Raw genomic sequence first — 45,358 nt, 5'->3', positions numbered from 1 at the left:
CCACAGAAGCGTTCCTGCTGACCCCCCGGGCCCCGCCGAACCGTCCGGCGTGCCCCCGGTGCCCCGCGCCCCGCGCTTCAGCCCGCGCTCTGCTCCTCCGCCAGGATGCGGTCCAGGGCCTCGTCGAGATGGGCGTCGAAGTCGGCGAGGGCCCCTTCCTGTCCCAACGGCACCAGCTTGTCGGTGCGGTCGAGGAAGGCCACGAGCGGGGCCGTCGACGAACGGAACAACGCCTGGTCGACTCCGACCTGAAGCCGGATCAGGACCTCGCCCAGCGAGTCCGGGTCGACGGGCGCGACCCGTACGTCACCCTCACCGCAGGCCCGGCCCACTCCGTCGATCAGCAATTCCCGCCCGAAGGCCCAGGTCACCGGTGCGTCGCCGGGAAGGTGGAAGGTCAACCGCACGGCGTACGGATCACTGGACTCGTAGCGCAGCTCCACCGGAATGCGGAACGAGAGCTCCTCGGACACGAGAAAGCTCATCATGACCTCTGCCTGTACCGACTCGCGCATCGCCTACCCCGTCATATGCCGTCGAATGGCCTGGAATGAACCCCTGCATTTGATGGCATCTTGCTGAACGTGCACGGCAGATCACAAGGAGTGATTTTTCAGATGCTGATAGAGAGTCCCATTGACCCGGTAAGTCGCCCGATCTCGGCCTGCAACTGCTGTACGGCGGGGAGCAGTCGGTCGGACTGATGAGCGGGCAGCGAGATGGCCATCGCCGCGGCGGTGGCACCCAGCGTGATCGGAATGGCCGCGCACACCACCCCCAGCGCGTACTCCTGACGCTCGGTCACCGGCCCCAGCCGCCGCAGCCGTTCCAGTCGTCGCAGCAGGGTGCGGTCGTCGTGCACCGTGTACGGGGTGAGGGACTGCACGGGGTAGCGGTCCAGGTGGTCACGGCGGGCCTCGTCGTCCAGCTGCGCCAGCAGGCACTGGCCGATGGCGTGCGCGTGCCCGGTCTCACGGAAGTCCGCCCACTCCTCGGCCGCCGGATTGCCGGGGGTGTCGGAGACGCACAGCATCTCGATCTCACCGCCGCGGTACACGGCGTAGTAGACGGGGGCACCGATGGCATCGCGCCACTGCGCGAGCAGACCGGCAACCGTGCTGCGACGTTTCTGCGTCGCTCCGCTGTCGCCCAGCCGCTCGGCGGCTTCACCCAGGAAGAACAGTCCTTTGTCGCGGCGCAGATAGCCCTCGTGCACGAGGGTGCGCAGCAGATGGTAGGCCGTGGGAAGAGCGAGGCCGGTCTCGCGGGCCAGTTGTTTGGCGGGGGCTCCGTGCTCGTGCGCGGCGACGCACTCCAGCAGACGCATCGCGCGCTGCACCGACCCGATCAGGGTGGTCGTCGCGGAATGCGGCTGCTCGGGGACCGAGGCGGAGGGCGGTCGCGGCACCAGAGGGATGGTGGAACACGACCGGGTGAGGGGTGGACAGGTGTCTGTCGCTGCGGTGTCGACCGTGGCCAAGGGGGCACTCCCGTTGCGCGAGGGGGCGGCCCGTGCGGGGAACACGGGCGGGGATGTACGCCGCTCGCGGGGGTCTTCCCCGCGTCGAGTTCCGGACTTTATCCGCCTGCCACCGCTCGCCGACGGGCTGCCCGGAAAACTTCCCTCGCCCGAGGGAACCGGTGATTCCTGTTACCGATCACCGGTTGCCCCTCACCTCACCAGTCGCTGCGCGACGAGGAGCCCGAAATGAACTTCCGGACGATGTAGATCAGGCCGCCGACCAGAGCGACGAAGATCAGGAGCTTGAACAGCAGACCGATCACGATGGTGACGACCGTGGCTATGAGGCTGCCGAACACGAACAGGGCGATGATCGGCACCGCGACCCACTTCACCCACCACGGCAGTCCCGCGAAGATCTCCTGCATCTCCCTCGTCCTTTGCTTCTCCGCCCGGCTGTCCCGGGACCCGTTTGTTGTCCTGCCCAGAATGCTAGGGCCGCGACGGGGTCCGGCGGGGGCCTCGCGCCCCTTGTCCTCCCCTGACCGTTCCCCTAGGGAACCCCGAGACCGCGGCTCAGGCTTCGGGCGGAGAGAAGACCACCAGAACCCTGAGGTCCTCGCTGATGTGATGGAACTTGTGCGCGACCCCGGCCGGCACGTACACCACGCTGCCGCGCGCCACCTGGGTCGTCTCCATGCCGACCGTGATGGAGGCGCGGCCGCTCACCACGAAGTACACCTCGTCCTGGTTGTGCGGGCTCTGCCTGTCCTGAGCACCTGCGTCGAGCGCGTACAGGCCGACCGACATGTTCCGTTCGCGCAGAAACTGCAGGTAGGCACCGTCGTTGGCGGCGCGCTCCGCTTCCAGTTCGTCCAGCCGGAATGCCTTCATCGCTCTTGTCCGCCCCACACCTCTGCTCGAATCCGATCTCTTCTGCCACGATCAGACACATGAAGAATTTTGTAGTCAAGACGATCGCCAACGCCGGAGCCCTGGCGATCGCCGTGCTGCTGCTCGACAAGATCACCCTGACCGGTGACAGCACGGGCAAGAAGGTCGGCACCCTGATCCTGGTCGCCCTGGTCTTCGGCCTGGTGAACTTCCTGGTGAAGCCGATCCTGAAGGTCCTCACCTTCCCGCTGTTCATCCTGACGCTCGGCCTGATCACCCTGGTCGTGAACGCGCTGATGCTGCTGCTGACCTCGTGGGTGTGCGGGAAGCTCGACCTCAGCTTCCACGTCGACGGCTTCTGGACCGCCGTCCTCGGCGGCCTGATCATCTCGATCGTCTCCTGGGCCCTCAACGTCGTTCTGCCCGACGGCAAGGACTGAGCACTCGATGACCTACCGCGTCTGCTTCGTGTGCACGGGGAACATCTGCCGCTCGCCGATGGCCGAGTCCGTCTTCCGCGCCCATGTGGCGCGGGCCGGGCTCGACGACCGGGTCGAGGTCGACAGCGCCGGCACCGGAGGCTGGCACGAGGGCGCGGGCGCGGACCCGCGCACGGTCGCCGTCCTCGAGGACGGCGGCTACGACAGCAATCACACGGCCCGCCAATTCCGGGCCTCCTGGTTCTCCCGCCTCGACCTCGTGATCGCTCTCGATCACGGCCATCTCCGGGAACTGCGCCGGCTCGCGCCCACCGAGGAGGACGCGCGGAAGGTGCGGCTGCTGCGCTCCTACGACCCCGCCGCCGGGGACGACCTCGACGTTCCCGACCCTTACTACGGGGGCATCGACGGCTTCGAGGGCTGCCTTGAGATGGTGGAGGCGGCGAGCACCGGGCTGCTCGCCGCGGTACGTGAACATGTGGAAGGACGGGCGGCATGAGCGACTCTGCCGGCAACGAAGGAAGCGGTACGGCGGTTCCCCCCGCCGCGGGCGACGGAACGCGCGCGGTGCGGGCGGGACTTCCGGAGCCGGTCAAACACGAACCGACGCTGCCGGGACCGGTGTTCGCCGCTCACTTCCATCTGCCGGGCGAACCCACCGGCCCGTACGCCTACGGACGGGACGAGAACCCGACCTGGACCCATCTGGAGCGGGCCATCGGCGAGCTGGAGGCGCCCGGCGGCGAGGGGGTCGAGACGCTCGTCTTCGCCTCCGGCATGGCCGCCATCTCGTCGGTGCTCTTCTCCCAGCTGCGCGCGGGCGACGCGGTCGTCCTGCCCAGCGACGGATATCAGGCGCTGCCCCTGGTGCGGGCCCAGCTGGAGGCCTACGGCATCGAGGTGCGCACCGCCCCCACCGGCGGCGACGCCCAGCTCGACGTCCTCGACGGCGCCAGGCTGCTGTGGATCGAGTCCCCGTCGAACCCGGGGCTCGACGTCTGCGACATCCGGCGGCTCGTCGAGGCGGCACACGCGCGTGGTGCCCTGGTGGCGGTCGACAACACCCTCGCGACGCCGCTCGGGCAGCGGCCCCTCGAACTCGGCGCCGACTTCTCCGTGGCCAGCGGTACCAAGCAGCTCACCGGGCACGGCGATGTCCTCCTGGGCTATGTCGCCGGCCGTGACGCGGAGGCCATGGCCTCCGTACGCCGCTGGCGCAAGATCGTCGGGGCGATCTCCGGGCCCATGGAGGCCTGGCTCGCACACCGCTCGATCGCCACGCTCCAGCTGCGGGTCGACCAGCAGAACGCGTCCGCCCTCACCGTCGCCCAGGCGCTGCGCCGGCGCCCCGAGGTGAGCGGGCTGCGCTATCCAGGGCTGCCCGACGACCCGGCCCACAAGATCGCCTCCGAGCAGATGCAGCGCTTCGGATGCGTGGTGTCCTTCACCCTGCCCACGCGCGCACGGGCCGACCGCTTCCTCGACGCGCTGCGGCTCGTGGACGACGCGACGAGCTTCGGCGGAGTGCGTTCCACCGCCGAGCGGCGCGGACGCTGGGGCGGCGACGCGGTGCCGGAGGGCTTCATCCGTCTTTCGGTCGGCGCGGAGGACCCCGCGGACCTGGTGGCGGATCTGCTGCGCGCCCTGGACGAGTCGGCGGACTGACCGGCGCGGACGCCCCGCCGGTGTCCCGCTGCGCACGACGGACGGTCCGAGCCTCCCCCCTCGTGGCTCGGACCGTCCCCGGTTCCGCGCGCTGAGAACCGCGCGACCAAGGCTAGTTGACTGAGTGTCAGTGTCCAATCACAGTAGCGACAGAGACCTATCGACATATTTATAGTTGGGCGCGGCAGGGGGCCGGCCGGAAGGATCTGGAGCGGGGCGGCGAGAGGGGAGGGCACTGCGTGGATCTCGCCTTGCTGCGTACCTTCGTGACGGTGCACCGAGCCGGTTCCTTCACTCGCGCCGCGGCTCTCCTCGGTCTCTCCCAACCGGCCGTCACCTCCCAGATCCGCACACTGGAGCGGCAGGTCGGCCGCCCCCTGTTCCTACGGCAGGCCCGCGGGGTGACCCCGACGACCATCGGCGACGAACTCGCTCACAAGGCCGCGCCCCATCTGGACGCCCTGGTGGAGATCGCCGAGACCGGCCTGGACGACGACTCCTCGCTGCGCACCCTGCATCTGGCGGGGCCACCCGAGTTCACCGCCGAACGGGCCCTGCCCGCGCTCACCGAGCTGGCCGGCCACGGCGGCCAGGGGCTCGCCCTGCGCGCCTCCTTCGGCACGGCCGAGGAGGCCCTCGAAGGGCTGGCGGCGGGACATCACGACCTGGCCATCAGCACGGCGCGCCCGCGCGGCGCCCTGCTCACCGCGACACCCCTGTGCGACGAGGAGCACGTCCTGGTGGCCGCCCCGAGCTGGGCCGAGCGGATCGAGCCCTGGAGACGCCGCAAGGGCGCGCCGGTCCTGGAGAACCTCCCCGTCGTCGAGGTGCACGAGTCGCTGCCGTTCATGTCCCGCTACTGGGCTTCCGTCTTCGACTCCCGGCCCGCCGCTTCGGGTGCCGTCATCGTCCCCGATCTGCGCGCCGTTCTCGCCTGCGCGTGCGCGGGCGCCGGCCTCGCGGTGCTGCCGCGCTATCTGTGCGCCTCCGCCCTGGCCCGCGGTGACGTGGTCGCGCTGCACGAGCCGGCGGTACCGCCGCTGCGGACCTACTTCCTCGTGGTGCGCACCGGCACGCTGGTGATGCCGCACATAGCGCGGGCCCACGAGTGGCTCCAGCGGGCCGCCGCCGACTGGTGCTGAGCCGGTTTCCCCGCAATGTCATGGGAAATTCGCCTGCAATGATGTTTCGTAATGTTTCACGTGGAACCAGCCGGGCCACATTTCTCCCATGACCGTCCGACCCGTGGTCAAGCGCACCGCCCGAGCCGTTCTCCTGGACGGCGATCATCTGATCCTGATCAAGCGCACCAAGCCCGGCGTGGATCCGTACTGGGTGACGCCCGGGGGCGGGGTTGAGCCCGAGGATCCGACTGTCGTCGATGCCCTGCACCGCGAGGTGTACGAGGAGCTCGGCGCCAAGATCACCGATGTCGTGCCCTGTTTCGTCGACACCGTCGAGCACATCGGCGCGGACGGCGGCGCGACCGGGGTGAAGGTGCAGCACTTCTTTGTGTGCCGCCTAGAATCCATGGACCCGTCCCTACGGCACGGCCCCGAGGTCGACGAGCCCGCCGGCGAATACGAGATCGTCAGGGTGCCGTTCACCCGCGTCGGCATCGCCTCCGTGCACCTGGTGCCCCTGTCGCTGCGGCACTACCTCGACGGGAACATCGAGGGCGTACGCGCCATGCATGCCCCCGATCTGGGCTGAAGGACACAACCGCCGACGATGAAGTCTCGCCGTGCCTGTAAGACCGACGATGGGCTCGCCCGGCTCGGGGCGGGAGCATAGGACGCCTGCCGTTTGCCGGTGTTTCACGTGAAACACCCTCGTTCTCTCCGCACCCCGCGGGCCCGGTCCCAACATGGCCAAAAGCGTGTATGTCTCGTTCGAAACGGGTGGACGCAGAGGCCACCGGTCGGACAGCCTGACCTGCGTGCGCACTCCTTCCCTCGCCTCTCTCCCCGTCCGCTGTCTGACGCTTCGCGATCTCTCCGCCTGCGCCGACCTGTCGGAGGACCGGGGGTGGCCCCGGGAGGAACACAAATGGAGCTTCCTGCTCACGGCCGGAACGGGATACGGCATCGACGATCCCGATGGCGGCCTCGTCGCCGCTTGCGTGGTCACCGAGTACGGACCGCGGGAGCGTCCCGGACTGGGCGCCATCGGCATGGTGTTGGTCGCCGAGCGGCACGCCCGTCAGGGTGTCGGACGTCGGCTGATGCGCCGCATCGTCTCCACGATGGGGCCCACGCCTCTCACGTTGCACGCGACGCCGAACGGTCTTCCGCTGTACGAGGAACTGGGCTTCAAGGTCACCGGGCGAGCCGAGATGGTGCGCGGGCACTTCACCCCTGGCGGAGCGCGGCCCGGCATCACCACCCGCGCGGCCACGGCCGCGGACCTGACGGAGATCCTTCTGCTCGACGAAGAGGTCTTCGGTCTTGACCGCACCCACATCGTCACGCGCCTGCCCGCTTTCGCCGACCGGCTGTGCGTCGCCGTGGAGAACGACCGGATCATCGGCTACGCAGCCATCTGGCCCAACATGGACACCCATGTGGTGGGCCCGCTGATCGCCCGTGACACGGAGACAGCCAAAGCCCTTGTTTCCTCCCTCGCCGCCCACACCGACCGTCCGCTGCGGACCGATGTCGATGTACGGCACGAAGAACTGCTGACATGGCTGAAGGAGCGCGGCCTGGTGTCCGTCGCCTTCAACGCGGTCATGACGTACGGCGTCCCGCAGCTCCCGGGCGACTGGAGCCGACGGTTCGCCCCCGTGACGGTGGCGGCGGGCTGACCGCAGCGACGAGGTTCACGCCACGAAGGCGACGGCGTGCAGCTGCGGATGCATAGGGTGCGGCCATGGGAGATTTCGATATTCGGCCGGCCACGACAGACGACATACCGGCGATCGTCGCGATGCTCGCCGACGACCCGCTGGGCGCGCGGCGCGAGTCACCGGAGGACCTGACCCCCTATCGGGCGGCCCTGGAGCGTCTGTCCGCCGATCCGAACCAGCATCTGATGGTGGCGGTACGCGAGGGCCGAGTGATCGGCACCCTCCAATTGACGATCGTTCCCGGGCTCTCCCACAAGGGCGCCACCCGCTCGATCATCGAAGGCGTACGCATCCACGCCGACGAGCGCGGCAGCGGCCTGGGAACCCGATTCATCCAGTGGGCGGTCGACGAGTCGCGGCGTCTGGACTGCCGGCTGGTGCAGCTGACCTCCGACGCATCCCGCACAGACGCACATCGTTTCTACGAGCGGCTCGGCTTCACCGCGTCGCATGTCGGCTTCAAGCTCCGCCTCTGATGCACAGAGCGGTCTGTTTCACGTGAAACAGACCGCTCTTCCGTCCTCGACGGATCCTCGACGCTCTACGGGCGCTGCTTGAGGCCTCGCCATCCGTCCGGGTCCACGCCACCGGGCACCGAAGCCGTCCTGTCGTAGGGCTGACGCGTGAACACGAACGACCCGAGATCCAGGTGGTCCACGGACCCGTCCAGGCGTCGTACGGCCCGCAGAAGCTCTCCGGCGTAGTAGCCCTCCAGCCCCGTCCAGGTGCCGTCTCCGTTCGCCCGGAACCGTGACCGCCGACCGAGGCCGGACAGCGGCTCCAGCGAGGCCGCCCCGTCGGCTGTCAGGCGCAGCGCAAAGGCCTGGGTCCCCCAGTACCACTGCCCCGTCAACTCCAGCTCCGCCGGATCGACTTCGAGCAGCGGCTGCCAGGGCGCGGGAATCCGCGGCTCGGCCTCCGCCACGATACGCACGAGATCGGCGCCCACGGCACCCAGCAGCGGCCCGGAGGTGCAGTTGGCCAGCACCACCGCGGCGACATCGTCCTCCACGCTGATGGTCAGGTTCGCGAGAAAGCCGGGCAGCGAACCGGAGTGACCGACAAGAAGCCGTCCGTCGCGCCGCTGAATCTGCATGCCGAGGCCGTAGCTGACGCCGTCCGCCACGTCCGCGGGCTCGGCCGGGGCAGCTGGTGTCCGCATCTCCCGCACGGTGTCGGCGCTCAGCACACGGTCGTCTCCCCGGGCCAGGAAGACGGCGAAGCGAGCCAGGTCACCGGAGGTGGACCAGAGCTGTCCGGCCGGCGCCATGATCCCCAGGTCCTGCACGGGCTCGGGCAGCAGTGCATCGGCCCACGGATGAACCGCCCACCCACCCGCGTGCGGCTGCTGAGGCTGGGCACTCGTCCGCTCCAGCCCCAGGGGTTCCAGTACTTCACGCCGAAGGACGTCCTCCCAGGGGGCGCCGTGCAGCCTCTCCACCAGCGCTCCCAGCAACGTGTATCCGGGGTTCGAGTAGTGGAACCGACGGCCGACGGGGTGCAGCAGCGGCTGTTCACCGAGCACATCGGCGAGTTCCGGCCGCAGCGATCCCGGGGTGCGCTCCCACCAGGGAGCGGGCGACTCGGCCGCGAGCCCTCCGGTGTGGGCGAGCAGATCGGCGATGGTGACCTCACCCGCGCCGGTCCCCGGCAGATGCTTCTCCAACGGATCGCTCAGGTCCAGCAGGCCCGCGTCACGCAGTCGCAGGACGAGCACGGCGGTGAAGGTCTTGGTGATCGAGCCGATCCGGTACTGCACATGCTCGTCCGGCCCGTGCCCGTCCACCGAGGTCCGGGAGCCGTGCCACACGGCCTGCCCGTCCCGTACGACGGTCGCGACCAGTGACGGCGCCCGCCCCTCCGCCTGGGCCACGGCGATGCGGTGGAGCAGCGCCCGGCATGTGCCGGGCAGCAGTTGTTGCTGAGAAGACGTCATGGCCCCAGTCCACCCGGCCCGGCATCCCACGTCGAGTGCATTTCGCCGGAGCCGTCCCGGATCAGGTCTGTGCCATGTCCACGAATCGCGAGTAGTGGCCCTGGAAGGCCACGGTGATCGTCGCCGTCGGGCCGTTACGGTGCTTGCCGACGATGATGTCCGCCTCGCCCGCGCGCGGCGACTCCTTCTCGTAGGCGTCCTCACGGTGCAGCAGGATCACCATGTCGGCATCCTGCTCGATGGAGCCGGACTCACGCAGGTCGGACACCATCGGCTTCTTGTCCGTGCGCTGCTCGGGACCACGGTTGAGCTGGGAGAGCGCGATCACCGGCACCTCCAGCTCCTTGGCGAGGAGCTTGAGGTTACGGGACATGTCCGAGACCTCCTGCTGACGGCTCTCGGAACGCTTGGAACCGCCGGCCTGCATCAGCTGGAGATAGTCGATGATCACCAGCTTGATGTCGTTGCGCTGCTTGAGCCGACGGCACTTCGCGCGGATCTCCATCATCGACAGGTTCGGGGAGTCGTCGATGAAGAGCGGCGCGGACGACACCTCGGGCATCCGGCGTGCCAGCCGCGTCCAGTCCTCGTCCGTCATGGTGCCGGAGCGCATGTGGTGCAGCGCGACACGGGCTTCGGCGGACAGCAGACGCATCGCGATCTCGTTGCGGCCCATTTCGAGGGAGAAGATGACGCTCGGCAGGTTGTGCTTGATCGACGCGGCTCGGGCGAAGTCCAGGGCGAGGGTCGACTTACCCATGGCGGGTCGGGCGGCGATGACGATCATCTGGCCGGGGTGCAGGCCGTTGGTGAGCGAGTCGAGGTCGGTGAATCCGGTGGGTACACCGGTCATCTCACCGCTGCGCGAACCGATCGCCTCGATCTCGTCGAGCGCGCCCTCCATGATGTCGCCCAGCGGCAGATAGTCCTCGCTGGTGCGCTGTTCGGTGACTGCGTAGATCTCGGCCTGGGCCCGGTTGACGATCTCGTCCACATCGTCGTCTGCCGCATAGCCCATCTGGGTGATGCGGGTGCCGGCTTCGACGAGACGGCGGAGCACCGCCCGCTCGTGCACGATCTCCGCGTAGTACTCGGCGTTGGCCGCCGTCGGGACGGTCTGGACGAGCGTGTGCAGATACGACGCGCCGCCGACCTTGTTGATCTCACCACGCTTGGTGAGCTCCGCCGCGATGGTGATCGGGTCGGCCGGCTCGCCCTTGGCGTAGACGTCGAGGATCGCCTGGAAGATCGTTTCATGGGCGGGCTTGTAGAAGTCGTGCCCCTTGAGGACCTCGACGACGTCGGCGATGGCGTCCTTGGACAGCAGCATGCCACCGAGGACGGACTGCTCGGCGTCGAGGTCCTGCGGGGGTACCCGCTCGAAGGCCGTGCCCCCGCCCTCCCACGCACCGTCGTCCCGGCCTCGGTCGTGCTGCTCGCCGCGGCCGCGACCGCCGTCGGCGCGGCGGCGGGACGTGGGCAGACGATCACTGGGACCGCTGTCGGCCCACGGATCGTCCAAGGGCTCGGAAATGCTCACCGAGCCACCTCCTCCCGTCCGCGGAGCGGACCTCGCCGCGCCACTCATTTCTACGGCACGGCACTGACAGATGAGAGGCCCTGACTCCGGTTCCGGCGGGTCTGTTTTGTGATGGTTTTCTGACCGACGAGCAGAGCGGGCGCCGGACCACGGTAGGCCTGTCGGCACCGTCAGCCAATCTGGTTATCCACAGGCCATGTGGACGACGGCCCCGATGCTGTGGAGAACTTCGCAAAACCTGTGTACGACCCGGTGGACAGGCCTGTGAACAAGCTCCCATCCCCCGCAGAACAGGCGCCCTGACCAGGCGCTTTCCCGTCCACGGGCTGTGCAGAAGAAAAACTTTCCCGGTCGGGCCAAGATCCCCTCGAACGCTGCGCGAAAGTCCACACAACCTGAGGGGCAGTAAGGGTCACTATTGCTTTGTATCTCTTACCTGTGGACGGTTAGATTAGTGCTCATGACACAGGCTCCCGCGCCCGCCAGGGCCACCCGGCGACAGCACGACCGCGAGATCGTCGCGCTGGCCGTTCCGGCCTTCGGCGCACTCGTCGCCGAGCCTCTCTTCGTCATGGCCGACAGTGCCATCGTCGGCCATCTCGGCACCTCACAACTGGCCGGGCTCGGCATCGCATCGGCCCTTCTCACCACAGCCGTGAGCGTCTTCGTCTTCCTCGCCTACGCCACCACGGCAGCCGTGGCACGCCGCGTCGGCGCAGGCGATCTCCAGGCGGCCATCCGCCAGGGCATGGACGGCATCTGGCTGGCGCTGCTGCTCGGTGCCGCCGTCATCGTCACCGTACTCCCCGCGGCTCCAGCCCTCGTGAACCTCTTCGGCGCATCGAACACGGCGGCCCCGTACGCGACCACCTATCTGCGCATCTCCTCGCTCGGCATCCCAGCCATGCTGGTCGTACTCGCCGCCACCGGAGTACTGCGCGGTCTACAGAACACCAGAACACCGCTCTACGTCGCCATCGGTGGCTTCGTAGCCAACGCGGTCCTGAACGCGGGCCTCGTCTATGGCGTCGGACTCGGCATCGCCGGTTCCGCCTGGGGCACCGTCATCGCGCAGTACGGCATGGCCGCCGTCTATCTCGTGGTGGTCGTCCGCGGGGCCCGCGAGCACGGAGCCTCATTGCGTCCCGATGCCAAGGGGATCAGGGCCTGTGCACAGGCCGGCGTACCTCTGCTGGTCCGGACTCTCTCCCTGCGGGCGATTCTGATGATCGCCACGGCCGTCGCGGCCCGTCTCGGCGACGCCGACATCGCGGCACATCAGATCATCCTGTCCCTGTGGAGCCTGCTGGCTTTCGCTCTCGACGCCATCGCGATCGCGGGGCAGGCCATCATCGGACGGTACCTCGGCGCCGACGACGCCCCGGGCGCCCGTGAAGCCTGTCGTCGCATGGTGCAGTGGGGCATCACCGCAGGCTTCGCACTCGGCCTGCTGGTGGTACTCGCCCGCCCTCTGTTTCTGCCCCTGTTCACCAGCGACGTACTGGTGAAGGACACCGCCCTGCCGGCACTGCTCATGGTGGCGCTCTCGCAGCCCGTCTGCGGCATCGTCTTCGTCCTGGACGGCGTCCTGATGGGAGCGGGCGACGGTCCGTATCTGGCGTGGGCCATGGTGGTGACCCTGGTGGTCTTCGCCCCGGTAGCGCTCCTGGTCCCACTTCTCGGCGGTGGTCTCATCGCACTGTGGGGGGCCATGACGCTGATGATGACCGTGCGCATGCTGACGCTGTGGCTGCGTACCCGCTCCGGACGCTGGATCGTCACGGGCGCTACGCGCTGACCGTTTCACGTGAAACCGACGTTTCACGTGAAACATGCCCACTGCCGCACCAGCCACGAGGCGATGCCGTCTCCGCAGAGTCCCACACGCCCCTGACGACCTCACTCGCTCCAGCCATGCGGAAGGGGCCGCACCCTGACGGGTACGGCCCCTTCCCGGCTGTTCAAGCCAAGCGCGGTGATCAGGCCGCGACGACCTCGATGTTGACCTTGGCGGCAACCTCGGGGTGCAGACGCACGGACGTCTCGTGGGCGCCCAGCGTCTTGATCGGCGCGCCCAGCTCGATGCGGCGCTTGTCGACCTCGGGGCCACCGGAGGCCTTGATCGCCGAGGCGATGTCGGCCGGGGTGACGGAACCGAAGAGACGACCGGCGTCGCCGGAGCGAACGGCCAGGCGGACCTTGACGCCTTCGAGCTGGGCCTTCACGGAGTTGGCCTGCTCGATGGTCTGGATCTCGTGGATCTTGCGAGCGCGACGGATCTGCTCGACGTCCTTCTCGCCACCCTTGGTCCAGCGGATAGCGAACTTCCGCGGGATCAGGTAGTTGCGAGCGTAACCGTCCTTGACGTCCACGACGTCGCCCGCGGCACCGAGGCCGGAGACCTCGTGGGTGAGGATGATCTTCATGAGTCGGTCACCCTTCCCTTATCGCGCGGTGGAGGTGTAGGGCAGCAGCGCCATCTCACGGCTGTTCTTGACGGCCGTGGCGACGTCACGCTGGTGCTGCGTGCAGTTGCCGGTCACGCGGCGGGCACGGATCTTGCCGCGGTCGGAAATGAACTTCCGCAGCATGTTCGTGTCCTTGTAGTCCACGTACGTGACCTTGTCCTTGCAGAAAGCGCAGACCTTCTTCTTAGGCTTGCGCACAGGCGGCTTCGCCATGGTGTTTCTCCTGTGTGATCAAGAAGTTGGGATACGACCCGCCCTCGACCCGGCCGGACCCGAAGGGGTCCGGCCCTTGGGCCTAGAAGGGGGGTTCGTCCGAGTAGCCGCCGCCGCTGCCGCCGGAGCTTCCGCCCCAGCCGCCGCCACCCTGGTTTCCACCAGCGGGAGCGCCGGAAGCCCACGGGTCGGCGGCGCCGCCACCCTGCTGGCCGCCGCCGGAGCTTCCGCCCCAGCCGCCGCCACCCTGGTTGCCACCGCCGCCGTAACCACCCTGGCCACCCTGGCCGCCCTGGCCACCGCGACCGGTGGTCTTGGCGACCTTGGCCGTGGCGTTGCGCAGGCTGGGGCCGACTTCCTCGACGTCCAGCTCGTAGACCGTGCGATTGACGCCGTCACGGTCCTCGTAGGACCGCTGCTTCAGCCGGCCCTGCACGATGACGCGCATGCCCTTCTGAAGCGACTCGGCGACGTTCTCCGCCGCCTGACGCCAGACCGAGCAGGTCAGAAAGAGGCTTTCGCCGTCCTTCCACTCGTTCGTCTGACGGTCGAAGGTGCGGGGAGTGGACGCGACGCGGAACTTCGCGACCGCCGCACCGGACGGGGTGAAGCGCAGCTCGGGGTCATCGACAAGATTGCCGACGACCGTGATGACGGTCTCGCCTGCCATGGGGGAACCTCTCGGCGGGTTTGCTGCTGGCTGCTGGTGCTGCTACTCGAATCCCGAGATCAGCTGAGCGGGAGAGCTCAGTGGGTCTCGGGGCGGAGGACCTTGGTCCGGAGGACCGACTCGTTCAGGTTCATCTGGCGGTCGAGCTCCTTGACGACCGCAGGCTCGGCCTGCAGGTCGATGACCGAGTAGATGCCCTCGGGCTTCTTCTTGATCTCGTACGAGAGACGACGACGGCCCCAGGTGTCGACCTTCTCGACCTTTCCGTTGCCCTCGCGGACGACGGAGAGGAAGTTCTCGATCAGGGGGGCGACAGCGCGCTCCTCCAGATCGGGGTCGAGGATGACCATCACCTCGTAGTGACGCATGTGTAACCCACCTCCTTTGGACTCAGCGGCCACGGTCGTTCCGTGGCAGGAGGGTTGTGATGCGTACGCAACGGTATCGGCCGCCACTGACAATCGGGGGGCCGTCCGACGACGTCCCCGCGCTGGCCTGGGCGGATCCATGGCTGAGCCTGGGCAGACACCGGTGCAGACGCTACAGACTACCTGCACACCCGCTTCCGGTTGAAATCCGAGGGTGGAGACCGTCAATCTGTACACATCGGGTGTGTACGGCGCTACGATGCGCCGCCTTCCGCAGGAGGTGCCCTATGGCACAGGCATTGCGACCCAACACCGTCGGCGGTCTCTTCGCCACGGACGGAAAGCCCCATGTACTCCAGGACACCCTGCTCGCGGTGACCCTGGTGCTGGGCATCACGGCTCTCGTCTCATCGGCCTTCCACAGCCTGCACCTGCTCAGCTCCTGGGCCGGCCTGGTGGGGATCGTCACCGGCGCCTACGGCCAGTGGATCTCCGAGACGACCCGCGAGCGCTTCGGGCTGATCCTGGGCCTCGGTGCCTCGGCCCTCGGCTTCTATCTCGGCATGGCGCACGGCGGGCTCTTCGGCGGGCTCTTCTAAATCCGCCGAACCACACGAAGTCGCCACACAAGGACACCGTGTGGACCGCCGCGGATGTCCCGGCCGGTTGCCGTGCCGGGACATCCCCCCATACGCCCATTCGAGCCGCTGGCACGGCGCAGTAGGCTTCGCGCGAGAGCCGGAGCCCCTGTACCCATGGGGACAGCCCAGCCCGAGGAGCCCCCCGAATGAGCCTGACCCTGAGGACCATCAGTCGCGAGCAGCATCTGGCCTACATCCAGAGCCTGCCGGCGGCGAGTCACATGCAGGTTCCGGCCTGGGCCGATGTGAAGGCGGAGTGGCGCTCCGAGAACCTCGGCTGGTTCGACGAGCGCACCGGCGAAATGGTCGGCGCCGGTCTGGTCCTCTACCGCCAGCTGCCCAAGATCAAGCGCTATCTGGCCTATCTGCCCGAGGGCCCGGTCATCAACTGGTACGCGCCGAACCTGACCGAGTGGCTCGAGCCGATGCTCGCCCACCTCAAGCAGCAGGGCGCCTTCTCCGTGAAGATGGGTCCCCCGGTGATCATCCGGCGCTGGGAGGCCACCTCCATCAAGGCCGGCATCCAGAACCCGGACGTGAAGCGGCTGCGGGACATCGAGGCCGACTTCATCGAGCCGCGCGCGTTCGAGGTGGCCGACAAGCTGCGCCGCATGGGCTGGCAGCAGGGCGAGGACGGCGGCGCCGGCTTCGGCGACGTCCAGCCCCGCTACGTCTACCAGGTGCCGCTGGCCAACCGTTCCCTGGAAGAGGTCCACAAGAACTTCAACCAGCTGTGGCGCCGCAACATCAAGAAGGCCGAGAAGGCCGGTGTCGAGGTCGTCCAGGGCGGTTACCACGACCTGGAGGAGTGGCAGCGGCTGTACGAGATCACGGCCGTGCGCGACCACTTCAGGCCCCGCCCGCTGTCGTACTTCCAGCGCATGTGGACGGCCCTCAACACCGAGGACCCCAACCGCATGCGGCTGTACTTCGCCCGGCACAACGGTGTGAACCTGTCGGCGGCGACGATGCTGATCGTCGGCGGCCACGTCTGGTACTCCTACGGCGCCTCCGACAACATCGGCCGTGAGTTCCGCCCCTCGAACGCGATGCAGTGGCGGATGCTGCGCGACGCCTACGCGCTCGGCGCCACCGTCTACGACCTGCGGGGAATCTCCGACTCACTGGACGAGACCGACCACCTCTTCGGCCTGATCCAGTTCAAGGTGGGCACGGGCGGACAGGCCGCCGAGTATCTCGGCGAATGGGACTTCCCGCTGAACAAACTGCTCCACAAGGCACTCGACATCTACATGTCGCGACGCTGACGTCACGTTCAGTGCTTCCATACCTCTGACACACCGCTGCCACCAGAAAGGTTCCAGGTCCGGCCATGGCGCTCACCCTCTACGTCGACACCGCGCGCTGGCGGGCGCACCACAAGCACGTGCAGGAGCAGTTCCCGGGACTCGTCCCGGTCTGCAAGGGCAACGGCTACGGCTTCGGTCACGAGCGGCTGGCGGAGGAAGCCACACGGCTGGGCTCGGACATCCTGGCCGTCGGCACGACGTACGAGGCCGCGCGCATCAAGGACTGGTTCGGCGGCGATCTGCTGGTGCTGACGCCGTACCGGCGCGGGGAGGAGCCCGTGCCGCTGCCGGACCGGGTGATCCGCTCGGTGTCGTCCATCGACGGCGTGTACGGCCTGGTCGGCGCCCGGGTGGTCATCGAGGTGATGTCCTCGATGAAGCGGCACGGCATCAGTGAGCAGGACCTGCCCCAGCTGCACGCCGCCATCGAGAACGTCCGTCTCGAGGGCTTCGCGATCCATCTACCGCTGGACCGGACCGACGGCTCGGACGCCGTCGAGGAGGTCATCGGCTGGATGGACCGGCTGCGCGCGGCCCGTCTGCCGCTGCACACCATGTTCGTCAGCCACCTCAAGGCGCAGGAACTCGCCAGGCTGCAACAGCAGTTCCCGCAGACCCGCTTCCGTGCCCGCATCGGCACGCGGCTGTGGCTGGGCGACCACGAGGCCACCGAGTACCGGGGCGCCGTCCTGGACGTCACGCGCGTCGCCAAGGGCGACCGGTTCGGCTACCGGCAGCAGAAGGCGGCCTCCGAGGGCTATCTGGTGGTCGTGGCGGGCGGTACGTCGCACGGGGTGGGTCTGGAGGCTCCCAAGGCCCTGCACGGCGTCATGCCGCGCGCCAAGGGCGTCGCCCGCGCCGGTCTGGCCACGGTGAACCGGAACCTCGCACCGTTCGTCTGGGACGGCAAGCAGCGCTGGTTCGCCGAGCCGCCGCACATGCAGGTCTCCATCCTGTTCGTACCCGCGGACGCCTCGGAGCCGAAGGTCGGCGAGGAGCTGGTGGCCCATCTGCGGCACACCACCACCCAGTTCGACCGCCTCGTCGACCGCTGATCGGTACTGGTCCGGCCCTGAGCCGCGCGCATACGCCGAAGGCCGTACACGGAGTCCCCGTGTACGGCCTTTCGTGTGACCCGCTCGCGCTCTGTTCGCTCAGAGCGAACCGTCGGTCGGCTCCTGCTTGCCCCACTCCACCTGCGGGCCGTCGAACGGAACGGCGTGCCGGGGCGGATGGGCCGCCGAGCCGAGCACGAACACGTCCTCCGCGCCGTCGAGCACCCCGCCCGAAGGGTCGTCGTCGCCCGCCCGGCGGACCACGTCCCGCTCCGGCATGAGGATGTCACGCACGACGACGCCGCACAGGTACAGCGTCCCCAGCAGGTGCACGCCGATGGCCCAGTGATAGCCGTCGGTAGGCAGACCCTTGTGGGCGTCCCCGCTGGTCGTGTACGCGAGGTACAGCCAGATCCCCAGGAAGTACGCCACCTCGCAGGCCTGCCAGATCAGGAAGTCCCGCCACTTCGGCCGGGCCAGCACAGCCAGCGGGACCAGCCACAGGACGTACTGCGGGGAGTACACCTTGTTGGTGAGGATGAACGCCGCGACGATCAGGAAGGCCAGCTGTGCGAAGCGCGGCCGGCGCGGAGCGGTGAAGGTCAGGGCCGCGATGCCCACGCAGCAGAGCAGCACCAGGATCGTGGCCACGGTGTTGACCGAGTCGGTGCTGAGCGGATGGGTCGAGTTCTGCGCCATGATCAGCCAGAAGGATCCGAAGTCGACGCCCCGGTCGTGGCTGAACGTGTAGAACTTCGACCAGCCCTCGAAGGCGAAGAGCATCACCGGCAGGTTCACCACGAGCCAGGAGACCGCCGCGCCTCCCAAGGCCTTTCCGAAGTCCCGCCACTTGCCCGCACGCCAGCACAGCAGGAACAGCGGGCCGAGCAGGAAGACGGGATAGAGCTTGGCGGCCGTGGCGAGCCCCAGGAGGACGCCGAAGGCGAGGGAACGGCCCCGCGACCACATCAGCATCGCGGCGGCGGTCAGAGCGACCGCCAGAAGGTCCCAGTTGATGGTGGCGGTCAGCGCGAAGGCCGGCGCCAGCGCGACCAGCAGACCGTCCCAGGGGCGACGGGCGTGCGTGCGCGAGACACAGACGACAATGACGGCCGCGCAGGCCATCAGCATCCCGGCGTTGACCATCCAGTACCACTGCTCCTGGTGCTGGATGGTGCCGCTTCCTGGCGTCAGCCAGGCGGCCACCTCCATGAACACACCCGTCAGCACCGGGTACTCGAGGTACTGCATGTCGCCGGGGAGCTTGTCGAAGTAGGGCACGAGCCCGTCGGCGAATCCGCGTCCCTGATAGAGGTGCGGGATGTCCGAGTAGCACGCGTGCGTGTACTGGGAGCTGGCGCCGAAGAACCAGCCGCTGTCGTAGCACGGCACCTTCTGGACGAGACCGAGGGCGAACATCCCGATCGCCACAAGCGCGACGACCCGTACCGGGGTCCACCAGGACGTCCCCAGCAGGGCACGTCGGCCGATGGGACCGCCGATCAGCTCGCTGGCGGCCGCCGCGACCTCGTCGTCCCTGGTCGGCCGTACCGGCTCCGGCTCGTGCACGCTCGTCGATGTCGATTCTGCACTGGGCATGGGGCACATCCTGCCGTACGCACCTAGGAATACGCCGAGGGCCGCCACACCTGAATCGGTGCGACGGCCCTCGTTTCACGTGAAACATTCGGGCGTTTCACGTGAAACACCCACGCCGGGGATGTGCGCGACTATCCGGTCGATCCTCCGAAGATGCCGCCATTGCCGTTGGCATTGCCTCTTGAGGTGTCGGCCGTGTCCGTGGCCGTCGGCGACGAGGTCACCCCGCCGTCCGTGGTGCCGCCGTCGGTGGTGCCGGCGTCGGTGGTGCCGCCGTTGTTGCCACCGTTGCCGTTGTTGCAGAGCCGGGTGAACCGGCAGGTCTCGCTCGCCGAGGGAGACGGGCTGGTCAGCGTCTCCGAAGGCGTCGGGCTCGGGCTCGCCTCCTCGCTCTCGGTGGCCGAGGGCGTCGGGGACGGCGAGGGCGCCGCGTTGACGACCTCACCGATGGGCTCGGGAGTCGGGAACTTCTCCGCCTCCTCGCCCTTCAGCGCCTCCGCCATGTAGTCGTGCCAGATCTGGGCCGGGAACGACGCACCGTGGATCTTCTTCTGGCCGCCCGTTCCGTACATCTCGAGGAACGTGCGGTTCTTCTTGGTCTCGTCGTCGTCGTACCGGAACATCGTGATCGACGTGGACAGCTGCGGGGTGTAGCCGACGAACCAGGCCGACTTGTTGCCGTCGGTGGTACCGGTCTTGCCCGCCACATCGCGGCCGGGCAGCTGGGCGTTGGTACCCGTGCCCTTCTCGACCACGGTCTTCAGGACGTCGGTGACGTTGTCGGCGACCGCCGGGGTGAAGGCCTCTTCGGACTTGACCTTGTGCGTGTAGACCGGGCCGTCCTTGCTGGTCACCGACTGCACGGAGTACGGGCTCCGCTGCTGGCCGCTGGCCGCGAAGGTGGCGTACGCGCCCGCCATCCGGATGGCGCTGGGGTCGGAGATGCCGATGGAGAAGGACGGGAAGCTGGTGCCGGTCAGGCTGGACTCCAGCAGACCCGCGTCCATGGCCGACTCCTTCACCTTGTCCAGACCGACATCCATGCCGAGCTGGACGAAGGCGGAGTTGACCGACTCCCGCATCGCCTCACGAAGATCGATCTGGTACTTGGGCGCGGCACCGTACGAGGCGTTGCCGTCGTTGGTCTGAAGCCACTCCTCGCCCTTCTCGTTCTTCCAGACCTCCCCGTTGTACTCCTTGATCTTGAGCTTGTTCTGACCGCTGAACAGGCTCTTCGGAGAGGGGATGGTGCGCTCGTCCTGCGCCTGCGACGCCAGACCCTTGGGATCCCGGACGCCCCACTTCATCGCCGCGGCGAGCACGAACGGCTTGAACGTGGAGCCGACCTGGGCACCGGTGGTGTCGGCGTTGTCGGTGAAGTGCTTGGTCGCGTCCTCACCGCCGTAGATGGCCTTGATGGCACCGGTCGCCGGATCCACGGACGCCCCGCCGAACTGGACGTGGGTGTCGGTCTCCGGGCGCTCCTTGGGCTTGATGCTCGCCTTCTGGACCTTGGAGACAGCCGCCTGGAGGGCCTTGACCTTGTTCTTGTCGAAGGTCGTGCGGATCGAGTAACCGCCCTGCGTGAGCTTCTTCTGGGTGATCCCGGTCTCGTCGCTGTGGGTCACCAGGTAGCTGTTGGCGAGGTCGACGAGATAGCCGACCTGGCCGCCGAGCTGGGTGTTCGAGCGCGGGTTCTTCCAGTCGGGCATCCTCGTGTACTGCGCCCGGACCTTGGGGTCTAGGTGGCCGTACTCGACCATCTTGTCGAGGGTGTCCTGCATCTGGCGCAGGGCCCGCTTGCTGTTCGCGTCGGCCGTGGCGGTCGTGTCGTAGGTGACACCGCCGGCGGGGTCGTAGTACGTGGCGCCCTTGAGCATCGCCGCCAGGAAGGCGCACTCGCCCGGGTCCAGCTTGATGGCGTCCTTGTTGAAGTACGCACGGGCGGCGGCCTGGATTCCGTAGGCGTTTCGCCCGTAGTACGCGGAGTTCAGGTAGCCCGCCATGATGTCGTCCTTCTTGACCGTGGCGCCCACCTTTATGGAGATGAAGATCTCCTTGAACTTGCGCGTGACGGTCTGCGACTGGTCGTCGAGGCGCGCGTTCTTCACGTACTGCTGGGTGATGGTGGATCCACCCTGGGTCTGACCGCCGCTCGCCATGTTCAGCACGGCGCGGGCGATGCCCTTGGGGTCGATGCCGCTGTCGGTGTAGAAGGTCTTGTTCTCCTGCGAGATCACGGCGTACTGCATCGCCTTGGGGATCTGCGACAGGTTGATGATCTGGCGGTTGGTCTCACCGCCCGTGGCGACCATCTGCGAGCCGTCGGACCAGTAGTAGACGTTGTTCTGGGCCGTCGCGGTGTCCGCGACGTTCGGCACGCTCACCATGGCGTACCCGACACCCGCGACGACCACCAGGCTGCCCACGAAGCCGATGCACAGGCCGGACACAAGCTTCCAGGACGGCATCCAACGGCGCCAGCCGTCCTTGCCGAAGCGCGGATAGTCGATGAGGCGCTTCTTGCCGGGCGCGGTCGCACGCCCCCTGCCTCGTCCAGGGCCGGCGGAACCGCCTTGGCGGCTTCCGGGGCCGTTGTCGGCCACTCTGCGGCGGCCTCCACCTCTCTGTGCCGCGCGTCGGGCCTCGGCACGGCTGCCGTACGACGACTCGGCGCCGTCCGGCTCATAGGAATCCGACCCGTACGAATCGGACAGAGACCCGGTGGCGCCTCGCGGTGCCGCGCGGCGACCGGAGGACGGACCGGACTGACCACGTCGGGTCGCGGCGCGTCCGCCTCCCTGCGGCTGCGGCGGTTTGCGACGGTGCTCGCTCATCGAACGATTACTCCTCGGGCAGGCGCACCTTTGCGCGCCTGGAAACGGCGGCTGGTTTCCGGTCCCCCCGAAGTACGGATGTGGTCGGTCTCGCATTCACCCGTACTGCACCGAGGACGAGGACGTCCCCAGGCGTCACTCGGTTCCCGGTGGTGTGCATGGCGCACAGACTACGCACCGCCAAAACCCGCCGAGCTCCGAAGTTCACCCCAAATCAGGCAACTTGCACACAACGAATCTGCGATGTGATCCCGTTCACCATCCCTCCCCTTGTCCCAGGAGGAAGGCCGTTCTATCGTGCTGATGTATCGAGTCGATACATCAGCACGACATAGACACCGTCACGGCCCGTCCGCGGCAGAGAGGAGGCGACGATGAGCCGGCGTTCCGGGATCCTCGAGTTCGCCGTACTCGGCCTGCTCCGCGAATCCCCGATGCACGGCTATGAGCTGCGCAAACGACTCAATACGTCACTCGGTGTGTTCCGGGCGTTCAGCTACGGAACGCTGTACCCCTGTCTCAAGACGCTGGTCACCAACGGCTGGTTGATCGAGGAGACGGGCCATGCGCCCGAGGACGCCCTCGCCGCTTCCCTCGCGGGGCGTCGCGCCAAGATCGTCTACCGGTTGACGGCGGAGGGTAAGGAACACTTCGAGGAACTGCTCTCGCAGACCGGCCCCGACGCGTACGAGGACGAACACTTCGCCGCTCGCTTCGCCTTCTTCGGGCAGACGTCACGCGACGTACGCATGCGCGTACTGGAGGGTCGCCGCAGCCGGCTGGAGGAGCGTCTCGAGAAGATGCGCGCCTCCCTGGCGCGCACCCGGGAGCGCCTCGACGACTACACGCTTGAGCTCCAGCGCCATGGAATGGAGTCCGTGGAGCGCGAAGTGCGCTGGCTGAACGAGCTCATCGAGAGTGAGCGGGCCGGGCGGGACCTCAAAGGTTCCGCCCCCGGGGGGCCCGCTCAGCAGGACAACACATCTGGAGCGACGGGCGGCCTGCCCCGGCCGGGGGTCGACCCCCGGCCGGATACGCCCGACGACACCGCCACGTGAGTCCCATTCAGGGCCTCACTCGTACACACAGGGAGCAACCGGAATGGGTTCGGTTCGCGTAGCCATCGTCGGCGTGGGCAACTGCGCTGCATCGCTGGTGCAGGGCGTCGAGTACTACAAGGACGCCGACCCGGCGTCCAAGGTCCCGGGCCTGATGCACGTGCAGTTCGGCGACTACCACGTCGGTGACGTCGAGTTCGTCGCCGCCTTCGACGTCGACGCCAAGAAGGTCGGCCTCGACCTCTCCGACGCCATCGGCGCCAGCGAGAACAACACCATCAAGATCTGCGACGTCCCGAACAAGGGCATCACGGTCCAGCGCGGTCACACCCTGGACGGTCTCGGCAAGTACTACCGCCAGACCATCGAGGAGTCCACCGAGGCGCCGGTCGACGTCGTCCAGATCCTCAAGGACCAGCAGGTCGACGTTCTCGTCTGCTACCTGCCCGTCGGTTCCGAGGACGCGGCGAAGTTCTACGCCCAGTGCGCCATCGACGCCAAGGTCGCCTTCGTCAACGCCCTCCCGGTCTTCATCGCCGGCACCAAGGAGTGGGCGGACAAGTTCACCGAGGCGGGCGTGCCGATCGTCGGCGACGACATCAAGTCGCAGGTCGGCGCGACCATCACGCACCGCGTGATGGCGAAGCTGTTTGAGGACCGCGGTGTCCGTCTTGAGCGCACCATGCAGCTCAACGTCGGCGGCAACATGGACTTCAAGAACATGCTGGAGCGCGACCGCCTCGAGTCGAAGAAGATCTCGAAGACGCAGGCCGTCACCTCGCAGATCCCCGACCGCGACCTGGGCGAGAAGAACGTCCACATCGGTCCGTCGGACTACGTGGCCTGGCTGGACGACCGCAAGTGGGCGTACGTCCGCCTCGAGGGTCGTGCCTTCGGCGACGTTCCCCTGAACCTGGAGTACAAGCTCGAGGTCTGGGACTCCCCGAACTCGGCCGGTGTCATCATCGACGCCCTGCGCGCTGCCAAGATCGCCAAGGACCGCGGCATCGGTGGCCCGATCCTGTCGGCCTCCTCGTACTTCATGAAGTCCCCGCCGGTCCAGTACTTCGACGACGAGGCCTTCGCCAACGTCGAGAAGTTCATCAAGGGCGAGGTCGAGCGCTAGGGAGACCGAGCGCCGAGCGTCGGCCGGGCATCACGCCGCGACGCTGACACTGCTCCTGCCAGGGCGGTTGAGGGTCCCCGGGTCGCACGACCCGGGGACCCTCCGCCATATGTGAGGCTGTGCCCCATGTCCGTCGTCCGCGATCTGCGCGTCCTGCTGCGCTTCGGGAACTTCCGGCGCCTGCTGGGCGTGAGGTTGCTCTCCCAGGGAGCCGACGGAGTCTTCCAGGTGGGCCTCGCCACCTATGTCGTCTTCTCACCGGAGAAGCAGACCTCGGCGTCCGCGATCGCCTCCGCGATGGCGGTGCTCCTGCTGCCGTACTCCCTGGTGGGCCCCTTCGCCGGTGTTCTGCTGGACCGCTGGCGCCGACGTCAGGTCCTGCTGTACGGCAATCTGCTGCGCACCCTGCTGGCCACGGTGACTGCGGCCCTGATGGTCGGCCGTGTCCCGGACTGGCTCTTCTACGTCTCCGCCCTGTGCGTCACCGCCGTCAACCGCTTCGTCCTCGCGGGACTGTCCGCCGCGCTGCCCCGTGTGGTGGACACCGAACGTCTGGTGATGGCCAACTCGCTCTCCCCGACCGCCGGAACGCTGGCCGCGACCGCAGGCGGCGGCCTCGCCTTCGCCGTCCGGCTGGTGGTCTCGGACTCCGATGCCGCCGTGGTGCTGCTGGGCGCCACGCTGTATCTGTGCGCGGCCCTCGCGTCGCTGCGGATGCCACCCCATCTGCTGGGCCCCGACAGCGCGTTGGTGCACCCCAGGCTGACGGCGGCGCTGAGCGGCACCGCCCACGGGCTCGCGGCCGGTGTACGGCATCTCGCCGAACCACGCAGGAGGGAGGCCGCCTGGGCGCTGGCCTCGATGACGCTGATGCGGTTCTGCTACGGCGCCCTGACCGTCATGGTCCTGATGCTCTGCCGGTACGCCTGGTCGTCCGACTCGAATGAGGGGCTGGCGCTGCTGGGCCTCGCGGTGGCCGTCTCCGGAGCGGGTTTCTTCGCGGCGGCCGTGGTGACACCGTCGGCGGTGGGCCGGCTCGGGCCGGGCCGTTGGATCGTCGTCTGCTCGGCGGCCGCTGCCGTTCTGGAGCTCGCCCTGTTCCTGTCCTTCACCGAAGTCGCCCTGTTCATCGCCGCGTTCGTCCTCGGCCTCGTCACCCAGGGGGCCAAGATCGCCACGGACACGGTCGTGCAGTCCTCCGTCGACGACGGCTTCCGTGGCCGGGTCTTCTCCTTGTACGACGTCCTCTTCAACGTCGCCTTCGTCGGTGCCGCCGCGGTGGCCGCCGTGATGCTCCCCCCGGACGGCCGCTCGGTGGCACTGGTGGTGTTCGTGGCGGCGGTCTACGGCGCGGTTGCGCTGGCTATGGCCCGCTTTGAGCACCGGTAAGTGTCACATCAAAGCCACAGAGTCCCCTCGAGAGAGCAAAGTCACCAGTGGGGCCCGGTAACTTACCTGGGTCTTACTTCTGATCAGCACATCCATGTCCTAGGGGGACTTCCACCGTGACAACTCCGCCGCCGCAGGGCCAGAACCCGTACGCCCAGACGCCTCCCCCGCCCGCGGGGCAGCAGCCGGTCCCGCCGCAGGGAGCTCCCTACGCTCCGTTCCCCAACCAGGGTGGCGCTCCGGTTCCGCCTCCGGCCGCTCCAGCCAAGAGCGCCGGCAAGAAGGTCATGCGCATAGTCGGCGTGATCGTCGTCGCCGTCATCATCGGTCTCATCAAGTTCGGCATCGGCTTCTGGGCCAGCGAGACCGACGCGGAGACCACCTCGGTGGGCGCCTGCATGCACAACGACGGCTCGGACAGCAACGCCGACCTCAACGAGGTCGACTGCTCCTCCAGCGACGCCCAGTACAAGGTCGTCAAGAAGTTCGACGACACCAGTGACGACAAGAAGTGCGAGGCAGTCACGGAGGCGACGGTCTCCTACATCCAGTCCGGCGGCGGCCACGACGTCGTTCTCTGCCTGAGCGAAATCAAGTAAGGCACTTGGGGGGCATGAGGCAGGGGCGGTGTTTCACGTGAAACACCGCCCCTGCCTCATACAGAACGGGGGCATGTTTCACGTGAAACATGCCCCCGTTTCGCACACCGTCAGCTCTGCTGACGCTCCGCGCGCGGTCAGCTCTGCTCGGCCCACCACTCCTTGAGCGCCGCCACCGCCGCGTCGAACTCCATCGGCCCGTGCTCCAGCCGAAGCTCCAGGAGATGCTTGTACGCCTGCCCGACGGCCGGGCCGGGACCCACGCCCAGGATCTCCATGATCTGGTTGCCGTCGAGGTCGGGCCGGATGGAGTCCAGCTCCTCCTGCTCCTTCAGCTGCTCGATGCGCTCCTCCAGGCCGTCGTAGGCCCGCGACAGCGCGGCTGCCCGGCGCTTGTTCCGCGTGGTGCAGTCCGAGCGGGTCAGCTTGTGCAGGCGATCGAGAAGAGGGCCGGCGTCCCGGACATAGCGGCGGACGGCCGAGTCCGTCCACTCTCCGGTGCCGTAGCCGTGGAAGCGCAGATGGAGTTCAACCAGCCGTGAGACGTCTTTCACCAGCTCGTTGGAGTACTTGAGCGCGGTCATGCGCTTCTTGGTCATCTTCGCCCCGACCACTTCGTGGTGGTGGAACGAGACCCGGCCGTCCGTCTCGAAACGCCGCGTACGCGGTTTGCCGATGTCGTGCAGCAGCGCGGCCAGCCGGAGGGTGAGGTCGGGACCGTCCGCCTCCAGCGCGATCGCCTGCTCCAGGACGATCAGGGTGTGCTCGTAGACGTCCTTGTGCCGGTGGTGCTCGTCACTCTCCAGACGCAGCGCCGGAAGCTCGGGAAGCACATGATCGGCCAGCCCCGTGTCGACGAGCAGGCTCAGCCCCTTGCGCGGGTGCGCGGACAGGATGAGCTTGTTCAGCTCGTCCCGCACCCGCTCGGCCGAGACGATCTCGATCCGGTCGGCCATCTCCTTCATCGCGGCGACGACCTCGGGGGCGACCTCGAAGTCGAGCTGGGCCGCGAAGCGCGCGGCCCGCATCATCCGCAGCGGGTCGTCGGAGAAGGAGTCCTGCGGAGTGCCCGGAGTGCGCAGCACGCGGGCCGCGAGGTCGGCACGGCCGCCGTGCGGATCGATGAACTCCTTCGCCGGCAGCGCCACGGCCATCGCGTTCACCGTGAAGTCACGGCGGACGAGATCCTCCTCGATGGAGTCGCCGTAGGAGACCTCGGGCTTGCGCGAGGTCCGGTCGTACGCCTCGGAGCGGTAGGTGGTCACCTCGATCTGGTAGCCGTCCTTCTGCGCCCCGACCGTGCCGAACGCGATCCCGACCTCCCACAGGGCGTCCGCCCAGGGCCGGACGATCTTCAGTACGTCCTCGGGACGGGCGTCGGTCGTGAAGTCCAGATCGTTGCCGAGCCGGCCTAGCAGCGCGTCCCGGACCGACCCGCCGACCAGGGCGAGGGAGAACCCGGCCTCCTGGAAACGGTGGGCGAGCTCATCGGCGACAGGAGCGACCCGCAGCAGTTCACTGACCGCGTGGTGCTGCCCCTGGCTCAGGGCGCTGGAGGTGTCTTCGTTGGCGTTCGGCACAACAGAAGAGGGTACGTGGCCGGGGCGACCGGAGGCGTCCGCATTAATCACGCGCAGACATCCCGGCCGATACGCTCGCAGAGTGCGCCTTTGTGAACCTAGATCGAAGGTTCTCTTCTATATCGGCAGATAGGGGTCCGGCCTGCCGGCACTCCCCGATCTTGTAGTGCAGTCCGCGGCACTTCCCCTCAGCGCACATCGTTACCATGCGTGGACGCACATTCCAACGACCACTGACGACGACGAGGGACGGGCGAGCGCGTGGCCGAGGCGGCAGACTTCCAGGGGACCAGTCCCTCACCTGCCCGCCGGTTGCTGCGGTGCACCGGAGCACTGCTCGCCGGGGCACCGTTGCTGGCCGGTCTGCTCCAGCTGCCCGCTGCCGCCTCGGCGCAGGCAGCGGTACAGGGCTCCGCGAAGGCGGCCTCCGGCTCCCGCGCCGTGTCCGTCGCCGTCGACACGCTCACCCCGTCCGTGCCGACCGACGGGGACACCGTGACCGTCTCCGGCACGGTGACGAACAACGGCAAGCAGGCGGTCAGCGACGCCCATGTGGGCCTGCGGGTGGGCTCCGTGCTGACCACCCGCTCGGCGATCGACGCCACCGCCGACCGCACCGGTTACTCCGGCGCGGACGGCTCGGAGGTCGGCGGCTCGTACGTGCAGGAGTTCCCCGAGCTCGCCCCGGGCGTCGCGCAGCACTTCAGCATCTCCGTGCCGGTCGACAAGCTGGACCTCGGCAAGGACGGCATCTACCCGCTCGGCGTCTCCCTCTCCGGGCAGACGGCCGCACAGCCGTGGGAGCAGGTGCTGGGCATCCAGCGGACGTTCCTGCCGTGGCAGCCGGACGAGGCGGACACGAAGACGAAGACGACGGTGCTGTGGCCGCTGATCTCGACCGTCCACATGACGGCGGAGACCGGCTCGAACGAGCAGCAGACACCGGTGTTCCTCGACGACGACCTGGCCCAGGAGATCTCCCCGGGCGGTCGTCTCGACCAGCTGCTGTCCCTGGGCAAGAGCCTGGACGTCACCTGGGTGATCGACCCGGACCTGCTCGCCTCCGTCGACGCCATGACCCGCAGCTACAAGGTGCGGGGCCCCGAGGACACCACCACGGCGGGCACCCACCAGGCGATCGCCAAGGCGTGGCTGGCCGAACTCCAGAAGGCGGTGGTGGACAAGGACGTCGTCGCCCTGCCCTTCGCCGACCCCGACCTGGCGGCCCTCGCCCACAACGGGACAAGCGTCACAGGCTCACTCAGTCACCTCAAGGCGGCCTCCGACGTGGTCGCCAACACGGTGGAGCCGATTCTCCATGTGACACCGAACACAGACTTCGCCTGGCCCGTCGACGGCGCCGTCGACCCGTCGATCGTCAAGGTCGCCACCTCCGCGGGCGCCGACAAGGTGATCGCGCGCAGCGACAGCCTGGTGGAGACCGGTGGCCTGTCCTACACCCCCTCGGCCGCCCGCCCCCTCGGCGGCGGCACCACGGCGGTGGTCGCGGACTCACGGCTGTCCAAGGCGTTCCAGGGCGATCTGACGAAAGCCTCGGACTCCACGCTCGCCGTGCAGCGGTTCCTGGCCCAGAGCCTCGCGCTCAACCTCCAGACCGACAAACAGCGCAGCATCGTCGTGGCACCGCAGCGCATGCCGTCCGGCACCCAGGCGCAGGCGATGGCCGCGGCCCTGAGCGCCCTCCAGAGCGGGAACTGGTCCCAGTCGCAGGAGCTCACGGCGGCCGCCAAGGCCAAGCCGGACCCGGGCGCCACCACCAAGATCCCCTCGGCGTCGAAGTACCCCTCCGCGCTGCGCAGGAAGGAACTGCCGCGGTCGGCCTTCGCGCAGATCGCCGGCACGCAGGACACGCTCGACAACTTCCAGGTGATCCTCACCGACGAGTCCCGGGTCGTGACCCCGTTCGGCCGGGCGCTGAACCGTGAGATGTCCACGTCGTGGCGTGGCCTGCCGGTCGAGGCAAGCACCTTCCGCCAGGACGTCGAGAGCTACCTCGACACGCTCACCGCCCAGGTCAAGCTGATCGACAAGTCCGACACCAAACTCTCCGGACGCAGCGCCACGATCCCCGTGACGGTGCAGAACAATCTGGTGCAGGGCGTCGACCATCTGGTGCTGCGGCTCACCTCGACCAACTCGACCCGGCTGAAGATCAGCGGCAAGCCCTACTCCGAGCAGCCCATCGCGGTCTCCGGCGGGCACAGCCAGACGGTGAAGTTCCCCACGTCCGCCAACGTCAACGGCCAGACCACGGTGATCGCCCAGCTGTACACGCAGGACGGCCAGGAGTACGGCGCACCGGTGACCTTCGACGTGAAGGTCACCGAGATCACGGCCACGGTGATGCTGGTCATCGGCGGTGGCGTCCTGCTTCTGGTCCTCGCCGGGTTCCGCATGTACACCCAGCGCAAGCGCGCGGCGGCCCGCGAGGGCCAGGAGGACGGCCCCGACGAGGGCGGTGAGGGCGGCGGGGCCGACGAGCCGACCGAGGGCCCGTTGAACCCCGAGGGGCCCCGCAGCCGTCTCAAGGAAGAGTCCGGCAGCCGGTCCGGGGAAGACGCCCCGGAGCAGCCGAGTGACCCGACGCCGGACACCGCAGCGGAAAGCGTCGACCCGTCCGGCACGGGTGAGAGAGTGGACCGTTGAGGATGTCGTGGCCGGTGGGCCCGGGACGATGAGGTGGGGTAAACCATGAACGCGCCGTACGACGGTGACCGCGGCCAGGCCGCGGGCGGCTCGGGCCACCCCGAGGGCCCGCCGCCCGAGCATGGCCAGGTGCCGCCGCAGCACCCGGCGGACATGTACCTCCAGGACGCCTACGACCAGGACCCCTACCGGGCACAGGACCTCTCCGCCCAGGATCCGGTCGCCGAGGCGCTCTACGACCGTGCCGCGCACCCTCCGCCGCCGCCGGGCACGTACGAGCCGCAGCAGCCGCTGTACGGCCAGCCGCAGCAGTCGCCGTACGCTCCCGACCCGCGGGTCTGGGCACAGCCCCCCGCGCCGGAGCCGGCCGGTCCGACCCAGTACCTGCCCTTCGGCGAGGACCCCCGAACCACCCAGTTCGTGGGCGTCGACGACCTGGTGACCCGGGCCGGTGAGGAGCGTCACGAGACGGACGCCTTCGCCCACCTCTTCCAGGACCAGCAACAGGGCTCCGTACGCCCGCAGGTGGACGCCATGGCCGCGCCCGGACCTGCCACCTCCCCGGTGGCGGCTCAGGGGCCCGTGGGGCACCACCAGGCACCGGCGACGCCGCCCGCGGCCGAGGCTCCCGCGCCGGCTCCCGCCGCGAAGAAGGGCGGGCGGGCCTCGGGCCTGCTGAAGTCGAGCGCCGTCATGGCCGCGGGCACGATGGTCTCCCGCCTCACCGGCTTCGTCCGCTCCGCGCTGATCGTCTCCGCCCTCGGTCTCGGCCTGCTCGGCGACTCTTTCCAGGTCGCCTACCAGCTGCCGACGATGATCTACATCCTGACCGTCGGCGGTGGCCTCAACTCGGTCTTCGTCCCGCAGCTCGTGCGGGCGATGAAGGAGGACGAGGACGGCGGCGAAGCCTTCGCCAACCGACTGCTGACCCTGGTGATGGTGGCACTCGGCCTGCTCACGGCGCTGGCGATGTTCGCCGCACCGCTGCTGGTCCGCATGCTCTCGATCCCGGTCGCCAACGACCCCGCGGCCAACGGCGTCGCCGTCACCTTCACCCGTTACTTCCTGCCCTCGATCTTCTTCATGGGCGTGCACGTGGTGATGGGGCAGATCCTCAACGCACGCGGCCGGTTCGGCGCGATGATGTGGACCCCGGTCCTGAACAACATCGTCATCATCGTGACCCTCGGCATGTTCATCTGGGTCTACGGCACCGCGGGCAGCTCGGGGATGACGGCGGGCAACATCCCGCCGGAGGGTCAGCGACTGCTCGGCATCGGTGTCCTGCTCGGCCTCGTCGTCCAGGCCCTCGCGATGATCCCGTACCTGCGGGAGACCGGCTTCCGGCTGCGGCTGCGCTTCGACTGGAAGGGCCACGGCCTCGGCAAGGCCGCGATGCTCGCCAAGTGGACGGTGCTGTTCGTCCTCGCCAACCAGGCGGGCGCCATGGTCGTCACTCAGCTGTCCACCGCCGCCGGCAAGGACTCCGGCGTCGCGGGCACCGGCTTCGCCGCCTATGCCAACGCCCAGCTGATCTGGGGCCTGCCGCAGGCCATCATCACCGTCTCCCTGATGGCCGCGCTGCTGCCGCGGATCTCCCGCTCGGCGGCCGAGGGGGACGGCGGCGCCGTCCGCGACGACATCTCCCAGGGTCTGCGCACCACGGCGGTCGCGATCGTGCCCATCGCCTTCGGCTTCCTCGCGCTCGGCATCCCGATGTGCACGCTGATCTTCGGCTCCTCGGGCACCAGCGAGGCCACCAACATGGGCTTCATGCTGATGGCCTTCGGCCTCGGTCTGATCCCCTACTCCGTGCAGTACGTGGTCCTGCGTGCCTTCTACGCCTACGAAGACACCAGGACCCCCTTCTACAACACGGTCATCGTGGCCGCGGTCAACGCGGGTGCCTCGCTGCTGTGCTACTTCCTGGTCCCGGCGCGCTGGGCCGTGGTCGGCATGGCCGCCGCGTACGGCCTGGCCTACGCCATCGGCGTCGGCATCGCCTGGCACCGGCTGCGCAAGCGTCTGGGCGGCGACCTGGACGGCACTCGGGTGCTGCGCACCTACGCGCGGCTGTGCATCGCCTCGGTACCGGCCGCCCTGCTGGCGGGAGCGGCCTGCTACGGCATCGCGCAGACGATCGGCCAGGGGGCCGCGGGTTCCTTCGCCGCTCTGCTGGTCGGCGGTGTCGTTCTGCTCGGCGTCTTCTACCTGGCGGCCCGCCGCATGCGCATCGAGGAACTCAACTCCCTCGTCGGCATGGTGCGCGGGCGCCTGGGGCGCTGAAGTGGGGGTAGGCGCACAACCATCGTGCGCCATCGTGTGTCGTGCATAGCAGCGGACTGTGGGCACAATTGGATTCGACGTCGTAGGGCGCGCAATGGATGGGGAGGCAGGGACGACGGTGGCAGAACGTAGTACGGCTGCCGTCGACGTGGCAGACAACGGTGGCGACAAGCCGCCGGCCGCGCAGGCGGACCAGTCCACGGCCGACGGGGTGGCCCAGAACCGGGAGCGGGACACGGACATCGACGAGGCACAGGGGAGTGGCGGGACCGAGAGTCCCGAGAAGGCCTCACCGCCCGAACTGCACAGCGGCCACAAACTCGCCAGGCGGTACCGCCTCGAAGAGTGCGTCACCCGTCTGGACGGATTCAGCAGTTGGCGCGCGGTCGACGAGAAACTTCGTCGCGCCGTCGGCGTCCACATCCTGCCGGCGGACCATACGCGGGCCCGTTCGGTACTGGCCGCCGCCCGTTCGTCGGCACTGCTGGGTGATCCCCGGTTCGTGCAGGTACTGGACGCCGTCGAGGAGAACGACCTCGTCTATGTCGTCCACGAGTGGCTGCCCGACGCGACCGAGCTGACCGCGCTGCTGTCCGCCGGCCCGCTGGAGCCGCACGACGCCTACCAGATGGTCAGCCAGATCGCCGGGGCGATGGCCGCGGCCCACCGTGAGGGGCTCGCGCATCTGCGCCTGAACCCCAACGCGGTGCTGCGCACCTCCACCGGGCAGTGGCGCATCCGCGGCCTCGCCGTGAACGCCGCGCTGCGCGGCATCAGTTCCGACACCCCGCAGCGCACGGACACCGAGGCGATCGGTGCCCTGCTGTACGCGGCCCTCACCCAGCGCTGGCCGTACGAGAACGACGCCTACGGCCTGTCCGGCCTGCCCAAGGACGTCGGCCTCATCGCACCCGACCAGGTGCGTGCCAACATCCACCGCGGGCTGTCCGAACTGGCCATGCGCGCGCTCGCCAACGACGGCGCCACGGCATCCCGTCACGAGGCCGCGTGCACGACGCCCGAGGAGCTGGTGAAGGCGATCGGCGAGATGCCCCGCATCCGTCCGCCGGAGCCGGCGTTCACGGGACCGCCCGAGTACCAGCGCACGACGTACCAGCAGGGCACCTACGGGCGCCCTGCAGCGCATCCGGGGGTCACCCAGACGCTGCCACCGACCCCGCCGCCGCCATTGCAGAGCCGTACCGGCAAGGCTCTGAAGTGGGCTGTCTCGGCGCTTCTGATCGCCGCTCTCGGCCTGGGCAGCTGGCAGCTGGCGGACGCCCTGATGGACCAGAGCAACTCGCCCGACGACACCAGTCAGACGACGGACGACGGCGACAAGGCCAGTGAGTCGCCCAGGCCCGACCCCAAGCCGATCACCATCCGGGATGCGACGGAGTACTACCCGGACGGCAAGCCCCAGCACGCCAACGAAGTGAAGCTCACCTATGACGGCGACCCTTCCACCTACTGGCGTTCGTACCGGTTCTCCGACGGGCCCGAGCTCGCTCCCTACAAGGAGGGCGTGGGCATCGTCTACGACCTGGGCTCCGCCCAGAGCGTGTCGGAAGCCTCGATAGGACTGGACTACGGCGGCGACCACACGACGGTGTCCCTGTATGCCACCGATTCGCTGTCGTCGTCGGCACCTCTCAGCTCCATGACGCAGTTCGCCAAGGGCCAGACCTCGGGCACCGAGCTGAAGATCACGGCCAAGAAGGCGGTGAAGACCCGGTACGTGCTCGTCTGGATGACTGCCATGCCCTATTCGGGCCAGAAGGGGTACAGCGGTCCCGGCTACAAGCAGGCCATCACCGATGTGAAGTTCGCGGGCTGACGTCTCGCCGAAGGGGGAGGGGGTCCGATGGCAGATGGCACCGCGTACGGCGACAGAAGCGATCAGGACCTCCTCACCCTCCATACGGAGGGTGATCCGGACGCCTTCGGTGAGCTCGTACGGCGCCATCGCGACCGCCTCTGGGCGGTCGCGCTGCGCACTCTGGGCGACCGCGAGGAGGCCGCTGACGCCGTCCAGGACGCCCTCGTCTCCGCCTACCGGGCCGCCCACACCTTCCGCGGTCAGTCGGCTGTCACGACGTGGCTGCATCGCATCACGGTGAACGCCTGTCTCGACCGTGCCCGTAAGGCGGCCTCCCGCAAGACCTCGCCGGTCGACGACACCGAGCGTCTGGAACAGCTGCTGGAGCCGCACGAGTCGGCCTCGGCCCCCGCCGAGCGCAACGATCTGCACCGCGAGCTCCTGGAGGCGCTGGGGACGCTCCCGCCCGATCAGCGGGCCGCTCTCGTCCTGGTCGACATGCAGGGCTACCCCGTCGCCGAGGCCGCCCGTGTGCTCGACGTACCGACCGGGACGGTGAAGAGCCGCTGCGCCCGGGGCAGAGCCAGACTCCTGCCCCTGCTCACTCATCTGCGGCCGGAAAAAGCCGGTGACGACAGCTCTGTGAGCCAGGGGCGGAACCGGGCGGAGGGGACATCCGTCCCACCGGCAGCGGGACCGCACGAGAAGGATTCCCGTGATCCGGGATCAAGCGACTCAGCTGCTGTGAAGGGCGGAGGTGGGCGAGCGTGACATCCACGACGGACATGGCCGGGCACCCGGATGTCGCGGAGATCTCCGACCTCACCGAAGGTCTGCTGTCACCGGCCCGCACCGCGCAGGTACGCCGGCATCTGAACAGGTGCGAGCTCTGCGCGGATGTCCACGCCTCCTTGGAGGAGATCCGGGAACTGCTCGGGACGGTCCCCGGACCGCCCCGTATGCCCGCCGAGGTCGCGGCCCGTATCGACGCCGCTCTCGCCGCCGAGGCGCTGCTCGACGCCACGGCACCCACTGCGGGCGGCCTCTCGGCACCGACGGCCCCTCCTCGGTCCGCTCGGCCCGTTGGGGACAGCACGCGTGTTTCACGTGAAACATCGGCTACCACGGACCGCCCCTCGGGCCATGCGCGCACCGCCTCCACCGGACCAGGACGCAGGAGCGGCCGGGTGCGCGGGCGCCGCAGGGTGGTCGTCCTGGGGGTGGCTTGCACGGCCGCCGTCCTGACCCTGGGCGCGATACTGCTGTCCTCCCTCTGGAACAACCCCTCGTCCGGGAACACGGCCCGCGGGCACCAGTCCAAAGCCGCGGACACCTTCTCCGAAGGAAAGCTCGAGGGCCAGGTCGCCACGCTCCTCGCCCAGAGCACAGGCAGCTCGGAAGCCCCGAACAGCCTCGGTGCGGAGTCCGCTCCCGGCACGGTGAAACCGAAGATCCTCCGCCAGGCCACGATCCCGCCCTGCATCCAGAAGGGCATCGGTCGCAACGACGCGGCACTCGCGACCGAGCAGGGCATCTATCAGGGCACGGACGCCCTCCTCGTGGTGCTTCCCAACCCCTCCGACAGCACCCGGGTCACCGTCTACATCGTGGATGCGACCTGTCTGAGTCGGCCGTCGGCCGCCCCCGCCAAGGTGCTGCTCACCCACTCCTACACACGCTCCTGAGCCCGCACACCGCGCCTCAGGCCTCTCTCCTTCCTCTGTGGTGTCCCGTTCGGTGACGCGTCTGGGTGTGCCCGGACACAGCGGGAATGCGCGCCCCTTAGGATCCGTTGGGTGGGGTGAGAGTCTCGACAGGGTCTCCACCGGCCGTACGACGCAGTCCAGAGACGAGGAATCAAGTCGTGAGCGACGTCCGTAACGTGATCATCATCGGTTCGGGGCCCGCCGGCTACACGGCGGCGCTGTACACCGCACGCGCGTCGCTGAAGCCGCTGGTGTTCGAGGGCGCCGTCACCGCGGGTGGCGCACTGATGAACACCACCGAGGTGGAGAACTTCCCCGGCTTCCGCGACGGGATCATGGGCCCCGAGCTCATGGACAACATGCGTGCCCAGGCCGAGCGCTTCGGCGCCGAGCTGGTTCCGGACGATGTCGTCTCCGTCGACCTGACCGGTGACATCAAGACCGTCACGGACACCTCGGGCACGATCCACAAGGCCAAGGCCGTCATCGTCACCACCGGCTCGCAGCACCGCAAGCTCGGTCTGCCCAACGAGGACGCGCTCTCCGGCCGCGGCGTCTCGTGGTGCGCCACCTGTGACGGGTTCTTCTTCAAGGACCAGGACATCGCCGTGATCGGCGGCGGTGACACCGCGATGGAGGAGGCGACCTTCCTCTCCCGGTTCGCCAAGTCCGTGACGATCGTGCACCGCCGTGACACCCTGCGCGCCTCCAAGGCGATGCAGGAGCGTGCCTTCGCCGACCCGAAGATCAAGTTCGTCTGGGACAGCGAGGTCGCCGAGATCCACGGCGACCCGAAGCTGGCCGGCCTGAAGCTGCGCAACCTCAAGACCGGCGAGCTGTCCGACCTGGCGGTCACCGGCCTGTTCATCGCGATCGGCCACGACCCGCGTACCGAGCTGTTCAAGAGCCAGCTCGACCTCGACGACGAGGGCTACCTCAAGGTCGCCGCACCGTCCACGCGAACCAACCTGACAGGTGTCTTCGCCGCCGGTGACGTGGTCGACCACACCTACCGCCAGGCGATCACCGCTGCCGGCACCGGCTGCTCCGCCGCCCTCGACGCCGAGCGCTTCCTCGCCGCTCTGGCCGACGAAGAGCAGGCCGAGCCCGAGACGACCTCTGTCTGACCCCCATCCTCCCCACGCATAACCAGTAAGGAGCCCGCTGTGGCCGGCACTCTGAAGAACGTGACTGACGCCTCCTTCGATGAGGACGTCCTCAAGAGCGACAAGCCCGTCCTGGTGGACTTCTGGGCCGCCTGGTGCGGTCCCTGCCGCCAGATCGCGCCCTCGCTCGAGGCGATCGCCGCCGAGTACGGCGAGAAGATCGAGGTCGTCAAGCTCAACATCGACGAGAACCCGGACACGGCTGCCAAGTACGGCGTCATGTCGATCCCGACGCTGAACGTCTACCAGAACGGCGAGGTCGCCAAGACCATCGTCGGCGCGAAGCCTAAGGCCGCGATCGTCCGCGACCTTGAGGACTTCATCGCCGAGTAGCGTGCGAAGCCGTCTCATCGACGGCGCATGTTTCACGTGAAACACGAATGGGCCAACCCCGATGGGTTGGCCCATTCTCATATCGGCCGTAGCTACAGCGGCCGCAGCGCCGGCTCCTTCTGCACTGCTCCCAGCAAGCGGTCCAGCGCCATCTCCACGTCTTCCTTCCAGGAGAGCGTCGTCCGCAGCTCCAGCCGCAGTCGCGGATACGTGGGATGCGGGCGGACCGTCTTGAAGCCCACGGCGAGCAGATGGTCGGCAGGGAGCACGCAGGCCGGCTCCTTCCAGCGGGCGTCACCGAAGGCTTCGATCGCCTTGAAGCCACGACGCAACAGATCCTTGGCCACCGTCTGCACCATCACCCGGCCCAGCCCCTGCCCCTGGTAACCCGGCATGATGAAGGCGGTCATCAACTGCACGGCGTCCGGCGAGGCGGGACTTGTGGGAAAGGCCGTGGAGCGGGGCACATAAGCGGGCGGCGCGTAGACCACGAAGCCCACCGGCACATCGTCGACGTAGACGACCCGACCGCACGATCCCCAGTCCAGGAGGACCCCGGAGATCCAGGCTTCCTTCTCCATAGCGGGTGTACCCGCCTTCAGCGCGGCTTCACCGCTGACAGGATCCAGCTCCCAGAAGACACACGAGCGACAGCGCTGGGGAAGGTCCTGAACGTTGTCCAGCGTGAGCGGTACGAGCCGACGCCCCATGAAGGCTGTTCCTCGCTTCCTTCGCCCGCGGCCTCGCGGGCGGCTGCCAGAACGTTCCGTTCCCTGAGCAAGCTGCCGACGAACCCGCCTACCGCGCCCAGTCCGAGCGCCACGCTCACCAGTCCGGTCCGGCTCATCATTCGCATGGCCCCGGCCTCCCCATCAGAGGTGCTGCCAAAGGTGAATGCGTCTTACCCCCTCGCATCGTATCCACGATGCGATTACGTCGATACCGCCTGAAAGCAAAGAGCAGGCCGTGTTCCGGCATACACCGGACACGACCTGCTCTGGCTGGCCCATGCGGGCTCAGTCCTCCGAGTCGGCGGACTCGCTCTCCTGAAGGTCCTCCTGAAGGTCCTGCTGAAGTACCGGACCCTCGCCCGGAGCGAGCGATCCCAGGATCCGCTCCAGATCCTCCATGGAGGCGAACTCCACGGTGATCTTGCCCTTCTTCTGCCCCAGGTCGACCTTCACCCTGGTCTCGAAGCGGTCCGAGAGACGAGTCGCGAGGTCGGACAGCGCGGGAGAGACCCGCCCTCCGGCTCGCGGTCCCTTGGCTCGCTGTGCCGTCTGCGGCCGCGACCCCATGAGGGTCACGATCTCCTCGACGGCGCGCACCGAGAGACCCTCGGCCACGATCCGGTGAGCCAGACGGTCCTGCTCCTCCGAGTCGTCGACCGAGAGCAGTGCCCGGGCGTGTCCGGCGGAGAGCACCCCGGCGGCCACACGGCGCTGGACGGCCGGCGAGAGCTTGAGTAGACGCAGGGTGTTGGAGACCTGAGGGCGGGACCGGCCGATGCGGTCAGCCAGCTGGTCGTGGGTGCAGTTGAAGTCCTTCAGCAACTGGTCATAGGCCGCCGCCTCTTCCAGCGGATTCAGCTGCGCCCGGTGCAGGTTCTCCAGGAGCGCGTCCAGGAGAAGCTTTTCGTCGTCCGTGGCCCGCACGATCGCCGGGATCGCCTCAAGCCCCGCCTCGCGGCAGGCCCTCCAGCGCCGCTCGCCCATGATGAGCTCATAGCGCGCGGGACCCAGCTGACGCACGACGACCGGCTGAAGGAGACCGACCTCCTTGATGGAGGTGATCAGCTCCTGAAGGGCGTCCTCGTCGAATACCTCACGCGGCTGCCGAGGGTTCGGCGTGATGAAGTCGAGTGGGAGCTCGGCGAAGTGTGCACCCACCGGAGGCGCGGGCGTGTCCGCGGAACCGCTCAGCGGCAGATCGTCTGTTTCACGTGAAACAGACGGCAGCGTGGCCACCTTGGCCGCGGCCACACCGCGGTCCGCGGTCAGCACCGGAGCCGGCCCGGAAGCCGCGGCTGCGGCTCCCCCTATGGCAGGCGGAGCCTGTGTCATCTCCGTCGGCGCAGCAGGGATCAGCGCGCCGAGCCCGCGGCCCAGCCCCCTCCGTCGCTCACTCACTGGATCCCCTCCACCATGTTCGGGTCGCTCGGAGCGCCGATGTGGGCGTGCGTCGCGTCGTACCGGACGCCCACACCCCTCAGCGCGATTTCTCGTGCCGCCTCAAGATAGGAGAGGGCACCACTCGATCCTGGATCGTAGGTCAGCACCGTCTGCCCATAGCTCGGCGCCTCGGAGATACGGACCGAGCGGGGAATGCTCGTCCGCAGCACCTCCTCACCGAAGTGGGTGCGCACCTCTTCCGCGACCTGGGACGCCAGGCGGGTCCGGCCGTCGTACATGGTGAGCAGGATGGTCGACACGTGCAGGACGGGGTTGAGGTGCCCCCGTACCAGGTCGACATTGCGCAGCAGCTGCCCCAGACCTTCCAGCGCGTAGTACTCGCACTGGATCGGGATGAGGACCTCTTGGCCCGCGACCATCGCGTTGACCGTCAGCAGACCGAGCGAGGGCGGGCAGTCGATGAGGATGTAGTCCAGCGGCTGCTCATACGCCTGGATCGCCCGCTGAAGGCGGCTCTCGCGCGCCACCAGGGACACGAGCTCGATCTCGGCACCGGCGAGATCGATCGTGGCGGGGGCACAGAAGAGCCCCTCGACATCCGGAACGGGCTGGACGACCTCGGCCAGAGGCTTGCTGTCGACCAGGACGTCATAGATGGACGGGACCTCTGCGTGATGGTCGATCCCCAGGGCAGTGGATGCATTGCCCTGCGGGTCGAGGTCGATCACGAGGACACGGCCACCGTGCAGGGCCAGGGAAGCGGCAAGGTTGACGGTGGTCGTCGTCTTGCCGACGCCACCCTTCTGGTTGGCCACGACCATGACACGGGTCTGGTGGGGCCGTGGCAGACCCTCGCCGGCGCGGCCGAGCGCCTCCACCGCCAATTGGGCAGCACGACCGATCGGTGTGTCGTCCATGGGGGGCGGTGTTTCACGTGAAACATCCTCCCCCATCGACTCGGTACGGGGACCGGGGACCGGATCGGTCATCGGTCCCGCGATGTTGGCGTCGGACCGCAAGGATTCACTCTCCTCGACTTCAAGCTCGCAATGAACAGAGCCTCCCATGTCTTCGGGGTCGTGAACCAGTGAGCCCTGGGGTTCTGTGGAGAAATCCACCTCTGTGGACAACTCCGTGCCCCCCGCGAGGGACATCTCGGCCCTGGAGGCAGGGGCCTCGCTGCGGGATCCAAGAGGCTTACGGTCGCGAGGTTGGGCTGCGGCGTGGCTTCGGCCGATGATTCCGTGCAGCAGGGAGCGATGTTTCACGTGAAACAAGATGCACAGCGGTTGCGGCCGGGCCTTCGCGACACTCCGGGCCGCGTAGACGGGGAAGCTTGTGTGGAGTAGGTCTCACCCTCACGAAGGATCAGAGACACTCATCACAGTGGACGTCAGTACTAGCGGCGACGCCGCGTTCGGCTCGTCCGGGCAGCCTTCGCACGCTTCGCCGCGAACCGTACGCCGCCGGGGCTTTCCCCGACCTCGACCCGGACCACCGTGGACAGCGGGTCCACCACACCCTCGCCCACATGCAGGATGGACGTCTCCACGGCGCCGAGCTTGCTCAGCGCGGTCGCCGCGCTCTTGAGCTCCTCCTCCGCGGTGTCGCCCTTGAGCGCCAGCATCTCCCCGTACGGCCGCAGCAGCGGGATGCCCCAGGTGGCCAGCCGGTCGAGCGGAGCCACGGCCCGGGCCGTCACGACATGGACCGGCTGAACCTTGCCCATGACCTCCTCCGCGCGACCACGGACCACGGTCACATGGTCGAGCCCCAGGAGTTCCACCACCTCGGTCAGGAAGTTCGTACGCCGCAGCAGGGGCTCCAGAAGGGTGATCTTCAGGTCCTCCCGTACCAGCGCCAGCGGGATACCGGGCAGACCCGCGCCCGAACCGACGTCGCACACCGTCACGCCCTCGGGTACGACCTCGGAAAGCACCGCACAGTTCAGCAGGTGCCTCTCCCACAGGCGTGGCACCTCCCGTGGGCCGATCAGCCCACGCTGGACTCCTGCCTCAGCCAGGAGCTCGGCGTACCGGACCGCATCATCGAAGCGATCGCCGAATACCTCACGCGCCTGTTCGGGCGCGGAGGGGAGCTCCGCTGCCTCCGTCACGGGGGACCGTCCTTCCGTACCGCATCGGCGCTCCGAGCGCCGACCACCAGAACCATCAGGCTGACAAAGATCGGCCCCGCCTGCGCAACAGACGGGGCCGGAGAGATGTACGTACCGAATCAGTTGGGCAGTACGACGACGAACCGCTGCGGCTCCTCGCCCTCGGACTCGCTGCGCAAGCCCGCCGCCTTGACCGCGTCGTGCACGACCTTGCGCTCGAACGGGGTCATCGGCTTCAGCTTCACCGGCTCACCGGTGCTCTTCGCCTCGGCCGCGGACTTGGCCCCGAGCTCGGAGAGCTCGGCACGCTTCTGCGCGCGGTAGCCGGCGATGTCCAGCATCAGTCGGCTGCGGTCCCCGGTCTCCCGGTTCACGGCCAGGCGGGTCAGTTCCTGAAGAGCCTCGAGCACCTCGCCGTCGCGGCCGACCAGCTTCTGAAGATCCCGGCCGCCTGCGTCGCTGATGATCGAGACCGAGGCGCGGTCGGCCTCGACGTCCATGTCGATGTCGCCGTCGAGATCAGCGATGTCCAGCAGACCCTCGAGGTAGTCCGCGGCGATCTCACCCTCCTGCTCCAGGCGGGACAGGGTGTCTGCACCCTCGACAGCGGCGGAGGTGGTGCCTTCCGTCACGGGATGGGCTCCTTCTTACTTCTTGGACGGGGACTTGGGGCGCTGCGGGCCCTTGCGCTGACCGGACTGGGCCCTGCTGCGGCTGTTGCCGTTACCCGGCTTCGAGGCGGGGTTCTTCGCCGCGGCAGCGGGCTTGGCGTCCTGCGGCTCGTCCTGCGGCTCGTCCTCGGACTTGCTCAGCGACGTCGTGGGCTGCTCGGTCTCACCGGCCGGCTTCGCGGTACCGGTCTGACGCTGCGCCTTGGTCTGGCGCTTGGGCTGCTGCCGCTTGGCCACGGGTGCCGTCGACACGCCGTCCTCGGTCTCGAGGGCGACCTGGCTCTCGGCCTTGGCCACGTTGCCGTCGGCCTGCGCCGCGAGACCGGCCTTGCTCAGACCGTTGATGAACTTCCGCTCGAACTCGTTGCGGTCGCGGCCCTTGGACACGATGGCCTTGACGATGGCCTTCTCACGGCGGTTGCGGGTCTTGCCGTGGTTCGTGACGTGCTTGTGCAGGCGCTCCAGGTACGCGGCCTGAGCCTTGGAACCCGGGGTCGGGTTGTTGTGGATCACGTACATCTGCTGGCCCATGGTCCACACGTTGGTGGTCAGCCAGTAGACGAGGACACCGACCGGGAAGTTGATACCGAAGACGGCGAACATGACCGGGAAGACGTACATCAGCATCTTCTGCTGCTGCATGAACGGCGTCTTGACCGTCGTGTCGACGTTCTTGGTCATCAGCTGGCGCTGCGTGTAGAACTGCGAGGCCGACATCAGAACGATCATGATCGCGGTGACGACCCGGACGTTGGTGATGTCGGCGCCGAGCTGGGAGACCGCGGCCGCGCTGTCGGTGAACTTCGCGGCGAGCGGGGCGCCGAAGATGTGCGCCTTACGGGCGCTGGCGAGCAGCTGCTCGTCGATCACACCGATCGTCGTGCCGGTCGCGATGCCGTTGAGCACGTGGTACAGCGCGAAGAAGAACGGAGACTGCGCCAGGATGGGAAGGCACGAGGAGAGCGGGTTGGTACCCGTCTCCTTGTACAGCTTCATCATCTCTTCGGACTGGCGCTGCTTGTCGTTCTTGTAGCGCTCCTGGATCTTCTTCATCTCGGGCTGCAGCGTCTGCATGGCCCGGGTCGCCTTGATCTGCTTCACGAAGAGCGGGATCAGGCAGATGCGGATCAGGATCACCAGGGACACGATGGACAGGCCCCAGGCCCAGCCCGTGTCGGGGCCGAAGACCTTCCCGTACACCGAGTGGAACTGGACGATGACCCAGGAAACGGGTGTCGTGATGAAGCTGAAGAGGCTGGCAATCGTGTCCACTAATCATGCTCCTTGGACATGGGACGGGGTCTCTGCGGCCGGGCTCGAGGGGCGGTCGGACGTCCCCTGTCCCTCGGTGGCCGGTTCGGCGGCGGAGGTCCCGCCCTTGCGTGCGCGCCATGCGTCGCGCAGCAGTTCGTGCCACCGCGGACGCTTGCGCGGCGGAACATGGTCCACGCCACCGAGCGACCACGGGTTGCACCGCAGGATGCGCCAGGCGGTGAGTGCCGTTCCCTTGATCGCGCCGTGCCGGTCGATGGCCGTATAGCCGTAGTGGGAGCACGACGGGTAGTACTTGCAGACCGGTCCCAGCAAGGGACTGATCGTCCACTGGTACAGCTTGATCAGAACCAGCAGCGGGTACTTCATCGCGCGCCCCCTCCCAGCAGCCGCTGAACTGCGGCGTCCAGGTCTCGGGCCAGCTGTGCATGGTCGGCGTCGCCCGCTTCGGGCAGCGCTCGTACGACTACCAGGCTACCGGGGGGAAACAGGGCGACTCGGTCCCGCATCAGATGGCGCAGTCTGCGCTTCACCTTGTTGCGCACGACCGCGCCACCCACGGCCTTGCTCACGACGAAACCCGCACGCGTCTGGGGAGCGCTCTCCCCAGGCGCGTGCGGGTCCGTGACACCGCTACGAAGGTGGACGACGAGGAGCGGGCGTCCTGCCCGACGACCCCGTCGTACTGCGGTCGCGAAGTCCTCGCGCCGCCTCAGCCGATGCTCGGTAGGCAGCACGACGTCACGACCTGTGAAATCAGGCGGACAGGCTGGCGCGACCCTTGCTGCGGCGGTTCGCCAGGATCGCGCGACCGGCACGGGTGCGCATCCGCAGGCGGAAGCCGTGGGTCTTGGCGCGACGACGGTTGTTCGGCTGGAAGGTGCGCTTGCTCACTCGGGGGCTCCAGAAGTCAATCGGTAGTTGCGGGGTGCCGTCCTGGCTGTCACCGTGCGCCCACGAGTAGCTCGCGTTTCGCCCGAGTGCACCGCTTCCCGATCACCGAAACGCGATCTGTGCCCATCGGAGGCAGGCGGCAGCAGCCATCGACAACTCGACCTGGTTACGGTACGCGGGGCTACGCCATCCGGTCAAACCGGCGCTTGCTGAGGGACACTATCCACAGGCTGGGGACAACAACTTGAACCACACCCGCTGCCCTGACTACCGTGGCTGAACTCCGATTCGTTCCCTTGACCCCTGCCCCACCCGATTTGAAATCCCGATCCGTCCCGCAAGCGCAACCGCGTGGGACCCCGTGAGAGAGCGTGCCCTGTGGCTGACGTACCTGCCGATCTTGCCGCAGTGTGGCCACGCGTACTCGAACAACTCCTGGGCGAGGGGCGCGGACAGGGCGTCGAGGTCAAGGACGAGCACTGGATCCGGCGCTGCCAGCCGCTCGCGCTGGTGGCGGACACGGCCCTGCTCGCCGTGCCGAACGAGTTCGCGAAGAACGTGCTCGAAGGACGCCTCGCCCCCATTGTCAGCGAGAGCC

At 68.2% G+C, this 45,358-nt stretch carries 44 protein-coding genes and 1 pseudogene; 23 read left to right on the top strand and 22 right to left on the bottom strand.

Annotated elements, in window-relative coordinates; all coding sequences use genetic code 11:
• Positions 1-77: 77 nt before the first annotated feature.
• From FNH09_RS16005 to FNH09_RS15990, 4 genes are all read right to left on the bottom strand, one after another.
• Entirely contained in the window at positions 78-515 is a 438-nt protein-coding gene (locus FNH09_RS16005) for an SsgA family sporulation/cell division regulator (protein ID WP_152888358.1), read from the bottom strand.
• A 98-nt stretch (positions 516-613) separates the two neighbouring features.
• A complete protein-coding gene (locus FNH09_RS16000) occupies positions 614-1,411 on the bottom strand; it encodes an IclR family transcriptional regulator (RefSeq protein WP_238426702.1) in 798 nt (265 codons plus the stop codon).
• A gap of 266 nt (positions 1,412-1,677) precedes the next feature.
• Entirely contained in the window at positions 1,678-1,890 is a 213-nt protein-coding gene (locus FNH09_RS15995; protein WP_152888356.1) for a DUF5326 family protein, read from the bottom strand.
• 148 nt (positions 1,891-2,038) lie between these two features.
• Positions 2,039-2,356, bottom strand: a complete 318-nt coding sequence (locus FNH09_RS15990; protein WP_152888354.1) for a cupin domain-containing protein — start codon at positions 2,354-2,356, stop codon at positions 2,039-2,041.
• Positions 2,357-2,415: 59 nt separating this feature from the next.
• On the opposite strand from FNH09_RS15990, the gene FNH09_RS15985 reads away from it, so the two are divergent.
• The 7 genes from FNH09_RS15985 (at position 2,416) to FNH09_RS15955 (ending at position 7,785) form a co-directional block, all read left to right on the top strand.
• Complete coding sequence (locus FNH09_RS15985) at positions 2,416-2,796, top strand: phage holin family protein (RefSeq protein ID WP_152888352.1); 381 nt, start codon at positions 2,416-2,418, stop codon at positions 2,794-2,796.
• 7 nt (positions 2,797-2,803) lie between these two features.
• Entirely contained in the window at positions 2,804-3,295 is a 492-nt protein-coding gene (locus tag FNH09_RS15980; protein ID WP_152888350.1) for a low molecular weight protein-tyrosine-phosphatase, read from the top strand.
• A complete protein-coding gene (locus FNH09_RS15975) occupies positions 3,292-4,461 on the top strand; it encodes a cystathionine gamma-lyase (RefSeq protein WP_152888348.1) in 1,170 nt (389 codons plus the stop codon). The genes FNH09_RS15980 and FNH09_RS15975 overlap by 4 nt, the downstream gene beginning before the upstream one ends.
• Before the next feature lie 239 nt (positions 4,462-4,700).
• Positions 4,701-5,603 carry a LysR substrate-binding domain-containing protein gene (locus tag FNH09_RS15970; RefSeq protein WP_162468653.1) on the top strand — a complete coding sequence of 301 codons (903 nt, stop codon included), beginning with the start codon at positions 4,701-4,703 and terminating at the stop codon, positions 5,601-5,603.
• 88 nt (positions 5,604-5,691) lie between these two features.
• Positions 5,692-6,174 (top strand): NUDIX domain-containing protein, encoded by a 483-nt coding sequence (locus FNH09_RS15965; protein ID WP_152888346.1) that lies wholly within the window; start codon positions 5,692-5,694, stop codon positions 6,172-6,174.
• Positions 6,175-6,400: 226 nt separating this feature from the next.
• Positions 6,401-7,267, top strand: a complete 867-nt coding sequence (locus FNH09_RS15960) for a GNAT family N-acetyltransferase (protein ID WP_162468652.1) — start codon at positions 6,401-6,403, stop codon at positions 7,265-7,267.
• 65 nt (positions 7,268-7,332) lie between these two features.
• Positions 7,333-7,785, top strand: a complete 453-nt coding sequence (locus FNH09_RS15955) for a GNAT family N-acetyltransferase (RefSeq protein ID WP_152888342.1) — start codon at positions 7,333-7,335, stop codon at positions 7,783-7,785.
• 65 nt (positions 7,786-7,850) lie between these two features.
• Here the strand turns inward: FNH09_RS15955 and FNH09_RS15950 are convergent, their stop codons facing one another.
• Together FNH09_RS15950 and dnaB are read right to left on the bottom strand one after the other, a co-directional pair.
• On the bottom strand, positions 7,851-9,245 hold the full coding sequence (locus FNH09_RS15950) for a serine hydrolase domain-containing protein (protein ID WP_152888340.1): 1,395 nt from the start codon (positions 9,243-9,245) through the stop codon (positions 7,851-7,853).
• Between the two features lie 61 nt (positions 9,246-9,306).
• Entirely contained in the window at positions 9,307-10,785 is a 1,479-nt protein-coding gene (dnaB, locus tag FNH09_RS15945; RefSeq protein ID WP_162468651.1) for a replicative DNA helicase, read from the bottom strand.
• Positions 10,786-11,245: 460 nt separating this feature from the next.
• Between dnaB and FNH09_RS15940 the strand changes: the two genes are divergently transcribed.
• Positions 11,246-12,583, top strand: coding sequence for an MATE family efflux transporter (locus FNH09_RS15940; protein WP_152888338.1), 1,338 nt, complete (start codon positions 11,246-11,248; stop codon positions 12,581-12,583).
• A gap of 181 nt (positions 12,584-12,764) precedes the next feature.
• Here the strand turns inward: FNH09_RS15940 and rplI are convergent, their stop codons facing one another.
• From rplI to rpsF, 4 genes are all read right to left on the bottom strand, one after another.
• Positions 12,765-13,211 (bottom strand): 50S ribosomal protein L9, encoded by a 447-nt coding sequence (gene rplI, locus FNH09_RS15935; protein WP_030665943.1) that lies wholly within the window; start codon positions 13,209-13,211, stop codon positions 12,765-12,767.
• A gap of 18 nt (positions 13,212-13,229) precedes the next feature.
• Positions 13,230-13,466, bottom strand: coding sequence for a 30S ribosomal protein S18 (gene rpsR / locus FNH09_RS15930; RefSeq protein WP_003949403.1), 237 nt, complete (start codon positions 13,464-13,466; stop codon positions 13,230-13,232).
• An 82-nt stretch (positions 13,467-13,548) separates the two neighbouring features.
• On the bottom strand, positions 13,549-14,136 hold the full coding sequence (locus FNH09_RS15925; RefSeq protein ID WP_152888336.1) for a single-stranded DNA-binding protein: 588 nt from the start codon (positions 14,134-14,136) through the stop codon (positions 13,549-13,551).
• 77 nt (positions 14,137-14,213) lie between these two features.
• Positions 14,214-14,504, bottom strand: a complete 291-nt coding sequence (gene rpsF / locus FNH09_RS15920) for a 30S ribosomal protein S6 (protein WP_005482942.1) — start codon at positions 14,502-14,504, stop codon at positions 14,214-14,216.
• A gap of 287 nt (positions 14,505-14,791) precedes the next feature.
• Here rpsF and FNH09_RS15915 point away from each other — a divergent pair, with 287 nt between their 5' ends.
• The 3 genes from FNH09_RS15915 to FNH09_RS15905 all read left to right on the top strand — a co-directional run bounded on the left by FNH09_RS15915 (position 14,792) and on the right by FNH09_RS15905 (position 17,510).
• Entirely contained in the window at positions 14,792-15,103 is a 312-nt protein-coding gene (locus tag FNH09_RS15915; protein ID WP_152888334.1) for a hypothetical protein, read from the top strand.
• Between the two features lie 188 nt (positions 15,104-15,291).
• Complete coding sequence (femX, locus tag FNH09_RS15910; RefSeq protein ID WP_152888332.1) at positions 15,292-16,413, top strand: peptidoglycan bridge formation glycyltransferase FemX; 1,122 nt, start codon at positions 15,292-15,294, stop codon at positions 16,411-16,413.
• 65 nt (positions 16,414-16,478) lie between these two features.
• On the top strand, positions 16,479-17,510 hold the full coding sequence (locus tag FNH09_RS15905) for an alanine racemase (RefSeq protein WP_152888330.1): 1,032 nt from the start codon (positions 16,479-16,481) through the stop codon (positions 17,508-17,510).
• Positions 17,511-17,609: 99 nt separating this feature from the next.
• Here FNH09_RS15905 and FNH09_RS15900 read toward each other — a convergent pair whose 3' ends face one another.
• Both FNH09_RS15900 and FNH09_RS15895 read right to left on the bottom strand, forming a co-directional pair.
• On the bottom strand, positions 17,610-19,109 hold the full coding sequence (locus FNH09_RS15900) for a glycosyltransferase family 87 protein (RefSeq protein WP_152888328.1): 1,500 nt from the start codon (positions 19,107-19,109) through the stop codon (positions 17,610-17,612).
• Between the two features lie 131 nt (positions 19,110-19,240).
• Entirely contained in the window at positions 19,241-21,946 is a 2,706-nt protein-coding gene (locus tag FNH09_RS15895) for a transglycosylase domain-containing protein (RefSeq protein ID WP_152888326.1), read from the bottom strand.
• Between the two features lie 374 nt (positions 21,947-22,320).
• On the opposite strand from FNH09_RS15895, the gene FNH09_RS15890 reads away from it, so the two are divergent.
• The 4 genes from FNH09_RS15890 to FNH09_RS50175 all read left to right on the top strand — a co-directional run bounded on the left by FNH09_RS15890 (position 22,321) and on the right by FNH09_RS50175 (position 26,118).
• A complete protein-coding gene (locus tag FNH09_RS15890) occupies positions 22,321-23,004 on the top strand; it encodes a PadR family transcriptional regulator (RefSeq protein WP_152888324.1) in 684 nt (227 codons plus the stop codon).
• A 43-nt stretch (positions 23,005-23,047) separates the two neighbouring features.
• The gene (locus FNH09_RS15885) at positions 23,048-24,130 is read left to right on the top strand and encodes an inositol-3-phosphate synthase (RefSeq protein ID WP_152888322.1); all 1,083 of its coding nucleotides are present in this window, start codon (positions 23,048-23,050) and stop codon (positions 24,128-24,130) included.
• 126 nt (positions 24,131-24,256) lie between these two features.
• Complete coding sequence (locus FNH09_RS15880) at positions 24,257-25,519, top strand: MFS transporter (protein ID WP_152888320.1); 1,263 nt, start codon at positions 24,257-24,259, stop codon at positions 25,517-25,519.
• A gap of 287 nt (positions 25,520-25,806) precedes the next feature.
• Positions 25,807-26,118, top strand: a complete 312-nt coding sequence (locus FNH09_RS50175) for an LppU/SCO3897 family protein (protein WP_375973538.1) — start codon at positions 25,807-25,809, stop codon at positions 26,116-26,118.
• A 137-nt stretch (positions 26,119-26,255) separates the two neighbouring features.
• On the opposite strand, the gene FNH09_RS15870 is transcribed toward FNH09_RS50175, so the two are convergent.
• Complete coding sequence (locus FNH09_RS15870; protein ID WP_162468649.1) at positions 26,256-27,698, bottom strand: CCA tRNA nucleotidyltransferase; 1,443 nt, start codon at positions 27,696-27,698, stop codon at positions 26,256-26,258.
• A 261-nt stretch (positions 27,699-27,959) separates the two neighbouring features.
• Here FNH09_RS15870 and FNH09_RS15865 point away from each other — a divergent pair, with 261 nt between their 5' ends.
• The 7 genes from FNH09_RS15865 to trxA all read left to right on the top strand — a co-directional run bounded on the left by FNH09_RS15865 (position 27,960) and on the right by trxA (position 37,675).
• Positions 27,960-30,365: a DUF6049 family protein gene (locus tag FNH09_RS15865; RefSeq protein ID WP_162468648.1), complete on the top strand. Its 2,406-nt coding sequence runs from the start codon at positions 27,960-27,962 to the stop codon at positions 30,363-30,365.
• Between the two features lie 45 nt (positions 30,366-30,410).
• The gene (murJ, locus tag FNH09_RS15860; protein WP_152888316.1) at positions 30,411-32,651 is read left to right on the top strand and encodes a murein biosynthesis integral membrane protein MurJ; all 2,241 of its coding nucleotides are present in this window, start codon (positions 30,411-30,413) and stop codon (positions 32,649-32,651) included.
• 118 nt (positions 32,652-32,769) lie between these two features.
• Positions 32,770-34,488, top strand: coding sequence for a protein kinase family protein (locus FNH09_RS15855; protein ID WP_162468647.1), 1,719 nt, complete (start codon positions 32,770-32,772; stop codon positions 34,486-34,488).
• Between the two features lie 27 nt (positions 34,489-34,515).
• Positions 34,516-35,241 (top strand): RNA polymerase sigma factor SigM, encoded by a 726-nt coding sequence (sigM, locus tag FNH09_RS15850; RefSeq protein ID WP_152888312.1) that lies wholly within the window; start codon positions 34,516-34,518, stop codon positions 35,239-35,241.
• On the top strand, positions 35,238-36,155 hold the full coding sequence (locus FNH09_RS15845) for an anti-sigma factor (protein WP_162468646.1): 918 nt from the start codon (positions 35,238-35,240) through the stop codon (positions 36,153-36,155). Before sigM ends, FNH09_RS15845 begins: the two co-directional genes overlap by 4 nt.
• Before the next feature lie 179 nt (positions 36,156-36,334).
• On the top strand, positions 36,335-37,303 hold the full coding sequence (gene trxB / locus FNH09_RS15840; protein WP_162468645.1) for a thioredoxin-disulfide reductase: 969 nt from the start codon (positions 36,335-36,337) through the stop codon (positions 37,301-37,303).
• A gap of 39 nt (positions 37,304-37,342) precedes the next feature.
• Entirely contained in the window at positions 37,343-37,675 is a 333-nt protein-coding gene (trxA, locus tag FNH09_RS15835) for a thioredoxin (protein WP_162468644.1), read from the top strand.
• A 92-nt stretch (positions 37,676-37,767) separates the two neighbouring features.
• Here the strand turns inward: trxA and FNH09_RS15830 are convergent, their stop codons facing one another.
• The 9 genes from FNH09_RS15830 to rpmH form a co-directional block, all read right to left on the bottom strand.
• A complete protein-coding gene (locus FNH09_RS15830; protein WP_152888310.1) occupies positions 37,768-38,385 on the bottom strand; it encodes a GNAT family N-acetyltransferase in 618 nt (205 codons plus the stop codon).
• A gap of 306 nt (positions 38,386-38,691) precedes the next feature.
• The gene (locus tag FNH09_RS15825; RefSeq protein ID WP_162468643.1) at positions 38,692-39,804 is read right to left on the bottom strand and encodes a ParB/RepB/Spo0J family partition protein; all 1,113 of its coding nucleotides are present in this window, start codon (positions 39,802-39,804) and stop codon (positions 38,692-38,694) included.
• Positions 39,801-40,874, bottom strand: coding sequence for a ParA family protein (locus FNH09_RS15820; protein WP_152888366.1), 1,074 nt, complete (start codon positions 40,872-40,874; stop codon positions 39,801-39,803). Before FNH09_RS15820 ends, FNH09_RS15825 begins: the two co-directional genes overlap by 4 nt.
• A 332-nt stretch (positions 40,875-41,206) precedes the next feature.
• Positions 41,207-41,923, bottom strand: a complete 717-nt coding sequence (gene rsmG, locus FNH09_RS15815; RefSeq protein WP_162468642.1) for a 16S rRNA (guanine(527)-N(7))-methyltransferase RsmG — start codon at positions 41,921-41,923, stop codon at positions 41,207-41,209.
• 119 nt (positions 41,924-42,042) lie between these two features.
• Entirely contained in the window at positions 42,043-42,555 is a 513-nt protein-coding gene (locus tag FNH09_RS15810; protein WP_162468641.1) for a R3H domain-containing nucleic acid-binding protein, read from the bottom strand.
• A 15-nt stretch (positions 42,556-42,570) separates the two neighbouring features.
• Positions 42,571-43,866, bottom strand: a complete 1,296-nt coding sequence (yidC, locus tag FNH09_RS15805; protein ID WP_162468640.1) for a membrane protein insertase YidC — start codon at positions 43,864-43,866, stop codon at positions 42,571-42,573.
• 3 nt (positions 43,867-43,869) lie between these two features.
• Positions 43,870-44,235: a membrane protein insertion efficiency factor YidD gene (gene yidD, locus FNH09_RS15800; RefSeq protein WP_152888308.1), complete on the bottom strand. Its 366-nt coding sequence runs from the start codon at positions 44,233-44,235 to the stop codon at positions 43,870-43,872.
• Positions 44,232-44,603: a ribonuclease P protein component gene (rnpA, locus tag FNH09_RS15795; protein ID WP_162468639.1), complete on the bottom strand. Its 372-nt coding sequence runs from the start codon at positions 44,601-44,603 to the stop codon at positions 44,232-44,234. The genes yidD and rnpA overlap by 4 nt, the downstream gene beginning before the upstream one ends.
• A 19-nt stretch (positions 44,604-44,622) precedes the next feature.
• A complete protein-coding gene (rpmH, locus tag FNH09_RS15790; protein ID WP_005482975.1) occupies positions 44,623-44,760 on the bottom strand; it encodes a 50S ribosomal protein L34 in 138 nt (45 codons plus the stop codon).
• A 378-nt stretch (positions 44,761-45,138) separates the two neighbouring features.
• Here rpmH and FNH09_RS15785 point away from each other — a divergent pair.
• Positions 45,139-45,358, top strand: a pseudogene (locus FNH09_RS15785) (DnaA N-terminal domain-containing protein); the annotation flags it as partial.

This window comes from Streptomyces adustus (genome assembly GCF_009377175.1).
In the GTDB taxonomy this organism is placed as follows: domain Bacteria; phylum Actinomycetota; class Actinomycetes; order Streptomycetales; family Streptomycetaceae; genus Streptomyces; species Streptomyces adustus.
The sequence above is the reverse complement of the archived record's forward strand: the minus strand, read 5'-3'. Positions and strand labels throughout refer to the sequence as shown.

Bases quoted from the DNA above. Each gene is read 5' to 3' on its own strand.
- FNH09_RS16005 (WP_152888358.1), bottom strand. From the start codon at position 515: ATGCGCGAGTCGGTACAGGCAGAGGTCATGATGAGCTTTCTCGTGTCC.
- FNH09_RS15995 (WP_152888356.1), bottom strand. From the start codon at position 1,890: ATGCAGGAGATCTTCGCGGGACTGCCGTGGTGGGTGAAGTGGGTCGCG.
- FNH09_RS15990 (WP_152888354.1), bottom strand. From the start codon at position 2,356: ATGAAGGCATTCCGGCTGGACGAACTGGAAGCGGAGCGCGCCGCCAAC.
- FNH09_RS15985 (WP_152888352.1), top strand. From the start codon at position 2,416: ATGAAGAATTTTGTAGTCAAGACGATCGCCAACGCCGGAGCCCTGGCG.
- FNH09_RS15980 (WP_152888350.1), top strand. From the start codon at position 2,804: ATGACCTACCGCGTCTGCTTCGTGTGCACGGGGAACATCTGCCGCTCG.
- FNH09_RS15975 (WP_152888348.1), top strand. From the start codon at position 3,292: ATGAGCGACTCTGCCGGCAACGAAGGAAGCGGTACGGCGGTTCCCCCC.
- FNH09_RS15965 (WP_152888346.1), top strand. From the start codon at position 5,692: ATGACCGTCCGACCCGTGGTCAAGCGCACCGCCCGAGCCGTTCTCCTG.
- FNH09_RS15955 (WP_152888342.1), top strand. From the start codon at position 7,333: ATGGGAGATTTCGATATTCGGCCGGCCACGACAGACGACATACCGGCG.
- FNH09_RS15950 (WP_152888340.1), bottom strand. From the start codon at position 9,245: ATGACGTCTTCTCAGCAACAACTGCTGCCCGGCACATGCCGGGCGCTG.
- FNH09_RS15940 (WP_152888338.1), top strand. From the start codon at position 11,246: ATGACACAGGCTCCCGCGCCCGCCAGGGCCACCCGGCGACAGCACGAC.
- rplI (WP_030665943.1), bottom strand. From the start codon at position 13,211: ATGAAGATCATCCTCACCCACGAGGTCTCCGGCCTCGGTGCCGCGGGC.
- rpsR (WP_003949403.1), bottom strand. From the start codon at position 13,466: ATGGCGAAGCCGCCTGTGCGCAAGCCTAAGAAGAAGGTCTGCGCTTTC.
- FNH09_RS15925 (WP_152888336.1), bottom strand. From the start codon at position 14,136: ATGGCAGGCGAGACCGTCATCACGGTCGTCGGCAATCTTGTCGATGAC.
- rpsF (WP_005482942.1), bottom strand. From the start codon at position 14,504: ATGCGTCACTACGAGGTGATGGTCATCCTCGACCCCGATCTGGAGGAG.
- FNH09_RS15915 (WP_152888334.1), top strand. From the start codon at position 14,792: ATGGCACAGGCATTGCGACCCAACACCGTCGGCGGTCTCTTCGCCACG.
- femX (WP_152888332.1), top strand. From the start codon at position 15,292: ATGAGCCTGACCCTGAGGACCATCAGTCGCGAGCAGCATCTGGCCTAC.
- FNH09_RS15905 (WP_152888330.1), top strand. From the start codon at position 16,479: ATGGCGCTCACCCTCTACGTCGACACCGCGCGCTGGCGGGCGCACCAC.
- FNH09_RS15900 (WP_152888328.1), bottom strand. From the start codon at position 19,109: ATGCCCAGTGCAGAATCGACATCGACGAGCGTGCACGAGCCGGAGCCG.
- FNH09_RS15895 (WP_152888326.1), bottom strand. From the start codon at position 21,946: ATGAGCGAGCACCGTCGCAAACCGCCGCAGCCGCAGGGAGGCGGACGC.
- FNH09_RS15890 (WP_152888324.1), top strand. From the start codon at position 22,321: ATGAGCCGGCGTTCCGGGATCCTCGAGTTCGCCGTACTCGGCCTGCTC.
- FNH09_RS15885 (WP_152888322.1), top strand. From the start codon at position 23,048: ATGGGTTCGGTTCGCGTAGCCATCGTCGGCGTGGGCAACTGCGCTGCA.
- FNH09_RS15880 (WP_152888320.1), top strand. From the start codon at position 24,257: ATGTCCGTCGTCCGCGATCTGCGCGTCCTGCTGCGCTTCGGGAACTTC.
- FNH09_RS50175 (WP_375973538.1), top strand. From the start codon at position 25,807: ATGCGCATAGTCGGCGTGATCGTCGTCGCCGTCATCATCGGTCTCATC.
- murJ (WP_152888316.1), top strand. From the start codon at position 30,411: ATGAACGCGCCGTACGACGGTGACCGCGGCCAGGCCGCGGGCGGCTCG.
- sigM (WP_152888312.1), top strand. From the start codon at position 34,516: ATGGCAGATGGCACCGCGTACGGCGACAGAAGCGATCAGGACCTCCTC.
- FNH09_RS15830 (WP_152888310.1), bottom strand. From the start codon at position 38,385: ATGGGGCGTCGGCTCGTACCGCTCACGCTGGACAACGTTCAGGACCTT.
- FNH09_RS15820 (WP_152888366.1), bottom strand. From the start codon at position 40,874: ATGGGAGGCTCTGTTCATTGCGAGCTTGAAGTCGAGGAGAGTGAATCC.
- yidD (WP_152888308.1), bottom strand. From the start codon at position 44,235: ATGAAGTACCCGCTGCTGGTTCTGATCAAGCTGTACCAGTGGACGATC.